Genomic DNA, 42,528 nt, shown 5'->3' on the forward strand with positions numbered 1-42,528 from the left:
GAGCTGGACCTGTTGATGGACGGCGAAGTGTCGATCCAGCAGGAAGGCGTCGAGCAGCCGTTCGTGTATCGCGGTTTCCAGATGGTAAATGAGCAGAAGCTGGCCGAACTGCGCGGCGATCAATTGCGCAAGATTTCGCAGTCGGGCATGCTGCCGCTGCTCTACGCGCACCTCTTCTCGCTGGCGCTGATGCGTGAGATCTTCTCGCGTCAGGTGCGCCTCGGCAAGATGCCGCAGCCCAACCTCTCGTTCTGATCGGACAACCCCATGCGATCGACCACCGACACCGCCCGCTACTCGTCGGTGGCGATCGCATTCCACTGGACGATCGCAGCGCTCGTCATCGCCAATCTGGTGATCGGCATCGGGCATGACGGCATCCCGGCGCTGCGCAGGCTGATGGGCGCGCACAAGGCGATCGGCATCACCGTGCTCGCGCTCACCGCCGCGCGTTTCGCGTGGCGGTTGACGCATCGCCCGCCGCCCCTGCCCGCGGGCACGCCGGCGTGGGAACGCGGCAGCGCGCACGCGACCCACTGGACGCTCTACCTGCTGATGATCGCGATGCCGCTCACCGGCTGGGCGATGGTGTCGGGGCCGGAGGCGAGCAGGCCGTTGAGCTGGTTCGGATTGTTCAACGTGCCGCTGCTGCCGATCGGGGCCGGCGCCGCCGACGCCGGGCACAGCGCGCACGGCGTGCTCGGCTGGCTGATGCTCGCGCTGGTGGTGCTGCACGTCACAGCGGCGCTGCGGCACCACCTGATCCTGCGCGACCATGTGTTGGCGCGGATGGCGCCCGCGCTACGCCGCTGATCCTGCGACAAGGCGTGCGGCGGACACGGTGTTTTTCTCGCGCGTTGCTTGAAACCTTTGCCCCAGATCATATGTTCTTGAGCGTACGGTTCTTGTGTCCCCCCTTTCGCAAGGCCGTACGGCACATCTTCTGATGTGCCTCCTCCCTGAACCTCGGCCACCGTGCTTTCAGCACGGTGGCTTTTTTTCATTCCGCCGCTTGCGCGAAGTCGCTGCCGGCCGTCCCTATTCCCGTCAGCGCCTCGTCGCGCAACGCGTCGATGATCGCGCGCACCAGCGTGACCGTGCGCGCCAGGCCGGGCCCCGGCTGATCGAGCCGCGCGTCGAGGTACAGCGCGCGATCGATCTCGAGCTGGACACCATGGACCTGCTCGGACGGACGCGCGTGGCGTTCGAGGATGTACCCGCCCGCGTACGGGCTGTTGAGCGCGTGCGCGAGCCCGGCACCCGCGATCTCGCTCTCGACCCGCTGGACGAAGCGCGCGGAGGCGGCCCGCCCGAAACGATCGCCCACCACCACGCGCGTGCGCCCGCCCGGCAACGACGGCATCGAGTGGATGTCGAGCAATACCGCCACCCCGAACCGGTCGCGCGCGCGCGCCAGCGCTGCACCCAGCGCGTCGTGGTACGGCCGGTGATCGGCCGCGATCCGCGCCTCGACCTCGTCGGCGCCCAGCCGGCGGCGCCAGACATCGCCCGTCGCCACGGTCCGCCGCGGCACGATCCCCAACCCCGCGCGCACCTTCGCCGACAATGGCGAGCGGCGCGCGCCGTCGTCGAGCAGCGGATCGCGCTCGTGCTCGGCGCGGTTCAGGTCGATCCAGGCGCGCGGCGCATCCTGCAGCAGCAGCGTCTCGTCCAGGCGCGCGCCAAGTGCGACCGCGTCGACGTGGCGGTCCTCCAGCGCCGACAGTTGCGCGGTCGGCGCGCGCAACGCCGCCCCCATCCCCGCGGGATAATCGCGCCCGGCGTGCGGCACCGACAGCACCACCGGACTGTCGGGCACGATGCTGCCGATGATGCGGAACGATGCGGTCATGAAGCGTGAAGCGTATGGGAGCTTCGCCGCAGGGGCAACACCGCGTGCCGCATTGCGACAGCGTTCACCATTTCCGGCGGTGGAATGTTACCCCTCTTGCAGGCATAATCCCGCTCGTTCGATCGAGGGTGATGATGATCAAGATTCTGCTGGCCGAAGACGACGCGGTGATGCGCGAATATCTGACGCGCGCGCTGGAAAAGTCGGGCTATTCGGTCAGCGCGGTCGATTGCGGCACCGCGGCGCTGCCGCTGCTGGAACAGGACACGTTCGACCTGCTGCTGACCGACATCGTGATGCCCGAAATGGACGGGATCGAGCTGGCGCAAAAAGCATCGGAGATGGTGCCGGACTTGCGCGTCATGTTCATCACCGGTTTCGCGGCGGTGACGCTGAAGGCCGGCAGCGCGATGCCGCACGCGCGCGTCCTGTCGAAACCGTTCCACCTGCGCGACCTCGTGCTGGAGGTTGATCGCCTGTTCAACGTCGACGCGTTGAATGAGTTGAATTGAGTGCTTGCGCACGCCCACGACCCCCGCTAGAGGCGCTCACCTCGGGCGTGTAGCTCAGTGGTAGAGCACTGTGTTGACATCGCAGGGGTCGCAAGTTCAATCCTTGCCACGCCCACCATGAAAGACCCGCTAGGCCGCAGGCTTAGCGGGTTTTTTCGTGCTCGGACGGCGCGATCGTCGCACCGTATCGGCGTCGTCCCGCCGCGGCTTGCTAGGCGGCGCGGGCGTGTTAAGCCGGCGACACGCCTTCTGCGTTCCCGGAGTGATGATGCGCCTGATCCCCCTCGCCGCCGCCCTGCTCGCGACCACCACGCCGGCCGTCGCGCAGGTGATTCACCAATATGGCGCGCTCGCGATCGCGCCGGCGGGTGACCGCGTCGCGGCGGTGGAGAGCGGCGATGGCCACGGCGTCGTCACGCTGCGCAACACCGGCGACGGGCGCGTCACGCGCACGATCGATCCGTGCGCGACGTGCAGCTATTCGGGGCTGACCTTCGCGCCGAACGGCGACCTCGTTTTCCTCGCGCGCGACAGCAAGGCGGGGAACGTCCGCCTGATGTACGCCGATACGCGCGCGACGCGCACGGTCGCGACGGTCGCGGGCATCGCGCAGACGCCGCGTGTCTCCCCCGATGGCAGGCGTGTCGCGCTGCTGGTGACGCTGGGCGCGGCCAAGGAAGCGGGCGCGACGCAGGCAGGCGTGCGGATGATCGGCGAGATTGGTGAGAAGAACGACGAGCAGCGCCTGGCGGTGTTCGACCTCTCGCGCGAGGCACAGGCGGTGACGCCGCTGTCGCCCGCCGGCCGCTACATCTACGAATATGACTGGACGCCCGACGGGCGCGGCTTCGTCGCGACCACCGCGCTCGGCAATGGCGACAACAATTGGTGGGTCGCGACGCTCGACGCGATCGACGCGGGCACGGGCGCGGTGCGCTCGATCGCCAGGCCTGCGACGCAGCTCAACCAGCCGCGCGTGTCGCCCGACGGGCGCACCGTCGCCTACATCGGCGGGTTGATGAGCGATTTCGGCTCGATCGGCGGCGACGTGTTCACCGTGCCGCTCGCGGGCGGAACGCCGCGCAACATCACCGAAGGCGCGAAGTCGACGGTGACGACGATCGATTGGACGACGGGCGGCCTGCGCGCGGTGACGCTGGCGGGTGACCAGCTGCAGTTCGGCACGCTCACGCCCGGTCGCGCGGTGGTGCCCGCTTTCTCCCGGCCGGCGAGCTCGGCCGCGGGCGACGGTCGCGCGATCTTCTCCGCCGACGGGCGCGTCGCCGCGGCGGTGGTGCAGGATTACGAGCACGCACCCGCGATCTACGCCGGGCCGCTGGCAAGCGTGCGCCAGATCACGCACGACAATGACGCGCTCACCGCGCCCGGCACCGCGCGCAGCGTGTCGTGGAAGAACGAAGGCTTCGACAACCAGGGCTGGCTGCTCACGCCCAGGAATGCGCCCGCAGGCAAGGCGCCGATGATCACCATGGTGCATGGCGGGCCATCGGCGGCGAACATGCCCGGTTTCCTCGCGCCGACGACGATGAACGCGGCGCTGCTGAACGCGGGCTATTACGTCTTCCTGCCCAATCCGCGCGGCAGCTACGGCCAGGGTGAGGCGTTCACCGCGGCCAACAAGCGCGATTTCGGCGGCGGCGACCTGCGCGACATCTTGAGCGGGATCGACGCGGTGACGCGCGTCGCCCCCGTCGACAACAATCGGCTCGGGCTGGGCGGATGCAGCTACGGCGGGTTCATGGCGATGTGGGCCAACACGCAGACCAACCGCTTCAAGGCGATTGTCGCGGGCGCGGGCCTGTCGAACTGGGTCAGCTATTACGGCACCAACGGCATCGACCAGTGGATGCTGCCGTTCTTCGGCAAGTCCATGTACGACGACATCAAGGCGTACGAGGACGTGTCGGCGATCTATCAGGCAAAGAAGGCGAAGACGCCGACCTTCATCTACGTCGGCGAGCGCGACATCGAGGTGCCGCCGACGCAGTCGATCGAATGGTGGCATGCGCTGAAAGACAATCACGTGCCGGTCAGCCTGGTGATCTACCCCGACGCAGGCCACTGCGTGACAGGCGCGGAACAGTCGAAAGACGTGCGCGCGCGCTCGATCGCGTGGTTCGACCGCTACGTGAAGGCGGCGCGCTGACCAGCGGCGCGTCGTTGCACGGTGATCGCAAGGCCGCGTGCGGTGGCAAACTGGCGTACCGAGCCGCGCGCGACCGGCTTTTTCTTGACTTTGCGCGCCCGATCATGAAGCGCGCAAGCTCAGGAAGAACGGTCGCGAGCACCGCGCCGGGCACCAATCGGACAATTGCATGAGCTTCGCCGACCTCGGCCTTTCCGACGAACTACTCCGGGCGGTGGGCGACACCGGCTATACCGAGCCGACGCCGATCCAGGCGTCCGCCATTCCCTCCGTCCTGATGATGCGCGACATGGTCGCGATCGCGCAGACGGGCACGGGCAAGACTGCGTCGTTCGTGCTGCCGATGATCGACATCCTGGCGCACGGCCGCAGCCGCGCGCGGATGCCGCGCAGTTTGATCCTTGAGCCGACGCGCGAACTCGCCGCGCAGGTCGCCGAGAATTTCGAGCAATACGGCAAGTACCACAAGCTCTCGATGGCGCTGCTGATCGGCGGCGTGCAGATGGGCGATCAGGTCAAGGCGCTGGAAAAGGGCGTCGACGTGCTGATCGCGACGCCGGGGCGGCTGATGGATCTGTTCCAGCGCGGCAAGATCCTGCTGACCGGTTGCTCGATGCTGGTGATCGACGAGGCCGACCGGATGCTCGACATGGGGTTCATCCCCGACATCGAGGAAATCTGCACCAAGCTGCCGGCGCAGCGCCAGACCCTGCTGTTCTCCGCCACCATGCCCGCGCCGATCAAGAAGCTGGCCGATCGCTTCCTGACCAATCCCAAGACGATCGAGGTCGCGCGCCCCGCCACCACCAACACCAACATCACCCAGTGGGTGGTGCCGGTGAAGGGACAGGCGTTCGAGAAGCGCAAGGTCGTGCGGCAGTTGCTGCGCGGTGAGGACGTGCGCACCGCGATCATCTTCTGCAACCGTAAGACGACGGTGCGCGAGCTCAACAAGAGCCTGCAAGGCCACGGCTTCAAGAGCGGCGAGATCCACGGCGATATGGACCAGTCGGCGCGCATCGCCGAGCTGGAACGGTTCAAGAACGGCGACGTCAACATCCTGGTCGCCTCTGATGTCGCCGCGCGCGGATTGGACGTGAAGGGGGTTTCCCACGTCGTTAACTTCGACGCGCCGTGGCACCCCGACGATTACGTCCACCGGATCGGCCGCACCGGGCGCGCGGGGGCCACGGGCGTCGCCTACACGCTGGTCGGCCCCGACGACGCGGAGAATATCCAGAACATCGAGAAACTGACCGGCGAGAAGATCAAGACGCTCGACACGCTGCCCGGCCAGCCCGACGATGACGAACGGCCGGCCCGCGCACCGCGGCGCGAACGGACGACGCGCAGCGAGCGCCCGCGCCGCGAGGAGGCTGTCACCGGGCAAGCGGAGCAGACGGCCACGCCGCTGCCGAGCCAGAGGGACCAAGGCGAGCAGCGCGCCACGACCGCGCCGCACCGCGACACGCCGGCCGACTCCTCGCGCGGCTGGTCGGATCGGTCGCGCGGCGCCGCCGACGATCAGCGTCGCGGCCGGTATGACGAGCCGCGCCGCGGCCGGTCGCGCCACGACCGCGACGATGGTCCCGACGATGGCTGGAACGGCCCCGTTCCCGACTTCCTGCAGGTCACGCTGACGCGCTGACCGCCGGTCGTCGCGCCCGAGCGCCGGAACCGTTGCGCCAGCGTGACGGTTGAGCGAGCGACTGATCGCGCGCCCGCCCGCCGGGTCACCCGCGCGTCGGCGAACGGGGGCGATAAGGTAATGGCATTAAGCGCGCGACGGATCGAGAACGGCGGTCTGGTGCTGTTCGTGGCGTTGGCGACGCTGTTCCTCGGCGCGATCGTCTCCAGCTTCGCGGTGGCGCTGCTGTGGAGCGTGCTGGCGGCGATCCTGTTCCAGCCGCTCTACCGCCGGCTCCGCACGCGCTTTCCCAACCGCGCCAATCTCGCGGCACTGCTGACCCTGCTGATCATCACGGTGGCGGTGGTGATCCCGACGCTGATCATCGGCACGATGGTGGTCGACCAGGCAAGCGGCGTTTATGCCAAGGTCCGCAGCGGGCAGATCAATTTTGCCGCCTATTTCCAGCAAGTGCACGACGCCCTGCCGGTCAAGCTCCAGCAGCTCGCCGACCGCGCCGGGCTCGACAGCTTCGAGCGCACGCAGGCGCGGCTATCCAACGCGATCGGCAGCCGCGTCAGCATGATCGCGAGCCGCGCGCTGTCGATCGGCGCCGACGCGTTCGCCGCCATCATCGCATTCGGCGTCGGGCTCTACGTCACCTTTTTCCTGCTGCGCGACGGCGAGCGGCTCGGGCCCGCGGTGTGCCGCGCGCTGCCGCTCGAACGCGGCGTCACCGAGCGGCTGGTCGACCGGTTCGTCTCGGTGATGCGCGCGACGATCAAGGGATCGGTGATCGTCGGCCTGGTGCAGGGCGCACTGGGTGCGATCACCTTCTGGCTCGTTGGCCTGCCCGCGGCGATGCTCTGGGGGCTGCTGATGGCGATCGCGTCGCTGCTGCCCGCGATCGGCCCCGCGATCATCTGGATACCCGTCGCGATCTACCTGCTAGCGACGAGCGCGGTGTGGCAGGCGGTCGTCGTCATCGTGTCGGGCGCGTTGGTGATCGGCAGCGCGGACAACGTCCTGCGCCCCATCCTGGTCGGCCGCGATACCGGCATCCCCGACTGGGTCGTGCTGGTCACCACCTTGGGCGGGATCGAGCTGCTGGGGTTGAGCGGGATCGTCGTCGGACCCGTCGTCGCCGCGCTGTTCATCACTGCGTGGCAGATCCTGTCCGAACAGCGCGAGGCGACCGGCACACAAGCGACCGCCGACCAGCAATCGGCGGATAACACGGCTTCAGGCGCGATGCCGGCGCACAACTGACCTGGCTGTCGACACCCGGGATGACCGGCGACCCGCCCTCCCCTTGCACGCTGGTGTGCACCATCGACCGCCCCAGCGGTCTGTGCCTCGGCTGTCAGCGTACGCTCGACGAGATCGCCCGCTGGTCGCGCGCAGACGGAGCCGAGAAGCGCGCGATCCTCGCCCGTGTCGAGACGCGTCGCGCGGCACTCAGCGCTGCTGCGCCGCGATGAGCGCGTCGTCGATCGCGCGCGCCCGGACCCAAGCGGGCCGCTCGCGCAAGCGGTCGAGATAGCGCGCGAACGCTTCGCGCTTCTCCAGCATGCCGAACTGAATGAAGAAATCGACCGAGCTGCCGACATAAACGTCCGCGGCGGTGAAGCGCGGCCCCGCGATATAATCGTGCGCCGACACCGCACCCTCCAGCACGTCGACCGCGCGCGCGAGATTGCCGTAGCCGATCATCGCCTCCTTCTCGCGCGGCAGCGTCACGCCCAGGTGGCTGTCCATCATCGCCGCCTCGACCGGGCCGGCGGTGAAGAACATCCAGCGGTAGTAAGACGCGCGTTCCTCCGCCCGCGGTGCGAGCCCGGCATCGGGGAACGCATCGGCTAAATAGGCGCAGATCGCGGCCGTCTCGCTCACCACCGCGCCGTCGTGGATGATCGTCGGCACCTTGCCGAGCGGATTGGCGGCGAGCAGCGCCGCGTCGGGCGCTCCCCATTGCGTCACCACCGTCTCATACGGCGCGCCGACCTCCTCCAGCATCCAGCGAACGATCCGCCCGCGCGACATCGGGTTGGTGAAGAAGGTCAGCATCATCGACTCCCCGCTTGGAACATCAGGAGAACATGGATGCGCTCACGCGTCAAGATAGCGCTGCAGGAAGGCAATGGTGCGCGACCAAGCGAGGTCCGCCGCGGCCTTGTCGTATCGCTGCGCCGAGGTGTCGTTGTTGAACGCGTGGTCGACGCCCGGATAGGTGTAGGCTTCGACCGGCTTGCCCGCGGCCTTGAGCGCCGCCACCCACGGCTCACCGGTCTGCGCGACGCGCGCGTCCTTGCCGGCATAATGGAGCAACAGCGGCGCGGCGACCTTGGTCGCCTCTGCCGGATCGGGCGCCGGCCCATAATAAGCGACCCCCGCGCTCAGCCGGTCGCCGGCCGCAATCGCGACGCGGTTGACCAGCGCCCCGCCCCAGCAGAAGCCGATCACCCCGACGCGCGTCGGCGGCGTGCCCGCGCCGGCGAAATGACGCACCGCGCCCGCCGCCTCGGCGACGATCGTGTCGAGATTGGCCGCACCGATCATGGCGCGCGCCTGGTCCTCGTCGGCCGGCGTGCCGCCCGCGTCGGACAGAAAATCGGGCGCGACCGCGAAGAAGCCGGCGAGCGCGACGCGGCGCGCGACATCCTGGATGTGCGGTGTCAGCCCGCGATTCTCGTGGAACACCAGCACGGTCGTGCGCGGGCGCTGGCCGCGCGGCGTCGCGACATAGCCCTTGATCGGCTTACCACCGGCGACCGGCACACGCGCGTCGGGAAAGGTCTTCAACCGTTTGTCGTCGGCGGAAACGATCGCGGCGGCGGCAGGTGACGCCGCAATGCCGCCGATCAGCAGTTCCGCCGCCAGTGCGCTGCCGGTCAGCAGCGTCATCTCGCGCAGCAGCGTGCGACGGTCGTGATGCTCGTGCGTGAAACGATCGTAGATAGCGACGGCACGGTCGCGGATTTCGTCGGTCATCTTCGTCTCCCTCGCCTTGGATCAGGAGACTAACCGCGCTCAGCCGATTGCCAAGCCGCGTCGAGCGAAGGTCAGGCCTTCTCCAGCGTGCATTGCAGCGGGTGCTGATGCTGGCGCGCGAAATCCATCACCTGACTGACCTTGGTTTCGGCGACTTCGTAGGAAAATACACCGCAGACGCCGACACCCTTCTGATGGACGTGCAGCATCACGCGCGTCGCTTCCTCGGCATTCATCCGGAAGAAGCGCTGGAGGCACAGGACGACGAACTCCATCGGCGTGTAATCGTCATTCAGCATCAGCACGCGGTACGGCGTCGGCTTCTTGGTCTTGGCGCGCGTACGCGTGGCAATGCCGACGCCGGTGCCCTCACCGTCGCCGTCGTCGCCGCGCCGCTCGGCCATCCGGTACGGCGAAAGAATATGTTGCTGGTCGGACATCACGCGCACGCCGCAAAATATGGCAACAGACCGCCCGAGGGCAAGGCCCGCGGACACGAAAAGGGCGGCCGAGCATATCGCCCGGCCGCCCGCTTGATCGCGTGATCGGCGATCAGGCCGCGCTGCGCACCTTCTCGGCGGCGAGCGCGACGCGGTTCTGAATCGGCTGCGCGATCTCGCCGACCAGCTTCAGCGTCGCCTCGGTCGAGCGCGAGGTCTCGGCGACCAGCGCGTCCATCGAATTACGCAGATACTCGCCCTGCAGCTTGAACAGGTCGGCGGGCGAGCGGACCTCGGCCATCGACTTCAGCGTCTGCACGGTCGCGTCGAACGACTGCTTGGCGAAAGCGGCGCGCGCCTGCGTCATCGCTTCCATGCCCTTGAACGCGACGCGGGTCGATTCGACCATCGCCTCGACGTTGCCCTGGCCGAACGCGGTCATGTCTTCGAACGCCTGCTTGCCCTTGCCCATCGCGTCCTGCGCATTGGCCTGCATCGTCTCGGCGGTGTTCTGCATCGTATCGGTCATGGTGTCGTCCTCTTGGCTGGTGGGTGCCGTCGCTGCGGCGGTCTTTGTCTGGTCGATGGGCGGGGAAGCAGTGGCTTTGTCGGCCGGCGTCGGAGCCGCGGGCTCATCGATCGGCAGGTGCGCGATCGCTTCGATCACCTCGGCGATCGGCTGGTCGGCGTTCACCGAGTCGGCGCTCCCGGTATCGATCCCGGTTTCGATCCCGGCCGCGAACGGCACCGCGACGCCGGCGCGCTTGGATGCACGGGGTGCTCGCTTGGGCTTAACCGGATCGGTCACGACGCTTCCTAACCTCTCATTTGCTGCACTGCACAATAGCGATTCGTCGGCTGCGCTTCAAGGCCGTTGTGCAGTGCAGCAAAACAATCAGCGCTGGCGCACGTAGCTACCGGGTGCGGGTTTGATCGCGGGCAGCGTGCCGCCACCGGGCTGGCGCGCGCCGCTCGCCTCCACCGTTTCCTCGCCGTGGCCACGCAGCCACCCGATCCAGTCGGGCCACCAGCTCCCCTTCGTCTCGCGCGCCAGCGCGACGAAGTCGGCGAGCGTGTCGGCAGGCGCGGCCTCGGCGTCGTCGAGCGTCCAATGCTGATACTTGTTCGCGGCCGGCGGGTTGACGACGCCCGCGATATGCCCCGATCCTGCTAGCACGAAGCGCGTCGGCCCGCGCAGATGGCGCGTCAGTTCCCACACGCTCTCCGCCGGCGCGATATGATCCTCGCGCCCCGCCTGGATATAGGCCGGCGTCTCGACGCGGGTGAGGTCGAGCGGCGTGCCGTTCACCGACAGCCGGCCCGGCTCGACCAGCAGATTGTCGCGGTACAGATCGGTCAGGTAGCTGTGGTGCCAACCGCTGGGCAGATTGGTGACGTCACCGTTCCAGTGCAGCAGGTCGAACGCGGGATAATCCTTGCCCAGCAGATAATTGTTGGTGACGTAGTTCCAGATCAGGTCGCGCCCGCGCAGCAGGTTGAACGTCGCCGCTATGTAGCGTCCGTCGAGGAACCCTTCGGGCGACAATGAGCGGATCAGCGCCAGTTGCTCGTCGGTGACGAAATGCTTGAGTTCACCCGCATTGGCGAAATCGACCTGGGCCGTGAAGAAGGTCGCGCTTTTCACCTTGCCGGCCTCGCCGCGCGCGGCGAGATAGGCGAGCGTCGCGGCGAGCGTCGTGCCCGCGACGCAGTAACCGATCGCGTGAACGCTCTCCACATCCAGCAGGTTACGGATCGTGTCGACCGCGTCGATCTGCGCGGACACGTAATCGTCCCATGTCACGTCGGCCATCGATGCGTCGGCCGACTTCCACGACACCATGAACACGCTCACGCCCTGCTCCACCGCCCAGCGGATGAAGCTTTTCTCAGGACTGAGATCGAGGATGTAGAAACGATTGATCCACGGCGGAAAGATGACCAGCGGCGTTTCCAGCACGCGCTCGGTCGTCGGCGCGTAATGGATCAGCTCGTACAGCCGCGTGCGCTTCACCACCTGCCCCGGCGTGGTCGCGATGTTGCGCCCGAGTTCGAACGCGGTCGCGTCGGTGTGGGTCAACTGCCCGCGGCCGAGATCGGCGACGAGGTTTTGCATCCCTTTGACCAGATTCTGCCCGTTGCTGGCGATCGCCTCCTCGATCACCTGCGGGTTGGTGAACGGGAAGTTGGACGGGCTCATCGCGTCGATGAAGCCTTTCGCGGCGAAGCGGAGCTGCGCGCGCTGCGCCTCGTCCACCCCGTCGAGCGCGTCGACCCCGCGCAGCAGATGGTCGGACATCAGCGCGTAGCTCTGCCGGATCCAGTCGAATGCCGGGCTGCGCCACGCTTCGTCGGCGAAACGCTTGTCCTTCTCCGGTGCGGGCGGGGTCGCGGCCGGGGCCATGAAGCGTTCCCACAGCCCCAGCTGGTCGCGCCAGAAATCGGCCACCTGCCGCGCCGCCTGCTCCTGCGCGACGCCGGGCAGTGCCTTGCTCGCCTCGACCATCGCGGCCTGCGCGCCCGTCATCAGTGCGGTCCATTGCTCGACGGCGGCGGCGGCGGGCGATTTGGACGCGCCGCTACCCGATCCTGCTTTGCCTGATCCTGCGTTGCTCGATCGATCGGCCACCCGCATCTCTCCCGTTTCGCTTGTCCCGCGTGGCTTATCTTTGCCGCCGCGAAGCAGAACCGACATTAGTATCTAGCCGCGTTCGCCGGTATAGTGAACGCGCGAAAGGGAGCATGATGTCCGACGAATTCTACCGCATGAAGCGTCTGCCGCCGTACGTGATCGCGGAAGTGAACGCGATGCGGGCCGCGGCGCGCGCGGGCGGCGAGGACATCATCGATCTCGGCATGGGCAACCCCGACCTGCCCCCGCCCGACCACGTGATCGAGAAGCTGATCGAAGTCGCGAAGAAGCCCGACGCACACGGTTATTCGGCGTCAAAGGGCATCCCTGGGCTGCGCCGCGCGCAGGCGAATTACTATGGCCGTCGCTTCGGGGTGGAGGTCGATCCCGAAACCGAGGTCGTCGTGACGATGGGGTCGAAGGAAGGGCTCGCCAGCCTCGCCACCGCGATCACCGCGCCGGGCGACGTGGTGCTGGCGCCCAATCCGTCCTATCCGATCCACACCTTCGGCTTCATCATCGCGGGCGCGACGATCCGCGCGGTGCCGACGACGCCCAACGACGCTTATTTCGAGAGCCTCGAGCGCGCGATGAACTTCACCGTGCCGCGCCCGAGCGTGCTGGTGGTGAATTATCCCTCGAACCCGACCGCGGAGGCGGTTGACCTCGCCTTCTACCAGCGGCTGGTCGCCTGGGCGCGCGACAACGGCGTGTGGATCATCTCCGACCTCGCCTATTCCGAGCTGTATTTCGACGGCCGCCCCACGCCATCGATCCTGCAGGTCAAGGGCGCGAAGGACGTCGCGATCGAATTCACCTCGCTGTCGAAGACCTACTCGATGGCGGGCTGGCGGATCGGATTCGCCGTCGGCAACAAGACGCTGATCGCGGCGATGACGCGGCTGAAATCCTACCTCGATTACGGTGCCTTTACCCCGATCCAGGCGGCGGCGTGCGCGGCGCTGAACGGGCCGCAGGACATCGTCGAGAAGAACCGCCAACTCTACCACAAGCGCCGCGACGTGATGGTGGAAAGCTTCGCGCGCGCCGGCTGGGACATACCGGCGCCTCCCGCCAGCATGTTCGCCTGGGCGCCGCTGCCGCCCGCGCTCGCGCATCTCGGCAGCCTCGAATTCTCGAAGCAGCTCCTCACCCACGCGCATGTCGCGGTCGCCCCCGGCGTCGGCTACGGCGAGAATGGCGAGGGTTTCGTGCGCATCGCGATGGTCGAAAACGAGCAGCGCCTGCGCCAGGCCGCACGCAACGTGAAACGTTACCTGCAATCAATGGGCGTCAACACGCCCGGCCGCGCCAGCGTTTGACGCGCTTGGTACAGGGAGGCGCGCGCCCCACCACGCCGAGCCTCGGCGCGGCGAACGTGGCCGGCACGCCGGGGAGCATCAGCCGATGACGGTCAATCCGCTCTACTCGCTCGCGGGCGTGCTGGTCGGCATGCTGGTCGGGTTGACCGGCGTCGGCGGCGGATCGCTGATGACGCCGCTCTTGGTGCTGCTATTCGGCTTCCACCCGACCACCGCGGTCGGCACCGACCTGCTCTATGCCTCGGCGACCAAGGCGGTCGGGACGACGGTGCACGGCTCGCGCGGAACCGTCGAATGGTCGGTGGTCAGGCGGCTGGCGATCGGTAGCGTGCCCGCGACGATCCTGACGCTGCTGCTGCTCAGCCGCGTGCCACGTTCCGACGACACGAGCAGCGCAATCGCGCTGATCCTGGGCGCGGCGCTGGTCGCGACCGCGGTGGCGCTGTTCTTCCGCGCGCGAATCGTCGCCGCGCTCGGCCCGCGCTTCGTCGGCATGTCGCCGCGGCGCCTGACGGGGCTGACCGTACTGCTGGGCGTCATGCTCGGGGTGATGGTGTCGCTCACCTCGGTCGGCGCGGGCGCGCTCGGCATGACCGCGCTGCTGATCCTCTACCCGCAACTGCCGGTCAACCGGCTCGTCGGGTCGGACATCGCGCACGCGGTGCCGCTGACGCTGATTGCGGGGCTGGGGCATTGGTGGATCGGCTCGGTCGACACCGGCCTGCTCGTCTCGCTGCTGCTCGGCTCGATCCCCGGCATCATCGTCGGGAGCCTGATTGCGACGCGCGTCTCCGACCGCGTCCTCACCCCCGTCCTCGCCGCGACGCTCGCGATCGTCGGCGTGCGGCTGTTCTTCTGAGCATCATCGCATGACCCGTGCCGGCTTCGCCTTCTCCACCCGCTTCAAGGTCCGCTACGCCGAGATAGACCGGCAGAAGATCGTCTTCAACTCGCGCTACCTCGAATATGCCGATGTCGCGGTGACCGAATTCTGGGTCTGGACGGGCATCGCAGAGGCACTGGGCGACGAGTGGCGCGACTCCGAGTTCAACGTACGTCGCGCCGAACTCGATTACCTGTCCTCGTTCCGCCTGGGCGACGAGGTGGAGGCGTTCGTCCGCATTGAGGCGCTAGGTACGTCGAGCATCACCAAACGGTTCGAGCTGGTGAACCCCGCCACCGGCACCTTGTGCTGCGCGATCACGATGGTCAGCGTTCACGTCGATCTCTCGACCGGACGTCCGGTGCCGCTATCGCCCGCGATCCGCGCGCACCTGGAGCAATTGCCGAGCGCCTAGTCGCCGCAGGTCGCGCTACCCTCGACATCGCCGGGCAGCGCCCAGTGGAGGTCGCCCTTGCCCAGCGGGCGACCGTCGTGGCTCAGCACCGCGACCTGCTGGATCGGGCGACCGTCGCGCACGTCGACCAGGATCGGGAACGCCGGGCTGCCCGTCTCCCACCGCTCGCCCCATTGCCTGAGCGCGACCATCGTCGGCAGCAGCGCGAACCCCTTCTCGGTCAGGTTGTAGACGATCTTGCGCCGATCCTCGGGCACGCTGGCGCGCTCCATCAATCCGTGGTCGACGAAGCGCGCGAGCCGGTTGGCGAGGATATTGCGCGCAATGCCGAGCTCCTGCTGCAGCTCCTCGAAATGGTGCAAGCCGTTGAAGGCCGCGCGCAGGATCAGGAACGCCCAGCGGTCACCCATCAGCTCCAGCGCCGCCGGCAGCGAGCATTCCGCCAGATTTTCACGCACTTGACCCATCGAACATCCTCTTCCGCGGCGAACCTAGCGCAACGCGCGGGCTCATCGAAACGCTTTTCGCACACTGTCCGATATAGGTTGCAGTTCGCTACTCGCACATGCGAGTTTCCACTTGAAACCTAAAGCTGCTGCAGCTAAGTAGTGATTCGCAACTAATTTTTCACGGAGCCTCCCCATGATCCGTCGCATCGCTTCCGCCATTGTCGCCACCGCCGCTATCCTCGCGGCCGCCGGCGTGCAGGCCCAAACCCCGGCCGGTTATTACGTCGCCACTCCGCTCGCGAAGGTGGAGAAGACCCGCCTGATCACGCGCTCGACCTTGTGGTCGCAGCAGAACGGCGCCTTCGTTGCCGCACGCGCGCCCGAGCGCGATACCGTGCTGTGCCAGCTCGTCGCGCGCGACGTCGGCGGGCTCGCCTCGTTCAGCGTCGGCGGCAAGGCGTATGACGCTGCGCAGCTTGAGAAGTGCAACGGCAAGACCGCGCTGCCCGCGCAGAACGTCGCCGCCAACTAAGCAGCTTCGTTCAAGCTCTCTGAGCTTCCCCAGGTCGCGGCTCCTCTCCGCCGCGAGCTCGTGAGCCCCGGTCGCAACTCCCGCGACCGGGGCTCTTTTTGTTCGCTCGATCAGACCGGTCGAAGCAATTGTGTTGCAAAGCAGCAGCCAATCACCCCATCCTAGCTTTGTGCTCAGACAGTACGAATTGGTCGACCGGGTGCTCGACTACGACCCCGACGCCGACGAGGCGATGCTCAACCGCGCCTATGTTTTCTCGGTCAACGCGCATGGAACGCAGAAACGCGCCAACGGCGATCCGTATTTCAGCCACCCGATCGAGGTGGCGGGCATCCTGACCGAGCTCCACCTCGACGACGAAACGATCGCCACTGCAATCCTCCACGACACGGTCGAGGATACCGTCGCGACGCCCGAAGAGATCGAACGCATCTTCGGCGGCAACGTCGCGCGGCTGGTCGATGGCGTAACCAAGCTCAGCAAGATCGAGGCGCAGACCGAGAGCGAGCGCGCGGCGGAGAACCTGCGCAAGTTCCTGCTCGCGATGTCGGGCGACATCCGCGTTTTGCTGGTGAAGCTCGCCGATCGCCTCCACAACATGCGCACGCTGCACTTCATCGCCAAGCCCGAGAAGCGCCGCCGCATCGCCAAGGAGACGATGGACATCTACGCCCCGCTCGCGGAGCGGATCGGCATGTACGAGTTCATGAAGGAGATGCAGACGCTCGCCTTCCAGCAACTCGAACCCGAGGCGTACGAATCGATCACCAAGCGGCTCGCGCTCTTGAACGAGGGCGGCGGTGACCGCATCGCCAAGATCGGGTCGGGGCTGAAACTGCTGCTCGCGCGCAAGGGGATTGAGGGCGAGGTAACGGGGCGCGAGAAGCACCCGTACAGCATCTGGCGCAAGATGCAGGAGCGCCACATCAGCTTCGAGCAATTGTCCGACATCATGGCGTTCCGCGTCATCGTGCCGACGGTCGAGGATTGCTACAAGGCGCTCGGCATCATTCACGGGCGCTGGCCGATGGTGCCCGGCCGCTTCAAGGATTTCATCTCCACGCCCAAGCGCAACGGTTATCGCTCGCTTCACACCAGCGTGATCCACGCCGAGAACCGCCGCATCGAGATCCAGATCCGCACCGAGGAAATGCACGCCGAGGCCGAGTTCGGGCTCGCCGCGCACTGGGCGTACAAGCAGGCGGGCGACCACGCCGCGCCGGTCGATCTCAACAACAAACCGAGCTGGATCGCCGACTTGGTCGAGATCCTCGACAATGCTGAAACGCCCGAGGAACTGCTCGAGCACACCCGCATGGCGATGTACCAGGATCGCATCTTTGCCTTCACCCCGAAAGGCGAGCTGATCCAGTTGCCCAAGGGCGCGACCCCGATCGACTTCGCCTACGCGGTCCACACCGATCTGGGCGATCAGGCGGTCGGTGCGAAGATCAACGGCCGCGTCGTTCCCTTGCGCACCCCGATCGAGAACGGCGATCAGGTGCAGGTGCTGCGCTCCAAGGCGCAGGAGCCGCAGGCGAACTGGCTGTCGTTCGCGATCACCGGCAAGGCGCTGGCCGCGATCCGCCGCCACCTGCGCATCGTCGAGCGCGAACAATCGGTCGCACTCGGGCGCAAGCTCTACGACGACATCGTTCACCGCCTACCCGCCACGCTCGCCGCCGACGCGATGGGCCATGCGCTGGCGCGGCTGAAGCTGCCCGACGAGGCCGCGCTGATGCAGGCGATCGCGCGCAAGACGCTGACCGATCAGCAGGTCATGGAAGCGTTGATGCCCGGCTCGGCCGGCGCCGACGTCGCGCACGCGCCGCAGTCCAGCGCGATCTCGATCGAAGGGCTCGCGCCCGGCGTCGCCTATGAACTGGGCACCTGCTGCCATCCGGTGCCGGGCGATCGTATCGTGGGCTTGCGCCGCCCCGACGCCTCGATCGAGGTGCACGCGATCGACTGCGCGACACTCGCCGACCTCGCCGACCGGTCGGACGAGGAAACCGACTGGATCGATGTCAAATGGGGCAACAAGACCGAGGGCGCGACCGCGCGCATCTCGGTCGAGGTCAAGAACGAGCCAGGTACGCTTGGTAGCCTTGCGACGATCATCGGCCAGCACAAGGCAAACATCATCAACATCCGGCTCGACAGCCGCGACACGCAATTCCACACCAACACGATCGACGTCGAGGTTCACGACGCGCACCAGTTGATGCGGCTGCTCGCCGCACTGCGCGCCGCCGACATGGTGAACGCCGCGGAACGGGTGTGAGCGGGCGCGTGTCTTAGCCTCTTGCAACACCCGTACGGACGGTTAGGCTCGCACCCCTGACCTTCTCTCCTGCACAGGACACCCGCATGGATCGCCGTTCTTTTCTCGCTGCCGGAACCGCGACCGCGGCGCTTTCGGCGCTGCCCTTCTCGCGCGCCGTCGCGCAGACCGCCGGCACACCCGCGGCGGCAGCGCCGGGTGACGCGAAACTGACCGCGGCGTTCGACCGCGTGCTCGCGCAGACGGTCGCCAACTCGCCCGAGTTCGCGACCTCGCTCGGCTTCGACAAGGGCGCCAATGCGCACCTGCGCCACGAACTGGGCGACAACTCGCCCGGCGCGCTCGCCAAGGATCTGGCGCTCTACAAGCGGATGCGCGCCGAAGTCGCCGCGGTGTCGCCCGACACGCTGTCGCCGCAAGCGAAGATCGACCGCGAGGTGGTGCTCTACAACATCGATTCGCAGATGGTCGGACCCGAGCGCTTCGATCTCGGCTCGCCGCAGGGTCCTTATCCGATCACGCAGCAGGACGGCGTGTACTTCTCGCTGCCCGACTTCCTCGCCTCGACCCACCCGGTACAGACCGCCGACGACGCCCAGGCCTATCTTGACCGGCTCGCGCTGATGGACCGGCAGCTTGATAACGAAAGCGCGGTGCAGCGCGAACAGGCGGCGAAAGGCCGCGTCGCGCCCGACTTCTCGCTCGACCTGACATTGGGCCAGATGGCGAAGCTGCGCGGGGCGCCCGCGGCTGAAAGCGGGCTGGTCCAGTCGCTCGTCACCCGCGCGAAGGCAGCGAACCTGCCCGGCGATTGGCAGGCGCGCGCAACCAAGATCGTCGAGTCACAGGTGTACCCCGCACTCGACCGGCAGATCGCACTGGTGAAGCAGTTGCGCACCGGCGCTCGCTCGGCGGCGGGGGTGTGGGCGATTCCGGGCGGCGACGCGCTCTACGCCGCCGCGCTCGCGCAGGCGACCACCACCACGCTCACCCCCGACGAGGTGCACCGCATGGGGTTGGAGCAGGTCGCCGACCTGTCGGCGCAGCTCGACACGATCCTTAAGGGTCAGGGGCTGACGCAGGGCAGCGTCGGCGCGCGGCTCGACCAGCTCAACAAATCGCCGGCGCAGCTTTTCCCCAACACCGACCAGGGCCGCGCCGCGCTGCTCGCCAGCCTGAACGAGGGTGTGAAGGCGATGCAGGCGCGACTGCCGCGCGTATTCAGCAACCCGCCCAACGCGCCGCTGGAGATCAAGCGCGTCGACCCCTCGATCCAGGACGGTGCGCCCAACGGTTATTACTTCCGCGCGCCGCTCGATGGCTCGCGACCGGCGATCTACTGGATCAACCTGAAGAACGTCGGCGACTGGCCCAAATACACGCTGCCCAGCCTCACCTATCACGAGGGCGTGCCGGGGCATCACCTGCAGATTTCCACCGCGCAGCGCGCTCCGACGCACCCCTTGCGCAAGATCGCCTTCTTCAACGCCTATCTCGAGGGCTGGGCGCTCTACGCCGAACAACTGGCGGACGAGATCGGCGGCTATGCGACGCCGGTCGAGCGCGCCGGATACCTGCAAAGCTTCCTGTTCCGTGCAGCCCGCCTGGTCGCCGACACCGGCATCCATACCAAGCGCTGGACCCACGCGCAGGCAACCGACTATTTCGTCAACACGGTAGGCTTCGCGCGCGGTCGCTCGCAGCGCGAGGTCGAGCGCTACTGCGTCTCGCCGGGGCAGGCGTGTTCGTACAAGATCGGCCACGCCGCGTGGCTGCGCGCGCGCGACAATGCAAAAAAGATCGCGGGCGCAAAGTTCGACATCAAGCATTTTCACGACGTGCTCGAATCGGGTGCGATGCCGCTGTCGATGCTGGAGCGGATCGTCGAGGAGCGCGCGCGCTCGGTGGCGTGACGCGCGGAGCGGGCGCGCGCTGATCACCCGCGCGCGCTTGCAACCCTCTCCCCCGGTGCGGCATTGTGCCCGCATCGGGAGGATCATCATGCGTCATCTGTTCGTCGCCACCGCGCTCGCGGCCGGCACCATCGCCTCAACTGCGACGCCCGCGGTCGCGCAATCGGGGGGCGTCCGCGCGATCTCCGCGAGCGAGCGGTCGCAGGGCGCGCAGGCGAACCCGCAACTGCTCGCCGAATTCGGCGGCAAATATGACGGGCCGCAGGCCGCTTATGTCGAGCAGGTCGGCAAGCGCGTGGCGGTACAGTCGGGGCTGTCGAACGCGCAGAACGATTTCACCGTCGCCCTGCTCAACTCACCGGTCGAGAACGCGTTCGCGATCCCCGGCGGCTACATCTACGTAACGCGACAACTCATGGCGCTGATGAACTCGGAAGCCGAGCTCGCCTCGGTGATGGGGCACGAGGTCGGCCACGTCGCCGCGCGGCATTCCGCGGCGCGCAACCGCACCTCGTCGATCGGCGGGCTGTTGTCCAGCGTCGTCGGCGCGGTCGCGGGCAACGGCGCGATCGGGCAATTGCTCGGCGCGGGCGCGCGGCAGGCAGCGGGGCTCTACACGCTGAAATACGGTCGCGATCAGGAATATGCCGCCGACGGTCTGGGCGTCCGCTATATCACCGCCGCGGGTTATGATCCCTACGCCGCGGCAGAGATGCTGGCGCAGTTGAACGATTCAACCGGGCTGCAGGCGCAGATTGCCGGGCGCGACGCCAATGCGGTGCCGACCTGGGCGTCGACCCACCCGAACGGCGCCGACCGCATCCGCCGCGCGCGCGCGCTGGCGCAGGCGACGGGCAAGCCCGACGACGCACCGACGCAGGACACCGCCTTCCTGCGCCGGCTCGACGGCCTGCGCTACGACGACGATCCCGAACAGGGCGTGATCGATGGCCAGACCTTTCGTCATCCGGGTCTGCGCATCCGCTTCACCGCGCCGCAGGGGTATCAGATCGCCAACGGTACCGACGCGGTGACCGTCACCGGCGCGGCGGGGCAGGCGCAGTTCCGCACTGCGCCCGCAAACGACGACCTGGCGGGCTTCATCACGCAGCGCTTCGTCAGCCTCGGCGCGTCCGCCACTGGCGAGATCCGCACCGGCAGCGCGGGTGGCGTGGCGTTCGCTTATTCGACCGTCGGCGCCTCGGCGAACGGGCGCGCGGTCGACGCGACGATCGTCGCCTACCGCTTCCCTTCGGCCACCTACAGCTTCACGCTGGTCACGCAGCGTGGTGCGGGGATCGGCGCCTTTGCGCCGCTGGTCGAGAGCGTCGCCCCGCTGTCTGCGAGCGAAGCCGCCGCGATCAAGGGCAAACGCATCCGCATCGCCACCGTGAAGGCGGGTGACACGGTCGACACGTTCGCGCGGCGAATGGCGTATCCGAGCTACCAGCGCGAGCGCTTCCTGACGCTGAACGGCCTCGCCGCCGACACGCGTCTGACGCCGGGGATGCTGGTCAAGCTGGTCGTCACCGGCTGACGGGGCGCTGGGCGATTAACCGGGTGGGCGACGCGGCGGGTCGCCCGCGCTCGCCCTTTGCGTTCGCCGCATCAGTGCTTTACCCCGCGCGCTTATGCCGTCGCCTCCCGTTCAACGCCCCGCAATCTCCGTTGTCATCCCCTGCTACAACGAGGAAGCGACGCTGCCGCTGCTCCACGCGCGCGTGTCGGCGGCAGTGCGCGGCGTGGTCGGCGACGACCATGAGATCGTGCTGGTCAACGACGGCTCGCGCGACGGCAGCTGGGCCGCGATGCAGCGTCTCGCCAGCGAGGACCGCCACGTCGTCGCGATCAACCTGTCGCGCAACCACGGCCATCAGCTCGCGCTGACTGCCGGACTCGACCTGTGCGCCGGGCAGTATATCCTGATCATCGACGCCGACCTGCAGGACCCGCCCGAACTGCTCGGCGACATGTGCGAGGTGATGGCGCGCGAAGGCGCGGACGTCGTTTATGCCGTGCGCCGCAAGCGGCAGGGCGAGACGTTCTTCAAGAAAGCGACCGCTGCCGCCTTCTACCGCGTGCTCGACCGCGTCACCGATACGCCGATCCCGCTCGACACCGGCGACTTCCGTCTGATGACCAGGCGGGCGCTCGACGCGCTCCTGTCGCTTCCCGAACAGGCGCGCTTCATCCGCGGCATGGTCGCCTGGGTCGGTTTCCGCCAGGTGCCCTTCCCCTACGATCGCGCCGAGCGGCACGCAGGCGAGACCAATTATCCGCTCGGCAAGATGGTGCGGCTCGCACTCGATGCGGTGACCGGCTTCTCCACCGCGCCGCTTCGCTGGGCGAGCCACCTGTCGGTGGTGCTCGCGGGCGTGTCGCTGTTGCTGCTGTTCTACATCGCCTGGGGCTATTTCGCGGGCGACCGGGTGCAGGGCTGGACCTCGACCATGCTGGTCGTCGTGGTGCTGAGCTCGATCCAGATGTTCGTGCTCGGCATGATCGGGGAATATCTCGGCCGACTGTACATCGAATCGAAGCGACGCCCACTCTACCTCGTCGCCGACATTGCAGGACCGGTACATGGCCGCGCCACATTGGGTTTCCAGGCGGAGACGACGATCATCCCGCAGGCACAGGTGGCGGGCGAACGCGCGGCGTGATCGTCACTGCGGCGACGCAGCGCGCTTTCCCTTTGTGTTGCCTTCCCGCTTGACCTAGATCACGCGTCGCACTGCCTAGGGACCGCATTGGCGACACAGCCCGCCTTGTTCGACGCCGGCACCCACGCACGCCGCTGGGTCGGCGATTATTGCGCGATGACCGGCGGCGCCGACGTGCTGTGCGGGTCGGGCGATCTTGCCTGGACCGCGATGCTGGAGGAACTCGCCGCGGTCGCGGGCGACAACCTCGGCCACGCGCGCGAGCGGGTGCAGCGCCACTCGATCGACATCGGCACGGGCTTTCGCGTCATCGGCGAGGCGAACGAGCGCCCCTGGCCCCTGTCCCCCGTGCCGCTGCTGATCGACACCGACGAGTGGCAGCATATCGAACGCGGCGTCGTCCAGCGTGCCGAACTGCTCGAGCTGATACTCGGCGACCTCTACGGCCCCGGCAACCTCGTCTCGCGCGGCCATCTGCCCGCCGCGTTGGTGACGGGCAGCCCGCATTTCATGCGCCCGCTGGTCGGCCTCGCGCCGCCGGGCGGGCACCACCTCCATTTCGTCGCGGTCGAGCTCGGTCGCGGGCCGTCGGGTGAGTGGCGCGTGCTGCGCGATCACCTGCGGATGCCGACGGGTGCGGGCTATGCGCTGGAGAACCGGCTGGCGGTCAGCCGCACGCTCGGCGGACTGCAGGCGCGGTTGAACGTCCGCCGCCACGCGCCCTTCTTCGCCGCCTTTCGCGACGGGCTCGCCGCGGCGTGCCGGCGTAGCGACCCGCGCATCGGGCTGCTGACGCCGGGACGCTACAACGTCAGCTACCCCGAACAGGCACATCTGGCGCGCTACCTGGGGCTGCTGCTGGTCGAGGGCGACGACCTCGCCGCGCTCGAGGACAAGGTTTATGTCCGCACCATCGCGGGGCTGAAGCGGATCGATGCCCTGTGGCGCCGCGTCGACCCGCGGCTGCTCGATCCGCTCGCGTTCGACAGCCATTCGCGGATCGGCGTGCCCGGGCTGATCGACGCCTACGCCGCCGGCAACGTCGTCCTCGCCAACGCGCCGGGCGCGGGCGCGCTCGAGAGCCCCGCGCTGGGGGCGTTCCTGCCGCAATTGTGCACGCGCCTGACCGGCGACGAGCTTCGCCTGCCGCAGATCGCGACCTGGTGGTGCGGGCAACCCGCCGAATGCGCGCACGTCGCCGAGGAATATCGCTCGATGCTGCTATGTTCGGCGTTCGGCAGCGCGACATTGGGCCTGCCGGGCGACAGCGGCGTGGCGGGCAGCGAGCTGGACGGCGACGCACGCGCGCGCTTCGTCGCCGACCTCGCGCGGCGACCGCAGGATTATGTCGGGCAGGAGGTGGTTCGGCTGTCGACCATGCCCGTCGTCGTCGGTGACGCGCTGGTGCCGCGGCCGTTCACGTTGCGCGTCTTCGCCGCGCGCGACGGTGATGGTCGCTGGCAGGTGATGCCCGGCGGCTTCGCGCGGATCGGCGAGCATCCCGACAATCGTGCCGCGGTGATGGGCGAAGGCATGTGGTCCGCCGACGTCTGCGTCCACGGCCCCGAACCGGTCGCACCCGTGTCGCTGCTGCCCGCCGCCGACACGCACCAAATTCGCCGCAATCCCGGCACGCTGCCCAGCCGCGTCGCCGACAATTTCTTCTGGCTCGGCCGCTATCTCGAACGCGGCGAGGCGCTGCTGACCGCGATCCGCGTCATGCTGGGCAATTCGATCGACGCCGACGCGGGCGCGGCGCTCGGCACGGGCACGGTTGCGCATCTGGTGGCGGAGATCGTGGCGACGGGTGCCGCCCCCGCCCCGCCGTCGCTGCGCCGACCCGATCTGACGCAATTCGCGCGCACCGCGATGGAGGCGCCCGACTGGCAGTCGGTGTTCGCGATCAACGCGCAGACGAATCGTATCGCGGGCGGGTGCCGTGATCGCCTGTCCGCCGACATGGTGCGGCTGCTCGACGCGCCGTTCCCGACGCACCGCGGCATGCTCGACCGCGCAGGCTCGCTCCAGCGCCGCTACGCCGCGATCGCGGGTTTGTCGGCGGAGCATATGGGGCGCACCGCGTCATGGCGGTTCCACGACCTGGGCCGCCGGATCGAGCGCGCGGGGGCGATCGTGCGCGCAGGCCGCGCGTTCGGCATGGTCGGCGGCAGCCAGGACGACGTGTCGACGCTGCTCGACCTCGCCAACAGCCAGATCAGCTATCGTCAGCGTTATTTGACGGGCATCGCGCGCGTGCCCGCGATCGACCTGACGCTGCTCGATCCCGGCAACCCGCGCGCGCTCGCCTATCAGGTGGAGGCGATCTGCGAGCATCTGGCGGCGCTGCCGGTGCTGGGCGACGACGGCATGGCCGAGCCGCAGCAGATCGAGGCGACCGAGTTGAAGGCGCTGGTGTCCACGGCGCGCGCGGCGACGATCGATGCCGATCTGCTGAACGACGTCGAGCGGCGGCTCGCGCACATCTCGGACGCGGTCGCCCGACGCTATTTCCTGCAAGGCGCGGAGCCGCTGCGCGCCAGCGGGCTGACGTTGGCATGACCGGGAGCATGACCAGGGGCGTGACCGGCGGCATGGGTCGGTCGGCATGATCTACGATATCGTCCACGTCACGCGCTTCGATTATGGCAATGCGGTCAAGTTCGCGCGCTGCAACCTGCGGCTGCGCCCGATCGACTGGCCCGGGCAGACAGTCGAGGAATACGAGCTGCGCGTCAGCCCGTTCGGACGCACCTATGCAGCGGTTGCCGAAGCCGGGCTCGCGAACGTCACGCGGCTGGTGGTGGAACAGCCGGTGCGGCGGCTGACGATCGAATCGATGGCGCGGATCAGTGTCGACCGGCTGGTGCCGGTGCCCAGCGACAGCGACCCCACGCTCGACCAGATCGCCGCCTGGGCGCGCGCCTCGAACGATCTGTCGGCGGCGAGCCCGGCCAATTACCTCTTTCCTTCTCCGCTAATCCCGCTCGACCGCGACATCGCCGATTATTGCGCGTCCGACCTCGCGCCTGATCGCGGTGCGCTGGAGGCGGGGATCGCGCTAGCGCGGCGGATCCAGCGCGACTTCGCGTTCGACGCCACCGCGACGCTGGTCGACACGCCCCCGCACGAAGCATTCGCGAAGCGTCGCGGCGTGTGTCAGGATTTCGCGCAGATCATGATTACCGGCCTGCGCGCGGCGGGCCTCCCGGCCGCTTATGCCTCGGGCTATATCCGCACCATCCCGCCGCCCGGCCAGCCGCGGCTCGTTGGCGCCGACGCGACCCACGCCTGGGTGTTGCTGTGGTGCGGACCCGATCACGGCTGGGTCGGGGTTGATCCGACCAACGGCATTTGGATGGCGGGCGACCATGTCATCGTCGCGGTCGGCCGCGATTACGCCGAGATCGCGCCGGTCGACGGCGTCGTGCTCGGCTCGGGGGCGCAGTCGATGGAGGTCAGCGTCGACGTCGCGCCGCAGGAAGTCACCGCGTGAGTGCGCCGATTGCACTCACCCCCAACCTGCCCCACATAGTCGGGTAACACACCAAATGGGGAATCAATGGCCGATCCGTACCAGACCTTGGGCGTCGCGCGGGGCGCGTCCGAGGCCGACATCAAGAAAGCGTACCGCAAGCTCGCCAAAGAGCTGCACCCCGACCGCAACAAGGACAATCCCAAGGCGTCCGAGCGGTTCAGCCAGGTAACGTCCGCCTATGACCTCCTGACCGACAAGGACAAGCGCGCGCGTTTCGACGGCGGAGAGATCGACGGCGACGGCAATCCCACTGCACCGTTCGGCTTCGGCGGCGGCGGACCACGCTCCGGTCACGGCGGCCCGGGTGGCATGGGCGGCTTTCAGGGGCAGCAGTTCGACTTTGGCGGCGAAGGTGCGGACATGTCCGACATCTTCGAAGGGCTGTTCGGCGGACGGCAGGCGGGTGGCGGTGGTTTCGCCAGCGGCTTTGGTCGGCGCCAGCAACCGCGCGCGAAGGGCGCGAACGTGCAATACCGCCTGCGCGTCCCGTTCGTCGATGCGGCCGCGCTTGCGCCGCAGCGGATCACGCTGGGCGACGGCAAGACGATCGATCTGAAACTGCCCGCGGGCGTTGAGGACGGCACGCAGATGCGGCTGTCCGGGAAGGGTGAGCCTGGACCGGGTGGCGCGGGCGACGCCCTCGTCACGATCGAGATTGTCCCGCACCGCTTCTTCACCCGCGACGGTGACGACGTGCGCGTCGACCTGCCGATCACCTTGAAGGAAGCCGTGCTCGGCGGTGCGGTCAAGGCACCCACGGTCGAGAAGCCCGTCATGCTGACGATCGCGCCGGGTGCGACCAGCGGCAAGGTGCTGCGGCTGAAGGGCAAGGGCTTCCACAAGAAGGGCGGCGGCCGCGGCGATCAATTGGTCACGCTGATGGTCGACGTGCCCACCGACGATGCCGCGCTCAAGGCCTTTGTCGCGGATTGGCCGGCCGACGAGCGGAACCCGCGCGACGCGATGGGAGTCTGATATCAGGTGACCGACACTGACGCACTGCCCTCGCTGACGCCCGAGGACCGCGCCAAGCATCACGGCCGTGCGCGTGCCGTCATGTCGAAGGAATATGCGCGGGTGAAGCCCGGCAGCGCGTTTTTCGAGGTAGTGAAGCGCGCATCGCTCGGCGTCTACAATGATGGGTTCATCCACGCGGGCAACCTTGCCTATCTCGCGCTGATGACGCTGTTCCCGTTCTTCATCGTTGCGGCGGCCGTACTGTCGCTCGTCGGGCAGAGCACGGAGACGCAGCGCGCGGTGACGAGCTTCCTGTCGGTGCTGCCGCCGGAATCGGCCGAACTGCTGCGCAAGCCGATCGCCGACGTGCTCCAGGCGCGCACGGGATCGCTCTTGTGGTTGGGCGGACTGGTGGGGCTCTGGACGGTTGGCAGCTTCGTGGAAACGATCCGCGACATCTTTCGCCGTGCCTATGGCACGCACGCGACGCAGTCGCTGTGGCGCGCGCGGCTGGGCTTGAGCCTCGCGATCGTCGCGTCCGTGTTCGTCGCGCTGGTCTCGTTCTTCGTGCAAGGCCTGCTGACCGCGGCGGAGCAATTCATCTACCGCCTGCTGCCGTTCGCGCAGAACGTCGCCGGCTGGCTCGGCCTCGCCCGCTTCGTGCCCGCCGCGATCATGTTCGGCGCGCTCTACATGCTGTTCTACTCGGTAACGCCGGGCAAGTACCGCCACAGCGACAATCGCAAATGGCCCGGCGCGCTGTTCACCGCCATCTGGTGGGTCAGCATGACCGCGGGACTGCCGTGGGTATTGTCCAAACTCGGCGGCTACGACCTGACTTACGGCAGTCTGGCCGGCGTCGTCGTCATGCTGTTGTTCTTCTACCTGATCGGGCTGGGGCTGGTGTTCGGTGCGCATCTGAACGCGGCACTGGCGGAACCGCCCGAACCGGTAGTAGAGGGGGTGCCGAATAAGAATGTAGCAGGGACGGCGACGGCGTGAATGGATTGATGGCGGGCAAACGCGGGCTGATCATGGGGCTCGCCAACGATCGGTCGCTCGCATGGGGTATCGCAAAGAAGCTGAGCGAGGCGGGCGCCGAGCTCGCCTTCTCTTATCAGGGTGAATCGCTCGAAAAGCGCGTCCGCCCGCTCGCCGAGCAGCTCGGCTCGACCAAGCTGATCGACTGCGACGTGTCCGACATGTCCCGGCTCGACGCTGCCTTTGACACGCTTGCCGCCGACTGGCCGACGCTCGATTTCGTCGTCCATGCGATTGGTTTCTCCGACAAGAACGAGCTGCGCGGCAAATACGTCGACACCAGCCTCGACAATTTCCTGCTGACGATGAACGTCTCGGCTTACAGCTTCGTCGCGGTGGCGAAGCGCGCGCGCGCGATGATGCCGGAGGGCGGCAGCCTGCTGACGCTCAGCTATTACGGCGCGGAGAAGGTCGTCCCGCACTACAACGTGATGGGCGTGGCCAAGGCCGCGCTGGAGACCAGCGTCAAGTATCTCGCGATGGACCTGGGACCGGAAAACATCCGCGTCAACGCGATCTCCGCGGGACCGATCAAGACGCTGGCGGCGAGCGGGATCGGCGATTTCCGCTACATCCTCAAGTGGAACGAGCTCAACTCGCCCTTGCGCCGTAATGTGACGATCGACGACGTCGGCGGCGCGGGACTGTACCTGCTGTCCGATCTCGCATCGGGCGTGACCGGCGAGATCCACCACGTCGATGCGGGCTACAACGTCATCGGCATGAAGGCCGAGGACGCGCCCGACATCGCGCTGGCGTGAGCGGGCAAGGGCTTCTGGACAAGCTCGGCGTAAAGCCGGGCGACACGCTCGCGTGCGTGGACGTGCCGCCGGCACTTCAGGGCACGCTGCCCGCGGGCGATGCACCCAATGCTGACGCGACGCTGGTGTTCGTACGCGACCGTGCTGGCGCCGCAGCCGCGATCCCGGCAACGCTCGCCCGTTTCACATCGGGCCAGCGGCTTTGGTTCGCCTACCCCAAACGCTGGGGCGCGCACGCCAGCGACATCTCGCGCGATACGGGATGGGAGCCGCTGGCCGCGGCCGACTTCCTCGCGGTCACGCAAGTGGCGCTGGACGACGACTGGTCGGCGCTGCGCTTCCGCCCGCGCACCGAGATCAAGCGGCTGACCCGCGCGAGCGAGCGCGCGTGATCGCGATCGCGCCCGCGACCGGCCAAGACGTAGCCGCGATCGACGCGCTGCTGCGCACCAGCTTCGCGCGCCCGCAAGAAGCCAATCTCGTCCGCGATTTGTGCATCGCGGGCGACATGGTGCTGATGTTCACCGCTCGTGACGAGGACACGGGCGCACTCGCCGGTGCGATCGCCTTCAGCCGCATGGACGTGAGCGTCGCGGGCAAGCCGATTTCGGCCGTGGCACTCGCTCCCATCGCCGTTGCTCCCGCCTACCGAGATCAGGGCGTGGCCGAGGCCTTGATCCAGGCCGGGATCGACCGGCTGGAGCAGGAAGGCGTCGTGCTCTGCTTCACGCTGGGCGATCCCGCCTTCTACGCCCGCTTCGGGTTCGACGCCGACTTCGCGCGCAACTTCACTTCACCCTACGCCGGCGATTACCTCATGGCCCTTCCGCTCCAGGGCGGGCTGATGCCATGCGGGGTGCGTCAGCACGCGCATCATGCGCCCGCCTTCGCGAAACTGTCCGACGCATGAGCTTCAACACCTTTGGCCGCGTGTTCCGCTTCACGACCTGGGGCGAGAGTCACGGGCCTGCGATCGGCGCGGTGGTGGACGGGTGCCCACCGGGGATCGCGCTTGGCGAGAACGACATCCAGCCGTGGCTTGATCGCCGCCGCCCCGGCACGTCGCGCTTCACGACACAGCGGCGCGAGCCCGATCAGGTGCGCATCCTGTCGGGGGTGTTCGAGGGCAGGACGACCGGTACCCCGATCAGCCTCATGATCGAGAACGTCGACCAACGATCGAAAGATTACTCGGAGGTCGCGAAAGCCTACCGCCCTGGGCATGCCGACTACGCTTACGACGCCAAGTACGGCTTTCGCGACTATCGCGGCGGCGGTCGCTCGTCCGCGCGCGAAACCGCGTCGCGCGTCGCCGCCGGGGCAGTAGCACGACTGGTCGTGCCGCAAGTACGCGTCCGCGCCTGGGTCGAGGCGATCGGCGGCGACGCGATCGACCCCGCCCGCTTCGACGACGCGCAGATTCACGCCAATCCCTTCTTCTGCCCCGACGTCACCGCCGCGGCGCGCTGGGAGGAAAAGGTCGACGCCGCGCGCAAGGCGGGCTCCTCGCTCGGCGCGATCGTCACGTGCGAGGCGACCGGCGTGCCCGCCGGCTGGGGCGCGCCGCTATACGCCAAGCTTGACAGCGAGCTCGCCGCCGCCGCCATGTCGATCAACGCGGTAAAGGGCGTCGAGATCGGCGACGGCTTCGCGGCCGCCGCGCTGTCGGGCGAGCAGAATGCCGACCCGATGCGGCCCGGGTCCGATGGCCCAGCGTTCCTTACCAACCATGCCGGCGGGATCGCGGGCGGGATCGCAACCGGGCAGCCGATCCGATTGCGTGTCGCGTTCAAGCCGACCAGCTCGATCCTCACGCCGGTCGAGACGATCACGCGCGACGGCGCCGCCGCCGAAATCGCGACGCGCGGCCGGCACGATCCCTGCGTCGGCATCCGCGGCGTGCCGGTAATCGAGGCGATGGTCGCGCTGGTACTCGCCGACCAGGCATTGCTCCACCGCGCGCAATGCGGATGACCATCAGATTATTGTGACGCTTCCGAAATGATGGGGCGCCCGTCGCCGGAAGGCGGTAAGTTGTTTCTACTCACGTCGATGATCAAAACGCACTGATCCACGGCAACACGCCGACACGGCCACCCTCTTGATGCCTGCTGTTGGTATCTAAGTCTATCTTACCTTCGGGAACAACATGCAGCAGCTCTCGTTGACTGCCCCGATACGAAGGAGAGACTGAGATGCGTTACTTCATTCCGCTTGCCGCAGCGGCGCTGGCACTCCCTGCGATGGCTTCTGCGCAGACCACCGGCGGCACGACCGGCACCGGCTCGACCATGGGCACAATGGGAACCCAGACCGGGACCATGGGCACGCAGTCGGGCACGATGGGCTCGATGCAGTCGCCCACCACAACCGACAGCACGATGTCGACCAATTCGACGATGAGCACACCGTCAACCACCACGACGCGCCCGAGCCGTCGCAGCACGCGCAACCGCTCGACCATGTCGCCGAACTCGAGCTCGAGCACCACGTCCACCACCGATTCGACGATGACGCCGTCGACCGATCCGATGAGCACAACGCCGAACACGATGGGCAGCACGCCGCGCTGAGCGTGGTCTGACCAGAAAATAAAGAAGGCCCGGGCTGGTGCCCGGGCCTTTTTGTTTGCGCGCCTTCTTTGACGGATCTGATTAGTCGGCGAACGGATCGCGGACCAGGATCGTGTCTTCGCGCTCCGGACTGGTCGAGACAAGCGTTACCGGGCAGCGGATCAGTTCCTCGACGCGGCGGATGTACTTGATCGCTTGCGCCGGCAAGTCGGCCCAGCTGCGGGCGCCCGCGGTCGAACCGGACCAGCCCTCCATTTCTTCGTAGATCGGCTCGACCTCCGCCTGATCCTTCGCGTGCGCCGGGTAGTAATCGAGCTCGGCCCCGCGCAGGCGATATCCGATGCAGATCTTGATCGTCTCGAAGCCGTCGAGCACGTCGAGCTTGGTCAGCGCGATGCCGGTGATGCCGCTGACCGCTGCCGATTGCCGCACCAGCACCGCGTCGAACCAGCCGCAGCGGCGCTTGCGCCCCGTCACCGTCCCGAACTCGCGCCCGCGCGTGCCGAGCCGCTCGCCCGTCTCGTCGTCGAGCTCGGTCGGGAAGGGCCCCGACCCGACCCGCGTCGTGTACGCCTTGGCGATGCCGAGCACGAAGCCGACCGCCGCCGGACCCAGTCCCGAGCCACCCGCTGCGGTGCCCGCGATCGTGTTGGACGAGGTGACGTAGGGGTAAGTGCCGTGATCGACGTCGAGCAGCACGCCCTGCGCGCCCTCGAACAGGATGCGGCGACCGCGCTCGCGCGCGTCGTTCAGGTCGCGCCACACCGGCTTGGCGAACGACAGCACAAAATCCGCAATCTCGCGCAGATCCGCGAGCAGGCGCTCGCGGTCGATCGGCGCCTCGCCGAAGCCGGCACGCAGCGCATCATGGTGCGCACACAGACGATCCAACTGCGGCCCCAGGGTATCGAGGTATGCCAGGTCACAGACGCGCAGCGCGCGCCGGCCCACCTTGTCCTCGTACGCCGGACCAATGCCGCGTCGGGTCGTGCCGATCTTCCCCGCGCCGCTGGCGTCCTCGCGCAGCCCGTCAAGATCGCGGTGGAACGGCAGGATCAGCGCGCAGGTATCGCTGACGCGCAGCGTATCGGGCGTCGCGACGATGCCCTGCTCGCCCAGACGCTCGACCTCGTCTCGCAGCGCCCAGGGGTCGAGCACCACGCCGTTGCCGATCACCGACGGCGTGCCGCGCACGATGCCCGAGGGCAGCAGCGACAATTTGTAGACCTTCTCGCCCACCACCAACGTGTGCCCGGCGTTATGCCCGCCTTGGAAACGCACCACCACGTCGGCGCGCTCGGCCAGCCAGTCGACGACCTTGCCCTTGCCCTCGTCGCCCCACTGGGCGCCGACCACCGCTACGTTCGCCATGAGATACAGAACTCCGCCTGCCGCGTGCAGTCCGCGCGCCCTTCGACAGGGCTCGGCGCGCGAACGGTTCCGAATTGTTCGCGGCGCGGGTAGCGGGGCGCAGTCGACGGGTCAACTGCTGGGTGGAAGGTCACACCCCTCGCAGCTACACCCCACCCGAGCGGGAGTATCGCTGATTGGGTGAGATCCGGGTGACCCTGGCGGAAAGGCCGCTGCAGGAAAGCGCCCTGTTCAGTCTTGGTCACCCACTCGTTCGAGCAGCGCGCAACCTGGCTCGCCTGAACGATCTAAGTGCCTGCTTCACCGCGCGGATGAACGCTCTCGCGGCAAACATCGCGCAGATCGCCACCAACGCTATATCAACCCAGTATCGGACCGGTGAAGCCGCCGAGGTCGCACCGTGCGTGGCAATGCCCGATCGAAGCGCGTTCGCGAGCCAACCGGTGGTAATTACCAATATGGACAACAACGTCAGAAACACAGTAAAGGTCGGATGTTTGGCGAAGAAACCGTCTGGCTGTGCCTGAGGCTCGACACGAGCAATCCCAGCATGCACGTGCCACGCCGCCCGCAAGATCAGAACGATGCAGGTGACTATCAGGCCGCCGAAGAGCCATAGTCCAATCGTTGCCAGCCGCACATTATCATTCATGCATGCATGATGGCATGCGGAACCTAACTCAGGCTTAAGAATAGCCCGCTGTGATCAAAACCTTCCTGATCATACGCTTGCGAGCATTAGCGGTCAGACTGCTCTAACTCTCCCCGCCTCCCACACGTGGGTGCACAATTGCGCGTCGGGCGTATCGTCCGGCTCCAACGCCGCGACGGTGACCCAGCCTTCCGCACGCATCTCCGCGCCGGCTGCGCCTGGTGTACCGAGCGGCAGGAACAGGCGCCGCCGCTCGGGCGCGGGCTCGCTCGCCAACCGGTCGCCGTAGAGCGAGAAGCCCGTCGCGGCCTCCTCCGCGCCGCCCTCGTGGACGATCGTATAGGTGCCGCCGCGCCCGATCTCCGCGCCTGCGCCACGCGCGAACAGCGAAAAGCCGAGCCAGGTCTGATACTCGAACCCGTGCCGCTCGGTCGGATCGAGCGTCAGCGCGACGCGCCCATCGACCGCGCGCGCGATCTCGGCGAGGCCGTCGAGCCGCGACGCCAGCACGCCCGCGGCGTCGAACGCGCGCAGCCGCGCCAGCGCCTGATCGAACGGCCCTGCGGCCTCAACCAGCGGCAGGTACGCCGGCGCGATCTGCGCGACAGTCCCTGCGTCCTTCGCGTCCAACCGCTCGCGCAGCACCGCGAGTTGGTCGGCCGCAACCGGCATCGGCCCGGCGGCGAGCGCGTCGACAAGATCAGGCAGTGTGAAGTCGATCGACACGCCCGACACGCCCGCTGCCTCCAGCGCCTCGACCGCGACCGTCACGACCTCGCGCGCGGCCGCGACCGAGTCGAGCCCGATCAGCTCGGCCCCGATCTGGCGCAGCTCGCGCGCGGGCGACAGCTGTCCGCCGCGCAGTTTTAGGATCGAGCCGGCGTAGCTCAATCGAACCGGGCGCGGGTGGTGCGCCATCCGCGTCGCCGCGACCCGCGCGACCTGCGCGGTGAGATCGGGCCTGACCGCCAGCGTGCGCTGCGACACCGGATCAACGAACCGCACCGCGTCGGTCAGTCCACCGTCCTTGAGCCGGGTCGCCAGGCTCTCGGCATATTCGGCGAGCGGCGGATCGACGCGCTCGTAACCGTGCAGGCCGACAGCGGCGAGCACGCGCGCCTCGATCGCCGCGGCGGCATCGGCGTGCGGCGGCAACCGGTCGCGCAACCCTTCGGGAAGAAGCGCGGTCACGCGTCCGACTCCCTCTCCCCTGCGGGGAGAGGATTAGGGTGAGGGGCTGCCCGAAGCGCAGCACTGATGGCGGCCAGAACGCCATCCATATTACCCATCACGTCCGCGTTGGTGAACCGGATCACACGATAGCCTTGCGTCTTGAGCCACGCCGTCCGTCGCTCGTCACGCGCTCCGTCGCCCGCGTGGGTGTCGCCGTCAACCTCGACGATGAGCTTGTATTCACGGGCGCAGAAATCGGCGACGTAGCTGCCGATGACGACTTGGCGGGAGGATTTGACGCCGTGAAATTGGCGGTTACGCACGACCGACCAGAGCCGACGTTCTGGCCCGGTCATCTCGCGCCTTGAGCGGCGAGCGCGGTCGCGAGGCACGGGATCGGTCTGCATGGCGCAAACATCTCTGACGTCCGCGTCTGCCGCAATCCCTCACCCAACCCTCTCCCCATAGGGGAGAGGGCTTTAGGCGATCAGAACGTCAGCCCCATCGCGATCTTCACGCCCGGCAGCGCCTTGACGCGCCCGAGCAGGTCGCCCGTCACTGCCTCATCGACCGACAGCAGCAACACCGCCTCGCCGCCCGCCTGACGGCGCCCGAGGTGGAAGGTCCCGATGTTGACCCCCGCCTCACCCAGCAGCGTACCCAGCCGCCCGATGAACCCCGGAGCATCCTCGTTCACCACGTAGAGCATCGGCCCGGCCAGGTCTGCCTCGACCTTGATCCCGAACAGCTCGACCAGCCGCGGCGCGGCATCGCCGAACAGCGTGCCGACAACCGAGCGCTCGCCGTCAGCGGTGCGAACCGAGACGCGTACCAGCGTGTGGTAATCGCCCTCGCGCTCGCTCCTGATCTCGCGCACCTCGACCCCGCGGTCGCGCGCCAGCAGCGGCGCGTTGACCATGTTGACGGTCGCGGTCTGCGTGCGCAGGAAGCCGGCGAGCACGGCGCTGGTGATCGGCTTCTGGTTAAGCTCGGCGGCCGCCCCCTCGGTGTGGACCGAGATGCGGTCGATCGCGCCGGTCGAGAGCTGCCCGACGAGGCTACCGAGCTTCTCGGCGAGCGCCATGTACGGCTTCAGCTTGGGCGCTTCCTCCGCCGACAGGCTCGGCATGTTGAGCGCGTTGGTGACCCCGCCCGACACGAGATAGTCGGCCATCTGCTCGGCTACCTGGATCGCGACGTTGACCTGCGCCTCGGTGGTCGACGCGCCCAAATGCGGGGTGGAGACGAAATTGGGCGTGCCGAACAAGGGCGACGCCTTCGCCGGCTCCTCGACGAACACGTCGAGCGCCGCGCCCGCAACCTGGCCTGAGTCGAGCGCGTCCTTCAGCGCCGCCTCGTCGATCAGCCCGCCGCGCGCGCAGTTGATGATCCGCACGCCCTTCTTCGTCTTGGCGATGTTCTCGGCGGACAGGATGTTGCGCGTCTGGTCGGTCAGCGGCGTGTGCAGCGTGATGAAGTCGGCACGCGCGAGCAGCTCGTCGAGCGTCACTTTCTCGACGCCGATCTCGAGCGCGCGCTCAGGCGTCAGGAACGGATCAAACGCGATCACGCGCATCTTCAACCCACGCGCGCGGTCGGCGACGATCGAGCCGATGTTGCCCGCGCCGATCAACCCCAGCGTCTTGGAGGTCAGCTCGACACCCATGAAGCGGTTCTTCTCCCACTTGCCGGCCTGCGTCGACGCGTCCGCCTCGGGCAATTGCCGCGCCAGCGCGAACATCAGCGCGATCGCGTGCTCGGCGGTGGTGATCGAATTGCCGAACGGCGTGTTCATCACGACGACGCCCTTCGCCGACGCCGCCGGAATGTCGACGTTGTCGACACCGATTCCGGCGCGGCCGACGACCTTCAGGTTGGTCGCGTGTTCCAGTAGGTCGGCCGTAACCTTGGTCGAGGAACGGATTGCCAGGCCGTCGTAATCGCCGATGATCGCCTTCAGCTCATCCGGCGTCTTGCCGATGATCTCGTCCACCTCGACGCCGCGATCGCGAAAGATCTGCGCCGCACGCGGGTCCATCTTGTCGGAAATCAGTACCTTGGGCATGTCTTTACTCCCTCTCCCCTGTGGGGAGAGGGTCGGGGTGAGGGGCTGCCCCACACGCCGACCCTTAAGTTGATGTGAAATGAAGAGGTCGCCCCCTCACCCAACCCTCTCCCCAGCGGGGAAGAAGGCTAGAAAAAATTACGCCTTGGCGCTCGCGTAGGCCCAGTCGAGCCACGGCCCGAGCGCCTCGATATCGGCGGTATCGACCGTGGCACCGCACCAGATGCGCAGGCCCGGCGGCGCGTCGCGGTAACCGGCGACATCGAACGCCGCGCCTTCCGCTTCGAGCAGCGACGCCATCTTCTTGATCAGCGCCTCGTCCGCGCCCGCGACCGTCAGGCAGACGCTGGTCTTCGACCGCGACGCCTCGTCCTCGGCCAGATGCCCGAGCCAGTCACGCTCGGCGACGATCTTGTCGAGCGCCGCGGCGTTGGCATCCGAACGCGCGATCAGCCCGCCCGCACCCAGGGATTTCGCCCATTCAAGCGACCAGATCGCATCCTCGACCGCCAGCATCGAGGGCGTGTTGATCGTCTCGCCCTTGAAGATGCCCTCAGACAATTTGCCTTTGCTCACCAAGCGGAACACCTTGGGCAGCGGCCAGGCGGGGGTATAGCTCTCCAGCCGCTCGACCGCGCGTGGCCCCAGGATCAGCACGCCGTGCGCGCCCTCGCCGCCCAGCACCTTCTGCCAGCTGAACGTCGCCACATCGATCTTGTCCCACGGCAGGTCATAGGCGAACACGCCGCTGGTCGCGTCGGCGAACGACAACCCCTCGCGATCGTCCGCGATCCAGTCGCCGTTCGGCACGCGCACGCCGCTCGTCGTGCCGTTCCAGGTGAACAGCACGTCGTTCGACCAATCGACTTGGCCGAGGTCGGGCAATTGCCCGTAATCGGCGCGGATCACGGTCGGATCGATCTTGAGCTGCTTGACCGCGTCGGTCACCCAACCCTCGCCGAAACTCTCCCACGCGAGCGCGGTGACCGGGCGCGCGCCCAGCATCGTCCACATCGCCATTTCGAACGCGCCGGTGTCGGATCCGGGGACGATACCGATCCGATGCGTGTCGGGCAGGCGCAGCAGCTCGCGCATCAGGTCGATGCAATATTGCAACCGCTGCTTGCCGAGCTTGGAACGGTGCGAGCGTCCAAGCACCTCGGTGGCGAGTTTGGCGGGGTCATAGCCCGGCGGCTTGGCACAGGGACCGGATGAGAAATACGGCCGCGCCGGCTTGGTCGCGGGTTTCTCGGGCGCACCCGTGACGGGGGCGGCAGTCGTATCAGTCAATGTCAACTCTCCTCACAGAGAGCACGCGCGGCGTTGGGACCGCGTGGCCCGTCGACCGCGCTGAAGCAAATGGCGGCGGGCGTCAACCGCTCACATGGATCAACGCTCCATCACAGCGCGGCGGACACCACGTCTCGTCGGGCGCCGGCACCAGCCCGTCGCAGCGCGCGACATCGTTAACGAGGCGGCAGGAAAGCGCGTCCTACGCCTTCCGTTGAACAACGGGGCGAGCGGAACGTGCGTGAGCGGCGGGTGGATGAACGACGGGGGCGCATTGCGAGCACGCGCGCCGTCCGCTCGCGCCTGGTCGCTGCGACGATCATCCTCGCCGTGCTCGCCGCGTGCGGGCGCACCGAGCGTCCCAGCACCGCGCCGCGCATCACCGAGGCGCCGAGCGTGCGCGAGACGCAGCGCTGCTTTGCCGATCTGCGCGCGATGGGGGTCGATTTCCAGCCGTTGCCTGACAAGCAGACGGGGCCGGGTTGCGGGCTGACGGGGACGGTCAAACTGCTCGACATCGGCGTGCCGACCGCGAACCTCGGTGCGGTCCGCTGCGGCGAGGCGCGCGCGTTCGCCGGATGGGCGCGGAACGGCGTCGCGCCGGCGGCGTACCAAATCCTTGGATCGGAACTGTCGCGGATCGTCAGCATGGGCAGCTACGCATGCCGTAACACCGTCGGGACGAGCGGCCCGGCGCGCCGGTCGGGGCACGCGGTCGCCAACGCGATCGACGTCGCGACGTTCGAGTTGAAGGACGGGCGCCGCATCAGCATCCAGCGCGACTGGAACTCGCCCGACCCCGACGTGCGGCGGTTCTTGCAGACGATCCACACCTCGGCGTGCCGACGGTTCGGAACCGTGCTGTCGCCCGATTACAACGCCGCGCATCACGATCACCTCCACCTCGAAGACGATCGCACCAGCTTCTGTCGTTAGTCTTGCAGCCGTCATCGGCGCAGCTTATCGCCCCGGGATGACAGAAACCCGCGTACCTAGCCGCGTCTTCCCGCGTGCCAAGCAGGATGCCGACGCCGCTCGTCAGAGCATCTCCACCCCGCAGACCGAGAGCCCGGCCTACAAGCTCGCGTTCCAGGACATGGACTTCCTCGTCCGCGAGGACCTGCGCCCGGTCCGCTTCCAGCTCGAACTGCTGAAAACGCAGCTTATCCTGGAGGAAGCGCATATCGGCTCGACCTTCGTCTTCTACGGCTCGGCGCGCATCCCCGAGCCCGCCAAGGCGCAGGCGCTGCTCGACATGGCGACCGACGACAAGAGCCGCCGCATCGCCGAAAGCTTGGTCGCCAAGTCGAAGTACTACGACATGGCGCGCGAGCTGGCGCAGCTCTGCTCCAACTTCCCGCGCGACGAGGCGGGCAAGCGCCACTTCGTCGTCTGCTCGGGCGGTGGTCCGTCGATTATGGAAGCCGCCAATCGCGGCGCGACCGACGTTCACGCGGAATCGATCGGGCTCAACATCGTGCTGCCGCACGAGCAGGCGCCCAACCCGTACGTCACGCCGTCCTTGTCGACGCAATTCCATTATTTCGCGCTGCGCAAGATGCACTTCCTGCTCCACGCGCGCGCGCTGGCGGCATTCCCGGGCGGGTTCGGCACGTTCGACGAATTGTTCGAGCTGCTGACGCTCATCCAGACCGGGAAGATCGAGCCGATGCCGGTGCTCCTGTTCGGGCGTGAATTCTGGGAGCGCGTGGTCAATTTCGACGCGCTGGTCGAAGAAGGCGTGGTGTCGGAGCGTGACCTCGGCATCTTCCGCTACGTGGAGAGCGCGGCCGAAGGCTGGGCAGTCGTTCAGCAATTCTACCGCGAACGTCAGGAAAAGACGCCGCAGCCGCCGCGCTGAACCAAGGTGCCATGCCCCTTCCCTGACGAGGGAGGGGGCGTTGAAGGCGCCTTATTTGACCGGCTGAACTTGGTCGTACGTCGTTCGCGTGGCGAGCGTACCCGATTTGCCCATCAGCGCTCCGGCGGTGCGGCTGGCAATCTCTGCCGGGACGACCGCGCCGTTCGCGAGTGCGGTGTAGCGTGCGTCGGCGACCAGGCTCTGCACCGAGGCGACCAGCATAATGCGGAACGGCTTGTTCGTCATGAAGCGCACGCGCTCAAGAAAGGGCGCGCGTCCGCGCATGTTGACGACCGCCTCGGCCTGCGCATCCGCCGAGGCATCGTGCGGGCCGATCTTGAGCGTGCCCGCGGGCAGGCGCGCGAAGCGATAGGTGGTGACGCCGTTCGCGTCGGTGCGCGTCGCTGCGCTCGCGAACCATTTCGCATTCTCGCCGTAGGACGGGACGCGGTCGCGCTTGATCTTGCGCCAGCCAGACAAATCCTTCGGCGTCGGCGCGTGCCCGTCGACCGAGACGAGCGACCAACGGTCCGGCTCGGCGCGGCGCGGGTCATATTGCTCGACCAGCGTCTTGCGCTCGGCCCCGCTGCGCTCGACCACCGTCGTCTGGCGAAACGCGAACCCATCGCTGCGCGTCGCGCGCATCCCGGCGAGCAACCGCTCCTGCAAGGCGTCGGCGTGCGCCGCGGTGGCGGGGGCGAGCAGCAACGCGGCCCACCCGACGATCCGGCCGACGGGCAGGCGGCGCACGGTCGGTTTACTGCTTGGCAGGCGGCGGGGTGACCGCCAGCGCCTTGTCCTTCGACGCGTTCGGATCGACCGAAGGCGCACCGGAGGCGGGCGTGCCGGTGTTGGCGATATCGGCGGTGTTGCCCTTCGCCGCGTCGGTGACGTTCGCGACCGCGGCATCCTTCGCGCCCGGATCAGTACCGGGTGCAGGGGCGGCGGGCAGCGGCAGGTTCGAGCCCTGCTGGTTGAGGTACGCGATCACGTTGGCGCGGTCTTCGGGGTTGGACAGGCCCGCAAAGGTCATCTTGGTGCCGTTGGCGAATTTGCGTGGGGACGTCAGCCACGCGTTCATGCGCTCGAAATCCCAGGTCCCGCCGACCGATTTCAGCGCATCGGAGAAGGGGTAACCGCCCTTGCCCTGCGCGATCCCCTCGCCGAGCGTCGCGTACAAATTCGGACCGACGCCGTTCGCGCCGCCTTGGTTGATCGTGTGGCAAGCGGCGCACTTCTTGAACACCTCGGCGCCCTTCGCCGGGTCCGCGGTCGGTAGCAAGGACGCGATCGGCACCGCCTTCGCGTCACCGCCGCCGCCGGCTTCCTCGACGCCTTCGATCGCGTAGCCCATCTTCTCGGGACGTTCGCCGTGGAAGATCATGCCGCCCACGATCGAGAGCCCCAGCGCCGCACCGCAGCCAGCCAGCACCCAGCCCGCAATCGTGTTGTTCCGATCGTCCATGTCGTGAAACCGCCCCTAATTGTGTTCAACCCATAGAAAAGCATCCGCGACGCTGCAAGCGCACTTGAGCGATGCCACGGCGCACCCTACCCGCGGCATCAAACCGATGCAGACCTACGCCGCCCCCGCCCGCCCGATCGTCGACGCGATGATCGCCGCCGCCGCCGCCGAGCCCGACCGCGCGGTGTCGTTCCAGGGCGCGCCCGGCGCCAACAGCCACGTCGCGGTGACGGAAGCGTTTCCCGACGCACTGCCGCTGCCGTGCTTCTCGTTCGACGACGCACTCGACGCGGTAAAGGACGGGCGCGCCGCGCACGCGCTGATTCCGATCGAGAATTCGCTCCACGGGCGCGTTGCCGACATCCATTTCCTGCTGCCCGAATCGGGTCTGGTGATCACCGCCGAGCACTTCCTGGCGATCCGTCACGCACTGATGGGCGTGGGCGCGCGCGACGAGGTGGCGGAGGCGATGAGCCACCCGCAGGCGCTGGGGCAGTGCCGCCACTGGTTGAAGGCACACGGCATACAACCTGTGAACTATCCCGATACCGCAGGCGCCGCCGCGATCGTCGCCGAACTGGCCGACCCCCGCGTCGCCGCGCTCGCCCCGCCGGGCGCCGCCGCGCTCTACGGGTTGAACCTGCTCGGCGTCGACATCGCCGACGCCGACCACAATATGACGCGGTTCGTGGCACTGGCGCGCGGCAGTCGCCCGCCGATCGGCGAGGCGACGTGGATGACGACGTTCATCTTCGAGGTGAAGAACGTGCCCGCCGCGCTCTACAAGGCGATGGGCGGCTTCGCGACCAACGGCGTCAACATGACCAAGCTGGAATCCTACCAGCGCGGCGGCAGCTTCGCCGCAAGTGAATTTTTCTGTGACGTGGAAGGCAAACCGGGCGAGCCGGGCTTCGACCGCGCCATGGAGGAACTGGGTTTCCACGCCAAATGGGTGCGCGTGCTCGGCACCTACGCGCAGGCGCGCCGCCGCGGTTGAAGCGATTGTGGCGACTGCCGGGTCGTCGAGACAACGGACGCGATGCCTAGGTGTTTGATCCCACGGTTTGATGGTGCGATCCTTTCGTTGGAATGGAAGGAAGCC

42 protein-coding genes and 1 tRNA gene (1 of these 43 cut by a window edge) are annotated in these 42,528 nt (G+C 67.7%); 28 read left to right on the plus strand and 15 right to left on the minus strand.

The genetic code is table 11. From position 1 onward, the window contains the following. Positions 1-255: the final stretch of a SapC family protein gene (locus Q0579_RS04040; protein ID WP_298809354.1), read on the plus strand. It extends 513 nt beyond the left edge of the window; the window shows 255 of its 768 coding nt (coding positions 514-768); the start codon falls outside the window, past its left edge; its stop codon occupies positions 253-255. A 12-nt stretch (positions 256-267) separates the two neighbouring features. After that, positions 268-813, plus strand: a complete 546-nt coding sequence (locus Q0579_RS04045; RefSeq protein ID WP_298809356.1) for a cytochrome b — start codon at positions 268-270, stop codon at positions 811-813. A gap of 187 nt (positions 814-1,000) precedes the next feature. Here Q0579_RS04045 and Q0579_RS04050 read toward each other — a convergent pair whose 3' ends face one another. Continuing rightward, complete coding sequence (locus Q0579_RS04050) at positions 1,001-1,852, minus strand: N-formylglutamate amidohydrolase (RefSeq protein ID WP_298809359.1); 852 nt, start codon at positions 1,850-1,852, stop codon at positions 1,001-1,003. 134 nt (positions 1,853-1,986) lie between these two features. On the opposite strand from Q0579_RS04050, the gene cpdR reads away from it, so the two are divergent. From cpdR to Q0579_RS04080, 6 genes are all read left to right on the plus strand, one after another. Next, positions 1,987-2,364, plus strand: a complete 378-nt coding sequence (gene cpdR, locus Q0579_RS04055; RefSeq protein WP_298809360.1) for a cell cycle two-component system response regulator CpdR — start codon at positions 1,987-1,989, stop codon at positions 2,362-2,364. Between the two features lie 43 nt (positions 2,365-2,407). Then, a tRNA-Val gene (locus tag Q0579_RS04060) sits at positions 2,408-2,482 on the plus strand. Between the two features lie 150 nt (positions 2,483-2,632). Continuing rightward, complete coding sequence (locus Q0579_RS04065) at positions 2,633-4,531, plus strand: S9 family peptidase (RefSeq protein ID WP_298809362.1); 1,899 nt, start codon at positions 2,633-2,635, stop codon at positions 4,529-4,531. 169 nt (positions 4,532-4,700) lie between these two features. Further along, positions 4,701-6,179, plus strand: coding sequence for a DEAD/DEAH box helicase (locus Q0579_RS04070; RefSeq protein ID WP_298809365.1), 1,479 nt, complete (start codon positions 4,701-4,703; stop codon positions 6,177-6,179). A gap of 120 nt (positions 6,180-6,299) precedes the next feature. Further along, a complete protein-coding gene (locus Q0579_RS04075; RefSeq protein WP_298809367.1) occupies positions 6,300-7,427 on the plus strand; it encodes an AI-2E family transporter in 1,128 nt (375 codons plus the stop codon). 20 nt (positions 7,428-7,447) lie between these two features. Then, positions 7,448-7,639 carry a DUF1289 domain-containing protein gene (locus Q0579_RS04080; RefSeq protein ID WP_298809370.1) on the plus strand — a complete coding sequence of 64 codons (192 nt, stop codon included), beginning with the start codon at positions 7,448-7,450 and terminating at the stop codon, positions 7,637-7,639. Here Q0579_RS04080 and Q0579_RS04085 read toward each other — a convergent pair. From Q0579_RS04085 to phaC, 5 genes are all read right to left on the minus strand, one after another. Then, positions 7,617-8,228 carry a glutathione S-transferase family protein gene (locus tag Q0579_RS04085; RefSeq protein ID WP_298809371.1) on the minus strand — a complete coding sequence of 204 codons (612 nt, stop codon included), beginning with the start codon at positions 8,226-8,228 and terminating at the stop codon, positions 7,617-7,619. The two genes, Q0579_RS04080 and Q0579_RS04085, sit on opposite strands and share 23 nt — an antisense overlap. A 39-nt stretch (positions 8,229-8,267) precedes the next feature. Then, the gene (locus Q0579_RS04090) at positions 8,268-9,149 is read right to left on the minus strand and encodes a dienelactone hydrolase family protein (RefSeq protein WP_298809373.1); all 882 of its coding nucleotides are present in this window, start codon (positions 9,147-9,149) and stop codon (positions 8,268-8,270) included. Positions 9,150-9,220: 71 nt separating this feature from the next. After that, positions 9,221-9,553: an ATP-dependent Clp protease adapter ClpS gene (clpS, locus tag Q0579_RS04095; RefSeq protein WP_219768365.1), complete on the minus strand. Its 333-nt coding sequence runs from the start codon at positions 9,551-9,553 to the stop codon at positions 9,221-9,223. A gap of 148 nt (positions 9,554-9,701) precedes the next feature. Next, the gene (locus Q0579_RS04100) at positions 9,702-10,397 is read right to left on the minus strand and encodes a phasin family protein (protein ID WP_298809375.1); all 696 of its coding nucleotides are present in this window, start codon (positions 10,395-10,397) and stop codon (positions 9,702-9,704) included. Positions 10,398-10,484: 87 nt separating this feature from the next. Further along, positions 10,485-12,218 carry a class I poly(R)-hydroxyalkanoic acid synthase gene (phaC, locus tag Q0579_RS04105; RefSeq protein ID WP_298809377.1) on the minus strand — a complete coding sequence of 578 codons (1,734 nt, stop codon included), beginning with the start codon at positions 12,216-12,218 and terminating at the stop codon, positions 10,485-10,487. 116 nt (positions 12,219-12,334) lie between these two features. Here phaC and Q0579_RS04110 point away from each other — a divergent pair, with 116 nt between their 5' ends. The 3 genes from Q0579_RS04110 to Q0579_RS04120 all read left to right on the plus strand — a co-directional run bounded on the left by Q0579_RS04110 (position 12,335) and on the right by Q0579_RS04120 (position 14,841). Beyond that, positions 12,335-13,543 carry an LL-diaminopimelate aminotransferase gene (locus Q0579_RS04110; protein WP_298809379.1) on the plus strand — a complete coding sequence of 403 codons (1,209 nt, stop codon included), beginning with the start codon at positions 12,335-12,337 and terminating at the stop codon, positions 13,541-13,543. A gap of 85 nt (positions 13,544-13,628) precedes the next feature. Continuing rightward, the gene (locus Q0579_RS04115) at positions 13,629-14,402 is read left to right on the plus strand and encodes a sulfite exporter TauE/SafE family protein (protein ID WP_298809385.1); all 774 of its coding nucleotides are present in this window, start codon (positions 13,629-13,631) and stop codon (positions 14,400-14,402) included. Positions 14,403-14,412: 10 nt separating this feature from the next. Continuing rightward, the gene (locus tag Q0579_RS04120) at positions 14,413-14,841 is read left to right on the plus strand and encodes a thioesterase family protein (protein WP_298809387.1); all 429 of its coding nucleotides are present in this window, start codon (positions 14,413-14,415) and stop codon (positions 14,839-14,841) included. Here the strand turns inward: Q0579_RS04120 and Q0579_RS04125 are convergent. Beyond that, a complete protein-coding gene (locus tag Q0579_RS04125; protein WP_298809389.1) occupies positions 14,838-15,308 on the minus strand; it encodes a helix-turn-helix domain-containing protein in 471 nt (156 codons plus the stop codon). The genes Q0579_RS04120 and Q0579_RS04125 overlap by 4 nt on opposite strands. A gap of 175 nt (positions 15,309-15,483) precedes the next feature. Here Q0579_RS04125 and Q0579_RS04130 point away from each other — a divergent pair, with 175 nt between their 5' ends. The 13 genes from Q0579_RS04130 to aroC all read left to right on the plus strand — a co-directional run bounded on the left by Q0579_RS04130 (position 15,484) and on the right by aroC (position 30,950). Further along, entirely contained in the window at positions 15,484-15,822 is a 339-nt protein-coding gene (locus Q0579_RS04130; RefSeq protein ID WP_298809392.1) for a hypothetical protein, read from the plus strand. Between the two features lie 169 nt (positions 15,823-15,991). After that, positions 15,992-18,106: a bifunctional (p)ppGpp synthetase/guanosine-3',5'-bis(diphosphate) 3'-pyrophosphohydrolase gene (locus tag Q0579_RS04135; RefSeq protein ID WP_298809393.1), complete on the plus strand. Its 2,115-nt coding sequence runs from the start codon at positions 15,992-15,994 to the stop codon at positions 18,104-18,106. Positions 18,107-18,192: 86 nt separating this feature from the next. Further along, complete coding sequence (locus Q0579_RS04140; RefSeq protein ID WP_298809394.1) at positions 18,193-20,019, plus strand: DUF885 family protein; 1,827 nt, start codon at positions 18,193-18,195, stop codon at positions 20,017-20,019. An 88-nt stretch (positions 20,020-20,107) separates the two neighbouring features. After that, the gene (locus Q0579_RS04145) at positions 20,108-21,556 is read left to right on the plus strand and encodes a M48 family metalloprotease (RefSeq protein ID WP_298809395.1); all 1,449 of its coding nucleotides are present in this window, start codon (positions 20,108-20,110) and stop codon (positions 21,554-21,556) included. A gap of 94 nt (positions 21,557-21,650) precedes the next feature. After that, positions 21,651-22,682: a glycosyltransferase family 2 protein gene (locus Q0579_RS04150; RefSeq protein ID WP_298809397.1), complete on the plus strand. Its 1,032-nt coding sequence runs from the start codon at positions 21,651-21,653 to the stop codon at positions 22,680-22,682. A 156-nt stretch (positions 22,683-22,838) separates the two neighbouring features. Next, a complete protein-coding gene (locus Q0579_RS04155; protein WP_298809445.1) occupies positions 22,839-25,241 on the plus strand; it encodes a circularly permuted type 2 ATP-grasp protein in 2,403 nt (800 codons plus the stop codon). A gap of 46 nt (positions 25,242-25,287) precedes the next feature. Further along, the gene (locus Q0579_RS04160) at positions 25,288-26,175 is read left to right on the plus strand and encodes a transglutaminase family protein (protein ID WP_298809399.1); all 888 of its coding nucleotides are present in this window, start codon (positions 25,288-25,290) and stop codon (positions 26,173-26,175) included. Positions 26,176-26,241: 66 nt separating this feature from the next. Then, positions 26,242-27,192: a DnaJ C-terminal domain-containing protein gene (locus Q0579_RS04165; protein ID WP_298809400.1), complete on the plus strand. Its 951-nt coding sequence runs from the start codon at positions 26,242-26,244 to the stop codon at positions 27,190-27,192. 6 nt (positions 27,193-27,198) lie between these two features. Next, positions 27,199-28,176 carry a YihY/virulence factor BrkB family protein gene (locus Q0579_RS04170; RefSeq protein WP_298809402.1) on the plus strand — a complete coding sequence of 326 codons (978 nt, stop codon included), beginning with the start codon at positions 27,199-27,201 and terminating at the stop codon, positions 28,174-28,176. Next, entirely contained in the window at positions 28,173-28,976 is an 804-nt protein-coding gene (gene fabI / locus Q0579_RS04175) for an enoyl-ACP reductase FabI (RefSeq protein ID WP_298809404.1), read from the plus strand. Before Q0579_RS04170 ends, fabI begins: the two co-directional genes overlap by 4 nt. Continuing rightward, a complete protein-coding gene (locus tag Q0579_RS04180; RefSeq protein WP_298809406.1) occupies positions 28,973-29,368 on the plus strand; it encodes a hypothetical protein in 396 nt (131 codons plus the stop codon). Before fabI ends, Q0579_RS04180 begins: the two co-directional genes overlap by 4 nt. Then, positions 29,365-29,886, plus strand: coding sequence for an N-acetyltransferase (locus Q0579_RS04185; protein WP_298809408.1), 522 nt, complete (start codon positions 29,365-29,367; stop codon positions 29,884-29,886). Before Q0579_RS04180 ends, Q0579_RS04185 begins: the two co-directional genes overlap by 4 nt. After that, positions 29,883-30,950 (plus strand): chorismate synthase, encoded by a 1,068-nt coding sequence (gene aroC / locus Q0579_RS04190; protein ID WP_298809411.1) that lies wholly within the window; start codon positions 29,883-29,885, stop codon positions 30,948-30,950. Before Q0579_RS04185 ends, aroC begins: the two co-directional genes overlap by 4 nt. Before the next feature lie 226 nt (positions 30,951-31,176). On the opposite strand, the gene Q0579_RS04195 is transcribed toward aroC, so the two are convergent. Both Q0579_RS04195 and Q0579_RS04200 read right to left on the minus strand, forming a co-directional pair. Beyond that, positions 31,177-31,539: a hypothetical protein gene (locus Q0579_RS04195; RefSeq protein ID WP_298809414.1), complete on the minus strand. Its 363-nt coding sequence runs from the start codon at positions 31,537-31,539 to the stop codon at positions 31,177-31,179. 91 nt (positions 31,540-31,630) lie between these two features. Then, a complete protein-coding gene (locus tag Q0579_RS04200; protein WP_298809416.1) occupies positions 31,631-32,920 on the minus strand; it encodes an adenylosuccinate synthase in 1,290 nt (429 codons plus the stop codon). A gap of 176 nt (positions 32,921-33,096) precedes the next feature. Here Q0579_RS04200 and Q0579_RS04205 point away from each other — a divergent pair, with 176 nt between their 5' ends. Then, a complete protein-coding gene (locus tag Q0579_RS04205) occupies positions 33,097-33,447 on the plus strand; it encodes a hypothetical protein (RefSeq protein WP_298809418.1) in 351 nt (116 codons plus the stop codon). 218 nt (positions 33,448-33,665) lie between these two features. Here the strand turns inward: Q0579_RS04205 and Q0579_RS04210 are convergent, their stop codons facing one another. From Q0579_RS04210 to Q0579_RS04225, 4 genes are all read right to left on the minus strand, one after another. Continuing rightward, on the minus strand, positions 33,666-34,763 hold the full coding sequence (locus tag Q0579_RS04210; protein ID WP_298809419.1) for an ATP phosphoribosyltransferase regulatory subunit: 1,098 nt from the start codon (positions 34,761-34,763) through the stop codon (positions 33,666-33,668). Then, positions 34,760-35,152, minus strand: coding sequence for an endonuclease domain-containing protein (locus tag Q0579_RS04215; RefSeq protein WP_298809421.1), 393 nt, complete (start codon positions 35,150-35,152; stop codon positions 34,760-34,762). The genes Q0579_RS04210 and Q0579_RS04215 overlap by 4 nt, the downstream gene beginning before the upstream one ends. 80 nt (positions 35,153-35,232) lie before the next feature. Continuing rightward, the gene (gene serA, locus Q0579_RS04220) at positions 35,233-36,810 is read right to left on the minus strand and encodes a phosphoglycerate dehydrogenase (protein WP_298809422.1); all 1,578 of its coding nucleotides are present in this window, start codon (positions 36,808-36,810) and stop codon (positions 35,233-35,235) included. Between the two features lie 138 nt (positions 36,811-36,948). Continuing rightward, positions 36,949-38,100: a phosphoserine transaminase gene (locus tag Q0579_RS04225; protein ID WP_298809423.1), complete on the minus strand. Its 1,152-nt coding sequence runs from the start codon at positions 38,098-38,100 to the stop codon at positions 36,949-36,951. A gap of 237 nt (positions 38,101-38,337) precedes the next feature. Here Q0579_RS04225 and Q0579_RS04230 point away from each other — a divergent pair, with 237 nt between their 5' ends. Then, the gene (locus tag Q0579_RS04230; RefSeq protein ID WP_298809426.1) at positions 38,338-39,036 is read left to right on the plus strand and encodes an extensin family protein; all 699 of its coding nucleotides are present in this window, start codon (positions 38,338-38,340) and stop codon (positions 39,034-39,036) included. A gap of 37 nt (positions 39,037-39,073) precedes the next feature. Further along, a complete protein-coding gene (locus Q0579_RS04235) occupies positions 39,074-39,961 on the plus strand; it encodes an LOG family protein (protein ID WP_298809428.1) in 888 nt (295 codons plus the stop codon). A gap of 51 nt (positions 39,962-40,012) precedes the next feature. Here the strand turns inward: Q0579_RS04235 and Q0579_RS04240 are convergent, their stop codons facing one another. Together Q0579_RS04240 and Q0579_RS04245 are read right to left on the minus strand one after the other, a co-directional pair. After that, positions 40,013-40,711, minus strand: coding sequence for a hypothetical protein (locus Q0579_RS04240; RefSeq protein ID WP_298809431.1), 699 nt, complete (start codon positions 40,709-40,711; stop codon positions 40,013-40,015). 7 nt (positions 40,712-40,718) lie between these two features. Then, positions 40,719-41,426, minus strand: a complete 708-nt coding sequence (locus tag Q0579_RS04245) for a cytochrome c family protein (protein WP_298809434.1) — start codon at positions 41,424-41,426, stop codon at positions 40,719-40,721. Between the two features lie 106 nt (positions 41,427-41,532). Between Q0579_RS04245 and Q0579_RS04250 the strand changes: the two genes are divergently transcribed. Then, the gene (locus Q0579_RS04250) at positions 41,533-42,423 is read left to right on the plus strand and encodes a prephenate dehydratase (protein WP_298809447.1); all 891 of its coding nucleotides are present in this window, start codon (positions 41,533-41,535) and stop codon (positions 42,421-42,423) included. The last annotated feature ends 105 nt before the right edge of the window (positions 42,424-42,528 follow it).

Source organism: uncultured Sphingomonas sp., assembly GCF_936927845.1.
Lineage (GTDB): Bacteria > Pseudomonadota > Alphaproteobacteria > Sphingomonadales > Sphingomonadaceae > Sphingomonas.

Coding starts and splice junctions, on each gene's coding strand:
- Q0579_RS04085 (WP_298809371.1), bottom strand. CDS start 8,228: ATGATGCTGACCTTCTTCACCAACCCGATGTCGCGCGGGCGGATCGTT.
- Q0579_RS04200 (WP_298809416.1), bottom strand. CDS start 32,920: ATGGCGAACGTAGCGGTGGTCGGCGCCCAGTGGGGCGACGAGGGCAAG.
- Q0579_RS04235 (WP_298809428.1), top strand. CDS start 39,074: ATGACAGAAACCCGCGTACCTAGCCGCGTCTTCCCGCGTGCCAAGCAG.
- Q0579_RS04155 (WP_298809445.1), top strand. CDS start 22,839: ATGACCGGCGGCGCCGACGTGCTGTGCGGGTCGGGCGATCTTGCCTGG.
- Q0579_RS04070 (WP_298809365.1), top strand. CDS start 4,701: ATGAGCTTCGCCGACCTCGGCCTTTCCGACGAACTACTCCGGGCGGTG.
- Q0579_RS04160 (WP_298809399.1), top strand. CDS start 25,288: ATGATCTACGATATCGTCCACGTCACGCGCTTCGATTATGGCAATGCG.
- Q0579_RS04080 (WP_298809370.1), top strand. CDS start 7,448: ATGACCGGCGACCCGCCCTCCCCTTGCACGCTGGTGTGCACCATCGAC.
- Q0579_RS04245 (WP_298809434.1), bottom strand. CDS start 41,426: ATGGACGATCGGAACAACACGATTGCGGGCTGGGTGCTGGCTGGCTGC.
- Q0579_RS04165 (WP_298809400.1), top strand. CDS start 26,242: ATGGCCGATCCGTACCAGACCTTGGGCGTCGCGCGGGGCGCGTCCGAG.
- Q0579_RS04120 (WP_298809387.1), top strand. CDS start 14,413: ATGACCCGTGCCGGCTTCGCCTTCTCCACCCGCTTCAAGGTCCGCTAC.
- cpdR (WP_298809360.1), top strand. CDS start 1,987: ATGATCAAGATTCTGCTGGCCGAAGACGACGCGGTGATGCGCGAATAT.
- Q0579_RS04150 (WP_298809397.1), top strand. CDS start 21,651: ATGCCGTCGCCTCCCGTTCAACGCCCCGCAATCTCCGTTGTCATCCCC.
- Q0579_RS04115 (WP_298809385.1), top strand. CDS start 13,629: ATGACGGTCAATCCGCTCTACTCGCTCGCGGGCGTGCTGGTCGGCATG.
- serA (WP_298809422.1), bottom strand. CDS start 36,810: ATGCCCAAGGTACTGATTTCCGACAAGATGGACCCGCGTGCGGCGCAG.
- Q0579_RS04110 (WP_298809379.1), top strand. CDS start 12,335: ATGTCCGACGAATTCTACCGCATGAAGCGTCTGCCGCCGTACGTGATC.
- Q0579_RS04125 (WP_298809389.1), bottom strand. CDS start 15,308: ATGGGTCAAGTGCGTGAAAATCTGGCGGAATGCTCGCTGCCGGCGGCG.
- Q0579_RS04050 (WP_298809359.1), bottom strand. CDS start 1,852: ATGACCGCATCGTTCCGCATCATCGGCAGCATCGTGCCCGACAGTCCG.
- Q0579_RS04045 (WP_298809356.1), top strand. CDS start 268: ATGCGATCGACCACCGACACCGCCCGCTACTCGTCGGTGGCGATCGCA.
- clpS (WP_219768365.1), bottom strand. CDS start 9,553: ATGGCCGAGCGGCGCGGCGACGACGGCGACGGTGAGGGCACCGGCGTC.
- Q0579_RS04145 (WP_298809395.1), top strand. CDS start 20,108: ATGCGTCATCTGTTCGTCGCCACCGCGCTCGCGGCCGGCACCATCGCC.
- Q0579_RS04215 (WP_298809421.1), bottom strand. CDS start 35,152: ATGCAGACCGATCCCGTGCCTCGCGACCGCGCTCGCCGCTCAAGGCGC.
- Q0579_RS04075 (WP_298809367.1), top strand. CDS start 6,300: ATGGCATTAAGCGCGCGACGGATCGAGAACGGCGGTCTGGTGCTGTTC.
- Q0579_RS04140 (WP_298809394.1), top strand. CDS start 18,193: ATGGATCGCCGTTCTTTTCTCGCTGCCGGAACCGCGACCGCGGCGCTT.
- Q0579_RS04090 (WP_298809373.1), bottom strand. CDS start 9,149: ATGACCGACGAAATCCGCGACCGTGCCGTCGCTATCTACGATCGTTTC.
- Q0579_RS04065 (WP_298809362.1), top strand. CDS start 2,633: ATGCGCCTGATCCCCCTCGCCGCCGCCCTGCTCGCGACCACCACGCCG.
- Q0579_RS04250 (WP_298809447.1), top strand. CDS start 41,533: ATGCAGACCTACGCCGCCCCCGCCCGCCCGATCGTCGACGCGATGATC.
- Q0579_RS04130 (WP_298809392.1), top strand. CDS start 15,484: ATGATCCGTCGCATCGCTTCCGCCATTGTCGCCACCGCCGCTATCCTC.
- aroC (WP_298809411.1), top strand. CDS start 29,883: ATGAGCTTCAACACCTTTGGCCGCGTGTTCCGCTTCACGACCTGGGGC.